Raw genomic sequence first — 57,671 nt, forward strand, 5'->3', positions numbered from 1 at the left:
AGCGCAACGGGTTGCCGACGGCGTACAGGTACTTGTTGAGCGTGATCGGATTGAGGACATCGCCCTCCCACGGATCGATTCTGTTGAACCGTCCGAGGTTGGGCCGGTAGTACCGCTGCTGCGCGTAGTACGAGCTGCCTTCGCGCTCCCGGTAGTGCCCCGTGTACGCGATCCGCGGCAGGTCGGTCGCGCTGGCGGTGGTTTCGCCCCAGGCGTCGTAGCGCAGTTGGCCGGCTTCGGCGCCGTTGCTTCTGCTCCAGCGGATCGGGCTGCGCAGGGCGTCGTGTTGGGCGTAGCGGGTGTCGGTCAGCCTGCGGCTGGCGAGGATGCGTCCGGCGGCCCAGTCGTGGGCTTCGAGGACGTTGTTGGCGGCGTTGGTTTCGCGTCGTAGCGTTGGGCCGTCCCAGCCGAAACGGGTGACGTCGGTGTTTGTGCGGCGTTCGACGCGTTTGCCTTCGGCGTCGTAGCTGTAGTGCACCGGCGGGGCGCCGGGCAGGGTCAGGGTGGCGAGGCGGTCCTGGGCGTTCGGGCGGTAGGTGGTGGTTTGGCCGTTGGTGGTTTCGGTGATGAGGTGTCCGCGGGCGTCGTAGGTGTAGTCGGTGGTGATGCCGCTGACGCTGTCCTGCGTTTGGATCAGGCGCTGATGGGCCTGGTAGGTGTAGCGGGTGTCGCTGACGGTGGTGCTGCCGCGGCGCACTTCTTCGCGCGTGCGGTTACCAACGGCGTCGAGGGTGTAGGTGGTGGTGGTGATGCTGTTGTCGGTGCCGAGGACGCTTGTTTCGGTCAACCGATCGTCGCGGTCGTAGCCGTAGTCGGTGACCTGGGTGCGGGCGCTGCTGCCGCTGCCGTCGATGCGGGTTTCGCGTTCGCGGTTGCCGCGGTCGTCGTAGCGGTATTCGAAGCGCGCGACCTGCGCGCCGCTGTGGCTGTGGGTGATGGTCTCGACCCGGCCGGCAGCGTCGTAGCCGTAGCGGCTGCTGGCGCCGTTCGGGTGGGTGATCGTGTCGAGGCGACCGGCGGGGGTGTAGTCGAGGCTGGTGCTGCCGGCGCCGGGCACGGTCACCGCGGTGGTGCGGTTCAGGGCGTCGGGCTGGTAGCTGGTGATGCCGGCCGGGTCTTCGCGGCGCGTGCGGTTGCCGACTTCGTCATGCGTCCACACGGTGCGCTGGCCGTAGCGGTCGGTTTCGGTTTCCAGCCAGCCTTGGCCGTTGTAGCGCCGCTGGGTCAGGGCGATGCCGTCGCTGCCGCCGGACTGGCTCAGTTGGGTCGGGCGGCCGTCGCCGTCGAGCTGGAAGCTCTCATTACCGATGTCGCCGGGCGCAGCGGCGCTGTAGCTGCGCGCGGTGGTGCGGCCGAGGCCGTCTACGCTGAGCGTGATGGTCTGGCCGCTGCGGTCGGTGTGCGAGGTGCGCTCGCCTTCGCCGTTGTGCCCGAAGGCCTCGTCGCCGCCGATCGGGTGGTCGATGTTGGTGAGCCGATGGCGGGCGTCAAAGCGGTAGACGGTGGCGTGGCCGGCCGCATCCTGACTGCGCTCACGGTTGCCATGGCGGTCGTAGCCGTAAACGGTGGTGTGGCCTTCGGGGCTGTCGACGGCGACCAGACGGTCGGCGCCGTCATAGTCAAAGCCCCACTCAGCGTTGCCGGGGCGCTCGGTCGAGGTGCGGTTGTTTGCGAGGTCGTAGCCGTGGGTGGTGGGGCCGACGCCGGGGTCGGTTTGCTCGGTCAGGCGCTGGCGGATGTCGTAGTCAAAACGGGTGGTCAGGCCGTCGGCGTCGGTCTGGGTCTTGACGCCGCCCCAGGGCGTGTAGGTCCAGCGCTGAACAAAACCGAGCGCGCGGGTGTCGGTCAGGCGCGAGCCGCCGGCGTCCAGGGTGTAGCGGGTGGTTTGGTTGCGGGCATCGGTGACGGCTTCGACGCGGCCGGCGTCGTCGTAGTCCAGGGTTTCGATCGGCAGGCCGTCGCGGGTACGTACCGTGGGCCGGCCCGCGGCATCGTAGGTGGTGCCGTGGACGATGCCGCGGCGGTCGGTGTGGCTCAGCACGTTGCCGGCGACATCCGGCACCCAGATCTGGGTGGTGCCGGGCGGGCTCGGGTCGCGCTGGCCGGTGCGGTGGTTCAGGGCGTTGTAGCTGTATAGGGTGGTGCGGCTGGCGGCGTCGGTGTATTCCAAGACGTTGCCCAGCGCGTCCAGCTTCCATGCACGGGTGTTGCCGCCTGCAGCGTTCGGCAGGGTGGAGCCAATGCGGCGGCCCAGGCCGTCGTAGGTGTGCGTGGTGGTGTTCGAATTGGCGTCGGTTTCACTCAGCAGGTCGCCGTGCACGCTGTAGCTGAACTCCAGCACGCGCGGGCCGCTGTCGCCGGCCGGCAGCACGCGCCGGGTCTCGTAGCCCAGCGCGTTCCACGTCGAAACCGTCGGCCGGTTCAGGCCGTCGGTGCGCTCGATAATGTTGCCCGCTTCGTCGTAGCTGTAGCCCTCGAATTTGCCGATGCCATCGCTCGCGCTTTCCCGACGATTGAGCTCGTCGTAGGCGTAGGTGATCAGGCGGCCGTCCGAGCTGGCCGCGGTGATGCGGTTGCCGACGGCGTCCAGGGTGTAGGTGGTGACTTGGCCGGGGCGCGGGCCGCTTTCGCTCTCAAGGCGGCCGGCGGCGTCGTAGCTGTAGGTGACGGTGTTGCCCAGCGGGTCGATCTTCTGGGTGACCCGGCCGGCGCCGTCGAAGCCCTGCTCCCAGCGCGCACCGGTGCCGTCGATGGCGGCGATCTGCTGGCCGCGGGCGTCGAACTCCCAGCCTTGTTCGCGCGGCGGCGTGCTGTTCAGGGTCTCGCTGATGCGCTGGTCGGCGCCGTCGTAGCCGAAGGTCTGCCGGCGGCCTTCCGGGCCGGTGCTTGAGGTCAGGCGATCGCGGTCATCGAACACCTGGACCGTTTCACCGCCGTTGGCATCGACGATGCGGGTGGCGTTGCCGTTGGGGTCGCGCGTGGTGAGGGTCTCGGCCCAGCCGGCGTCGGCGCCGATGAAGTGCGCCTCGCGCGTGCGCAGGTTGAGCGGGTGCGCATACGCGAATCGGGACCGGCGCTCACCGCCGATGCCGCTGACTGTTTCGGTAAGCACATGGCCCAGTGCGTCGTGGGTGTAGATGATCGACTTGCCCAGCGGCGCTGAGGTGCTGACTCGGAAGTTGGCCGAGTTGTAGGTGTGGGTGGTGCTGAAGCCGCGGAAGTCGGTTTCGCTGAGCAGATTGCCGTGGTCGTCGTAGCTGAAGCTGCGCGTATCGTCGGCGGCATTGGTTTCGGACAACAGGCGGCCCTGGCCGTCGTAGGTCCGCGTGGTGGCGTTGCGGTTCTCGTCGGTGTCGACCCGCTGGCGGCCACCCAAGGTGTAGACGGTGCTGCGCTCGCCCAGCGGATGGCGGGCCAGGGTCAGGCGATCCAGCGCGTCGTAGCTGTACTCGGTGGTGACGCCGGCGCCGTCGGTCTCGCTGCGCATGCGCCCGCGGGCATCAAAGCTGGCGCCGCGACGCACGCCGAGCGCATCGGTTTCGGTGGTGACATGGCCGTAGGCGTCAAACGCGTAGGTCACGAGTTCGCTGCGGCCGTCGACCCGGCTGGTGCGGTCGCCACGCGCGGAGTAGCCGTAGGTCTCGCCGACGCCGCCGCGACTGCGGCCGTTGAGGTTGCCGCGGGCGTCGTAGGCAAAGGTTTCAGGTATGCCGCGGGCGTCGACGGCGGTGCGCACGCGGTCCTTGATCGGCACCGCGAAGGCCTCCGGCGGCGCATAGGTCCAGCTGCGGGAGAGATTGCCCTGGTGCGCGATGCTCTCGCTCAGGCGGTTGCCGTGGGCGTCGTAGGTGTAGGTGGTGACTGCACCCAGCACATCGGTGACCGACCGCGGCTGCAGGTGCTCAAGATCCCACTCGGTGGTGGTCGTGCCGGCCGGGCTGGTGAGTTGCTCGGTGGCGCCGACGAGGTTCAGTCGATAGGTGCTGGCATTGCTGCGGGCGTCCACCACCACGGTCGAGGTGGGCGACAGACCGCGTAGGCCTTGGTAGGTGAAGCCGACCGTGCCGGCATCGGTCTCGCTGAGCGATTCCACCCGCTGTTCGGGGATCAGCATCACATTGCCATCGGGCAGGCCGACGCCGGTCCAGCCGAGCTGCCAGCGGTAGTCGCGGGTGGAATTGAAACTGCTGTTGCGCGCTTGGGTAAGGCGAAAGCCGAAGTGGTAGCGACGGGATTGCCCGCCGGGCTGGCGGACCCACAGCGCGCCGAAGTCCTGGTACTCGTAGGTCTCGGTGCGCGCGCCGCTGCCGCCGCCGGAACGTACGGCGGAGCGCAGGTTGCCGTCGTCGTGGTAGGTGTAGTCGATGCGCAGGCCCTCGGGGCCTTGCAGGTTGCGCAACAGGGTTCGGCTTTCGGTCATCGGCAACCCGAGCGGCCCCGGCCGCTGCAGGCGCAGCACCTGGTAGTCGAACGACAGCGCGCGATCGGCATCGTCGGCGATGCGCCGCACCACGTGTTCGCTGCCAACCATGGCGTACTCGTAGCGCACCCGGTTGCCGTTGCTGTCCTCGATGAAGCTCAGCCGGGTGCCGTCCGCACTGCGTTCGCCAAAGTGATGGCGAGTGCCGTCCTTGCTGAAGAAATCGAAGCTGCCGGGGCTGTCTGCGACCAGACGGAAGGTGCCGTGGAAGCCGTTGCCGGAGCGGAAGCGCGGCTGGCCGGCGGCGTCGAGGCCGGCGGGCACGTAGCGCTGGCCCTGCCCGGCGGCGCCGGTGACCACGTAGCTGCCGCAGGTGTCGCCGACCACGCGCGCCTCGATGTCCGACTGCCAGCCGCGCCCCAGCAGGCTGGGCTCGTCGCCAGAATGCGAGGCATAGGTGCGGGTGAAGCGCAGGCCGGGGCCGCGCCCACCGATGGCGACGTCCGCGGCGCTGATCACTGCATGGCCGTCGTACACGTCCACGCCCTTCACCAGGCTGCGCGCCAGCGGCAGGGCACCGCGACGCTGCTCACGGTGAATCAGCCGCCCGCTGTGGGTTTCGTCCTCATCGTCAGTGCGCGCGCGCAGCTCGAACTCATAGACGCCGAAGGGCAGTTCGGCGGCGCGCAGCTGGGTTTCGTGCACGCCCGCCGAGAACGCCTCGGCATCAATGGCCAGCAGGGCCGAGTCGCCGCGGCTGCCGTCTTCTTCCAGCGCGAACACCTCCAAGTCCACGGTGGCGTCCTGGCCAATCGCGAACATGAAGCGCGAGCCGCTCTGGCAGACGTAGTCGGTCTGCACGTCGATCTCGGTCTGCATCTCGATGCTGCGCGGGAAGCGCTCGCCGAACAGGGTCTCAAGCTCGGGCAAGGGGGCCGTGCCCTTGAGGCTGCCGTAGGCGGCGACGATGCGGCTGCCGATCTGCAGCGGTACGCGGGCGGATTCCAGCGGGTTCTCAGAGCCCGGGTTGACCACGTATTGAAGGAACCGGTCTTTGGTGGCGTCGAAGGCGAATCCTCGGCGCAGGACACACGTTTTGCCGGGGACATCCTGGCAGAAGGTTCTGCTCTCTCCTGCCCCGTTGTCGCTGAGGATCGAGATTCTCGGCCGCCATGTTTCTGGCTGCACCGGAGCATTCAGATCGACATCAGTCGTGGTGCGCTGGAACTCGTTGAGGTCGAGCGGGTTGGGGCTGAACGTCGGATCGTCCAGCTGGAGCGCCCAGCCCGGGCTGATATGCCGCTCGTACCGCCCGGTCTGGGCGCCGTCGGCGGTGTAGGCGAACTCAGCGAAAAGCTCGACTTTCGCAGGCTCCGCACCGGCGACAACATCAAACTCGAACCAGCCGTTGCCTTCAGAGCGCAGGGCCGAAACCTCGGCGCCGCGCGCCCGGAAGGGGTTCTGGGTCAGCTCTGTGAGCCCGAAGATCTGAGGATCGAGGCGTGGGTTCGCTGGGAGGGATCCGATCGAGTAGTAGGCGAATCGCCTGGGCGCCGCAAAGGCTTCACCGACTCGTGTGGTTCGCTTCGCTTCTGGGTGAACCACCTCAACGATCACCCCGGGCGGATCAAAGGGATAGCAGCGGGGACTATCGCCCAGCACAGCGTAGGCGCCGGCACCCACGTGGAAGCTACGGCTGACCTCGACGCCGCCCGGGCCACTCGCTCGCAGCCGGACATCGCTGTTCCACATATTGGTCGGCACGGCACTGACGCCCAAGGCGCCGTCCGGCTCCAGGTACCGCACGAGTTCTGGCTGCAGGCAGGCGTGCTGGCCAAGCAAGGGCGTGCCAGCAGGGCAGGCGGACTCCGCGGTGTAGATCGCGCTCGGGATGATAGGAATAGCGGGATCGGCGAGCGCAACGCACTGCGGAGAATGGGTATCCTCGACGACGATCTCGACCTCCTGCGCCCCGATCGGGTTGTCGTACCGGTCGTAGGCCAGCAAGTTGAAATTGACGTGTTGAACCTGGGGAGCAACGTAGCTCCAGCGATCAAAATTCATCCACCCCAACATGACCGGGGCGACGAAGGAATCGACAGGCCCCAGGGCTGGGACCCATTCCAGTCGAGCCAGTGGACCCGCCAGCATGTTCAGCTGATAGTCCTCGCCCGTGGTCAGGCGCCCCTCTTGTGCATCGGCCATCACCTCAACCTGCGCGAGAAATGCACGGGTTCGACGCCCCTGCGCATTCAGGAGATAGTTCCAGAGTAGGCCAGTCGATGATGTCGGCGCCTGGGCGTTCACGGTCGCCGCCCCTTTGCGATCGGTCAGCGTGACGACACGGCCCGCACTACCGGCGGCGGGCAATACGCCGCGGCCCTCTCGCTCGATCCAGTCGACGCTGGCGCCCTGCACCGGCCGCCCCTGTGCGTCGATGGCAATCACTCGCAGCGGTCTGGCGTAGGGCTCGCCCGCCAATGCGCTCTGGTCCTGTGCGGTCGAGTCCAGCAGCAGCAGCACCGCGGCCAGCGGATCCTCATTCGGCGGCTCCGCATAAGGGTCCGCCAGGATCTCGGCCAAATCCTGGTAGTACCAGAGCCCGGGTGGGACGGCGGTCATGCCGCCGGCATAGCCGCCGGACAGGAAGTAGCCGCTTTCGCCGGTGGCCGGGTTTTCCACGCGCCAGGCGGAGCCTGTCCAGGCGTCCAGGGTGAGCGGGGCCTGCGGGATCTGGACCTCGAAGCCGCGCGATAGCCAGTGCGCGACCGAAGTGCGCACCCGTGCGGGGTGGGCGCCGAGAGCGTCGGTGGTGCTGGCGGCGCCTAGCTGCAGCACCGGCAGACCACGGGCCGCGGCCAGCTGCAGAGCGCGGTCTGCAGAGATCGAGTCGACCGCCCACTGGGTGATGAACTGCTGCGACTCCAGCGCACTGCCGTGCAGGGACGAGACGCGCAGCCAGGCGGCCTCATCGCCTGCTGTGTCGCGCAACGAGAATGGCTCCAGTGGGCGCAGGCCGGCATCGAGCGCCACGCCCTCGAATTTCAAGCGTTCGACCAGCCCGAGTGCACCTTCCGGCTGCACCTGCGGCAGCGCCAGGGCCAAGGCCGGCAGCGGGCGGATCACGCGGACGCCGAACGCGGCCGCGCTTTCGGCGTCCGCCTGTGCCCAGTGGGCGAGATAGCGTTGCGCGAACTGGTTGAGCACCGCGCCCGCGGGCGGGCCGGCCAGCAGGTCGCCGCCGGATTCGGGCGGCTGCTCGATGCGGCCGTCGCCGTGGGCATCGATGGCGAAGCCGGCCAGGCTGCCGGCGATCAGGCGCTGGCTGTGCGAGAGCTCGCCGGCCGGCGACTGCAGGCGGATCTCCAACCGGTGCACTGCGCCCGCCTCGACGATGCCCTGCCCGGGCTGGGCTGGCAGGCCCACCGGCAGCAGGCTCGGCCGCAGGCGCATCAGGTGGGCTGGGAATCCACCCATGCCGCCGTTCAAATTGGCGAGGTGCTGGTCTTCCACCGTGGCCGGCTGGTAGGCCAGGGTGAAGCGCTGCGACTGCAGATCCGACAGCGCGACGCGGGCGTCCAACAGGGGTGCGGCGCCCTCGGTGTCGGTCGCATGCAGCAGTACCCGCAGCCATTGGCGCTCCTCATCGGGCAGCTCCGAGTATTCGCCGTTGACGGCAATCACCGGGTAGGGCGTGCTGGCGGGCAGCAGGTGCAGGGGCGCGGCATCCGGCCCGTGGCTGCCCGCCAGGCTGCCGAGCGCGCGCGGCGGCTGTTGGGCCGCGAGCGCGGCCGACAGCTGCTCGCGCAGGGCCGGCCAAGGCAGCTGCGAGCGTTCGGACTGCAGCTGGGCGCGCAGCCACTCGCGAACGTCGAGTGCGACCTCGCCCAGTACCGGCCGACCGGGCTCGAAGCTGGCGGGCTTGAGCGCCGGCATCAGTGGCACCCAGGTGGGCTCGCTCAGATCGGCCACGGTGCCCCGATAGTTGCCGTAGGGCACGCGCGCCGACACCCAGATATGGCGAAGCTGAAACGCCACCACTCGCCCGCCCGACAGCCGTGGCTGATGCGGCACGCCGGCCGCCGCAAGTGCCGCGCCGACCCGCGAAGCCGGCACACCGATCTGCTGCGCAAGCTCGGCCACCGGCACCTCGACCACGCCGACCACATAGCGTGCCGCCGCGCCGCTGGCGCGCAGCAGGGCGATCAGCAGGCTGGCCTGTTCGACATCGTTGCCGGCGCGCCGACGGAGTGTGCTGTCGACGCTCTGGGTCGAACCGGCGGACCATTCGGTGCGCACTTCGGAGCGCACCAGATCGAAGATGCGGGTGTAGCTGTGTTCGAGCTGCGCGGCCTGATTGAGTACATCCCTGCTCAGGCGCACCTCCCCGGACGCCAGCAGATCTGCGGCCTGCGGCGCGACGTCGACGCCAGCGGCGTAGCTGGGCGCCACGTTCAGCTGTGTATCGGGAACGCTCGGCGGCAGCCGCGGACGGCTGACCGGCAGGGTGCCGTTGCCGTAGATGCCATCGGCTACGCCGGCGGGATCCAGCGCGGCCAGCTTCGTCTGCAGATTGACTTGTGCGGCCTTGGCCAGCGGGCTGCGCTGCAGCGCATCGGCGGCGGCCAGGATCGCTGCGCTCGCCGAGTCCCAGCGGCGCAGGGCGTCCTGGCTACGGGCCTCAAGCAGCCCAGACAAGCCCAGCGCCTGCGCGACATTGCTGCTCGGCAGACGCTGCTGGTGCGCACGCACCAGCAGATCGGCGGCATGCAGTTGCTCGATCGCGGCGGCGCGGGCTTTGGCGGGATCGGATGTGCGGCTGCTCGATCCGATCACTGCCAGAACATCACGCGCTGACTTGACGAAGCCGGCGGCGGGCCCGGCTGGGCGGTCGACCGCGGGGTCGGCAACGACGTCTTGTTTGGCACGCTCAGCGCGCGCGGCCGCCGAAAGGTGGCTGGTGTCCTCGCCGCGCAGCAGGTGCGGAACGATGCTTGGCCGCTCGCTCGCGGGCATGGCCGTCGATGGCTGCGCCTCGGCGCCGGCGGCCGCTGCCACCGCCGGCGCTGCGGTGAGTACGGTCAGCACGAGCCCCGCCTGCAGAAGGATCGCGCAGCTGATCGACGCGGAGCGGGTCAAGAATCGGGGCATTGAAGAAAAATCCATTGAACGATGCAGAACAGACTGAACTGCCGCGGGCTGCAGGCCGCGGCCGGCGTCATGCCCGCTGCGGGCAGCCACACAGGCGCAGGCAGCGGGGCTGATGTTGCCGGCGGCAGCCGCGGGTGCCGACCGGCGAGGCCGGCAGCAGCACTCAAGCTCGTCGCCGGCAGTTGGATGGTGGTGCGCAGACATCGACATCAGCCCTGCCCTCCAGCGCGATGCAGGCGCAGCAGCGCCGGCCCAAGCATCAGCAACACCATCAGCAGGATCGCACCGGGGCCCAGCACCGGGACCAGCTGCGGCCGCGCCAGGACGGGCGGTGTCGTGCTGCCGATCAGCTCGGTCTGCGCGCTGGCCAGCAGCACCTCGACTTCATCGCTGGCCAGCAGACGCAGGCTGACCACGCCGCGGGGCCAGCCCTGGGTGCTCAGGCTGAGGTCGTACTGGCTCGCTGAGCCTGCGGCCAGATCGAGGCGGCGAGCGTCGAGCTCGCGATCGCGGGCGTCGGCCATGCGTGCAATCAATCGCATCCGCACCGCCGGCTGCGCATGGGCGGCGTCGTTCCAGATCCGGACACGCACCGGCAGCGGCTGACCGGATCGCAGCTGCGGCGGAAGCTCCAGCGCACCGCGCAGGGCGAAGCCGCCGCGCCGCTCGACCCTCAGCATCGACCACGCGCCGGTATTGCCGGCCCGATCGATCGCACGCGCGCGGATCGTGTTGGCGCCAATCAGCAGCGGCACGTCATCGAAGCGGAAATGGCCCTTCGCATCAGCTGGGATCGAACGCCGGGTCGCGCCGACCTCGAGTTCGACCGTGGCCGCCGGCTCGGTACTGCCGAGCACATGAGTCATCGGGTTGCGGATGATGCTGTTGTCCACCGGCGCGGAGATCCGCAGTCCAGGCGCCTGCAGGTCGAGCTCGAACTCGAAGGCCTTGACGGCGCGGTTGCCTGCGGCATCGGTGGACTCGATGCGCAGACGATGCCGCCCGTGGGTGTCAACGACTTGACCGGACTGCAGGGGCTGGCCGTTCAAGGTGGCCGAGGTCTGCACCGGCGTTGCGTCAACCACAGTGAACGACACCCGCACGGGTTCCGCATACAGGCCGTTCTCGGCCACACCTCGAACACTGATCAGCGGCGGGCTGCGATCGATGGTGACGGCATGCGTGCGGATATCAGACACATTGCCGGCCGCGTCGAAGGCGCGCACCTGCAGGGCGGCTGCGCCTTCGTTCTCGATCGCCAGCGCGCCGGCCCAGAGGTTCGGCTTGGGCATCGATGCGAGATCCAGCCAGGCGCCCCCAGGCGACCGCGCCTGCACACGCTGGATGGCGCTCAAGGCATCGTCCGCCTGCACCTGCAGCGCCACCGGACCCGGCAGGAAGCTGCCGGCCACGGGCGCCAGCACCGTGACCAGCGGCGGATCGCGGTCAAGCAGCGGGAAGCTGGTCTCATCCAGCATCTGCCAGTTCGCTCCGATTCGCACCTGCAGGCGGACCCAGTGACTGCCCAGCACGCTCGGCAAGGGCGCGAATGCCTGCCGCGAAGTCTGCTGTTCGAGCGCACCCAGTGCGGCCAGCCAGTTCCTCTCGACGAGTACGTCCGCGCCTCGTCCGATCTGGATGCGGGCTTCGATCTGCGGGCGCGGCGCACCCAGCGTTTCCCTGACCTGCGCGATCACTTCAAAGGGCCTGCCGGCGGCGATCTCGACCGGCATCAGGCTGAGCTGACCGCCGATTCCTGCGGCTTGATCATCGCTGCGGAACACGCTGCGCACGACCGGCGGGCTGGTACGGCCCAGACGATCGGTGGCGATCAACTGCAACGGGTTGGCGCCGGGTACGAGCGCGACGCCATCGATGCTGAACTCGCCCGTGCCGGCGGCCGTCACCGCGTGACTCGAAGCCAGCCCGGTCAGGCTGACACGTGCCCCGGGCTTGGTCCGACCGCGCACCGACACCTGCGCGGCCGCCAGTACTGCGGCTTCCGTCGGCGTGTCCACAGTGAGCTGCACCGGCTCCAGATCCAGCGTGAAGTCGAGGGTTCGTTCGCTCACCTGGCCCAGCCGATCGGTGGCGCGTGCATGCAGGCGGTAGCTGCCGCTCACGCTGATCGGCGTGTCCGAGCTGAAGGGCTTATCGTTCAGTCGCAGCGCGAGTTGGTCGGGATGTGCGTCGAGCACGGTCACCCGCGGTGTCACCGCAGCGCCATAGAGGCCGCCGTCGACCACGCCTTCGACCTGGATCTGCGGCGGCGTGCTGTCGAGGGTGAAGAGGATCGGTGCCAGAACGGTCTGATTGCCGGCTAGATCAAGCGCGCGATACTCGACGGCGTGGGCACCGTCGGCCAGTTCGATGCGGGTCTCATAGTTCGCTGCCGCCGCCGCGGCCAGCGACAGCCATGGGCCAACGCCGAGGCGGTACTCGACCCCGGCCAGCGCATCGTCGTCCGTCGCACGCACACGCAGCAGTGCCGGGTTTGCCAGCAGCGCATTGGCCTGCGGCAGCAGTGCCGCCAATGCGGGCGGCCGTGCATCCAGCAGATCGAGACCGGCGCTGGCCAACAGCAGGCTTTCAGCCGGTCCGTCGAAATGGAGCTCCAGCAGCAGACGGCCCAGTGGCCAGGCGTCGGTCGCGAAGGCGAAGCCGGGCGCGGCGGTTTGGCCCGGCGCCAGATTCAGCGGCACAGACTGCTGGGCCAGCATCTCGCCGGCGGCCGCCAATATCCGCACGCGCAGTCGGCCCGCTGCCGGTTGCGACACGCTCCTATTGAGTACTTGCGCGGCCAGCTCGAGACCGAGGCCGCGTGGATGATTGGGGCCGGGTGTTACCAGGCTGCCCACCAGTCCGCCGGTGTCGGCCAGACGAACGACCTCGACTGCGGCGGTCGGCGAGACATTGCCGGCGCGATCGGTGGCCGTGGCTTCGATGCGGTTGACGCCCAGCAGCAGCGGAACCGCGTCGAGTGTCAGTGCACCTGCCGCGTCGGCCGATGCGGTCCGCGACCACGCACCGACGCGAACGGTGACCTCCAGCGCGGGCTCGGTCTGCAGCGTCACCGCGACCGTGGCCGCTCTGATCTCTGTGCCATCCACGGGAGCGAGAATGTTGAGCGCAGGCGGCGTGCGATCAACCGTGAAGTTGACGCTACGCGCGCTGCGGTTGCCGGCGCGATCACGCGCGACCACTTCGAGGGTGTAGCTGCCATCTGCGGTGACTGCCGAGCCCGAGGCAAAGGACCGGTTGTTCAACCAGCTCGAGACGGTGCCCAGGTGCAGATCATTCACCCCGATGACCGGGCTCACCGGTGCGCGATAGCTGACACCGCTCTCGACGCCTTCCACCGTGATCACGGGCGCGGTGTTGTCGACGATGAAGCGGTGCGGGCCAGATTCCGCCTGATTGGCCCAGGTATCGACCGCGCGCAGGTGCAGCGTGTGCTCACCGTCGGGCAGAGCATTCAGCGATGCGCTGAAACGGTTGCCAGCGGCGCTCAGGGCGCGCCAGCTGCTGCTGTTCAGCCGATACTCGGAGCGGTCCACCCGCGAGTGCAGATCCCAGATCTCGGCCTCAACGGCGCCCGGGGTGCGGATGGGTTGCTCACCGGGGCTCAGCAGCAGAAGCTCGGGCGCCTGCACGTCGATGGACCCGAAGCCACGCTGCGCCAACAGCCGCCACTGGCCCTCGCGCTGGACCTCGAGCACAGCCACATACGTAGCCGGCTGATTCGCCAGTCCCACCAGCTCCAGCGGGATGTCGAGGCTCTGGCCCGCCGCGAGCTCGATGCCCTGCTCATGGCTGAGCAACGGCTCCGAAGCGGGCACCGAGAACACCCGCACCCGCAACGGCAAGGCACCGCTGCCGGCGAGGCCTGCATTCTCTACCCGCGCCAACAGCTGGGCGGCCTGCCCAAGGGGCAAGGCCAGGCCGGGCTGCAGCTGCAGTTGACCGCGCAAACCGGTGGTCGTCGAAGCCGGCACCAGCTCCACCGAACGCTCAAGCGTACGTTCGATCCCGTTGGCGTTGAATTCGGCACGCAGCCTCCAGGTTCCCACCTCGGCGGGCGCGGCCAGCCAATGCAGGGTGCGCCGCAGGCTGTAGCCCGGCAGCATCATTCCGCTGGAGCCACTCCACACCAGTTGCTGGGCGCCACTCGGCGCAATCGCGCGCAGGCGCAGCTGTCCGCCGGCGATCAGCTGGTTTCCGGCGGGGTAGTCCAGCCCGAGCTCAATCGGCACCCCGGTACCGATCGCTGCCTGGGCCTGCAGTGGCTGCAGGCTGAGCTGCAGCGACAGCTGTGACTCGATCCTGAGCGCGAGCTGCTCGCTGCGCACCTGGTTGCCCGCAGGGTCGAACAGTTTTGCCGCGAGGAAGTACTCGCCCGCGAATGTGCTTGCCGGCGGCTCCCAGGACCACGCAGTCGACCAGGCCGACAGGCCACCGATCGCGCCAGTCGCTTGATCGCTGAGCTGGGTAATGGTTTCGCCCGCAGCATCCACCACGGCCAGCCGCAGCCGACCCTGGAAGGCGGACACCGTCTCGACCCTTGCTTCGCCCTCGAAGCGCGCACCCGCAGGTCGGGTGCTGGCATTCGCGCCCAAACGAAGCAAGGGCAAAGAATCCGTGCCCACCGACAGCGCTTGTTGTGCGGTGTTATTGGACTCGTCGAGCTCATCGATCTCGGCATCGGGATCCAGCACGACCCGGAGCTGGTAGTCGCCCGCTGCTTCCAGTACGCCCAACGGAACGTGCAGAACCGCGACACCCGACGGCGCGACTGTGGTCTCGCGGACGAAGCGCCGGGCGTCACCGGCGGGTGAGATCAGCCGCACCTCGACCTCCAGCATGCCGACATCCGCGCGCCCGCGGTTGTGAACCGACAACACCGCCGACTGCGCCTGCCCCAGGATGCCGCGCGCGGGCAGGAAGCGGATGTCCTGCGCGGAAATGGCGGCATCGGGTTGGTCTTGCTGGCTGCCTTCGAAACTCAGATCAATCGGTCGCGAACGCAGACTGCGGCTGCCGGTTTTGCGCTCGGCTACTGTCTCGATCTGATTGAGGCCCACGACCGGACGCAGGCCACGCACACAGAACTGGCCCGCAGGAGCGATCAGCGTCAGCGCCCTGCTGTTCGTCTCTGCGACCAGCAGCGCGCCGGACGGTGTCCACTGCAGACTCAGCGCGCGCACATCAGTCGAGGCGCGCACCACGCTGTCCACCCGGCTGCCGTCGTCGATCCGGCGGCGTTCGATCCGGTCGCCGTACAGCAGGGCGAATTCACGCCCGTCCGGCGACAACCGCGCATCTGCGATGAGCTCGTTGGCCCGATGCAGCAGTCGAACCGGCTGGCCGTTGCGTGCCAGCAGCACGCGGCTGCCCGAAGCGTCGCGCAAGCGGACCAGTACCGAGTCGTCCGTTCGGGCCAGATCAAGGTCTGCGAGTTCGCCCCCCACATCGACCGCAGTGACATTGCCGGTGACAACGTCCACGCGCAGCAGCCTGCCGGCGCGGGTCCGCGCATAGGCGATGGTTGAATTGGGCCACCCGCCAAACCGCAGCGTGTCAACGGGCTCCGTGATGGCCAATACCTGCGCTTGGCCGCTGTCGAGATCGACCCGCCAGACGCCGTTCGTGCCCTCGCGCGAACCCTGCACCAGCCAGCGCCTGCCAGCGACGTCAGAGGCGAACGCATCGATCGACTCCATGCCGAGATCGACGACATTGGACGCTCCGGAGCCGAGCTCCGCACGCACGACCCGTCGGGCCAGATCGATGCCGATCAGGGCCTCGCCATCAGCAGAAAACGCGGCCTGCTGCAATGGATCCAGCGCGAGGTCGCGCTGGGTGCCGGTCAACAGATCGCGCAGATAGCTGCGCCCGGAATCCTCGGACCAGACCAGTCGTCTGCCGTCCGGGCTCAACGCGGCCCACGCCAGTGCACCGGAATCCAGGCTGACTTGAGTGAGCGAGGCCTGGGCTGAGGCCAGCGCACTGCCACCGATGCGGTCGTTGACAAGCACTTCGACGGTAACGCCGGGCTCCGCCAGACCGCACACGTCGAACTGCGATTGGCGCCAGTCCAGCGCTTGTCCGGGCTGCCCGGGCCATGACGGATGCGGTATCGGCGGTGTCGACACATCGCGCACGACCGCCTCGAACGGAGCGCTCAACGCGCTCAGGTTGCCGAACGCGTCCTCGGCCTGGATCCGATAGAACAGACGCTGGCCGTAGCTCAAGCCGGCATGCAGCCAAGGCGACGTGCTCGGCCGAGCCAGTTCGCGATAGGGATCAGTGACACCCTCGCGCTCGCTGCTGAAGTGCAGCCGATAGCGCGCGGGCGTGACGCCGGCACCGGCTTGCCAGTGCAGGTACAGCGCCGGCTGCTGGGCATGCGCCACAGCGTTTACGAAACTGGGCACGCCCGGCAACGATCCAGTGACCTCAAGAACAATCTCGTTTGACGGCGCGCTGGCGTTGCCGACCGCATCATCGGCCGTCACTCGGTAGGCATAACGGCCGTTGGCGAGGTTGGCATCGTCGTACTGCGTGGTGCCGGCGGCAACATCGGCCACACGGCGTCCATTGCGGTAAACCGTATAGCGCGCAAGATCCGCAGCGGTCGATGCGGTCCACGTGAGCCGGGCGTTACGACCGTCCAGTTGACCCGCAAGCACGACGGGCTGCGGCGCCTGACTGTCACCGACTTCAGCCACCCATACCGGCGAACGCGGCCCTTCGAATCCGAGTGCTGAGACCGCAGCCACCCGGTATTCGTGGCGGCCATTGGCAACGAGATCGGTATAGGTCGTTGCCGACTGGATGGCGCGCAGCAACACCTCGACTTCGGCCAGCGCGTGTTGCCCGCCGACGCGTTGAGCGCGCCGCGGAACCAGCCTGAGCTGTTCCGTCGGGTAAGCCGTGGGCAGCACCAGGCGATACGTATCACCCTGCTGGTTGCGCACCTCAGCCAGCAGATTCCAGCGCTCGTCGAACCAGCCGAACAGGTCGAAGTCGCGGGCCGAGCGGTCCGCACTCTGCCAGCGGATTTCGAGCCCGCCGACCAAGCGGGTCGTGACCCAACTGAGCTGCAGTTCGCCGCTCAACGCATCCGACAGCGTTGCGGCCTGTTCGACCCAGACCGTCTGCGGGTCACCATCATTGACCTGCGGCAGCGGCGAACCGGCGCTTTGCGCCTGCACCTCATCCGTGCTGGGTGCGTCCAGTTGAAGCGCTGTACCGTTCCGGTAGATCCGGTAGCCGGCCGGCGGCGGACCCGACGGCGCCTGCCACTCGAGCTGCACGCCCAGACCATCCACAGCGCCGGACAGCGCGGCAGGGGCAGGCGGGAGTGCGCCACGCGTAACCCGCGTCGCGGCCGGGATGCTGCGGTTTCCAAGTGCGTCCTCGACCCGCAGCGTCCAGCTGTTGACGCCCAACCGCAGTGCCACGTCGGTGATGTTGAAGGTCTGCCCGGATTGCACCGCGCCCGCGGCGAGCGCGTCCTCGCCATCGCTCCAGCGTCGAACGAGCTGTGCGCTACCGTTGCGTGGGCTGCGAGCACTGAGCTGTGAAGACGTCTGCGCGGTCGGCGTGAGCGGCGGGTAGAGGGCGGAAAGCCCGAACACGAAGGCTTCGACCTCGGTCGACGCAATGGAGACATTGCCTACGGTGTCGAGCGCCCGCACGCGATAGCGGCTGGCGCCTTCGGGGCGCGCAGGATCGACGGTCGCCGGGCCCGCCAGCAGGCCGTTGTGGATGGGCTGCCACTGCCCATCGGCAGCCTGGCGCTCGACCCGATAGCCGGCAAGGTCGGGCTCGGCGCGGTGGGTCCAACCGATGTGGGCTTCGTAGGCGTTGGCATAGGCACGCACACCTTGCGGAGCGGGCGGTGGCGTCAGATCGGCATAGCGAACGCGGACCACGGTCGGTGCTGGGTCGACCAGGCCGCCGGTGTCAGTCGCAACAGCCGTCAGTTCAAACTCGCCGAACGCCAGTGCGCCCGGATCCAACACTCGCCGCCAGGGCGCCTGGGTTACCGGGTCGCCGATCGCGGTCCAAGGCGTGGCCCCTGCGGCCCGGTAGAGGAAAGCAACACTGGCGATATCGCGGTCTTCGGAGTGCGCGACAACTTCGATCGCGCGGTCGAACACCAGACCCGCCGACGGCTGCACGATCTCGGCATGCGGCGGCCCGGTTTCGCGGATGAACTCCCACGGCGCCGAGGGCGGGCTGACATTGCCCGCAGTGTCCACCGCATAGGCGCGATAGGCCAAGGGCCCATCGGGTGCCGCCTGGTCAAGATAGGCGTTCTGAGCAAAGGTCAATGGCCTTAAATCACCCGGCAAGGCGCCGGCGTGGGTGAGAAGGCGTCCGTTGCGGTACAGCAGATAGCCCAGGAGATCGGGCTCGCTGTTGGGGTTCCAGCGCAGATCGAGGTCATCACCGACCTCGGATCCAGCCAGACCGGTCGGTGCCGCCGGCGGCTGGTTATCGATGACCACCTCGACCGTGTCGCCACTGCGGTTGCCGCTGGTATCGCGGGCATCCAGCGCGAGTTGAATCCGCGTGTCTTCGGGGTACTGCAGGGTGTCCAAGTACGCGAGTCGCGCCGAACGCACAGGTTGGGTGGACTCGCGCAGAACCACACGATCGCCACCCACGAGGCGCGTCGCCACGAGCTCGAACCCGGCGAAATCGTCGGCGCTGTAGGCGGTACCACTGACTTCCACCCGGCCACGCAGGCGCTCGCCATTGCGCGGGCTGAGCAGGCGTGCCTCAGGAGGCGTGCGATCCACCCGGGCCGATGCGAGGTTGCTGGGCTGGCTACGGTTGCCGACCCGGTCCTGCGCCACCACGTAGTAGGACCACTCGCCATCGTCAAGGTCGCGATCCAGGTAGCTCCGCTGCGGCAGGGCTTGCACGTTGAGCTGCATGAACTCGGTGGCGGACTGTCTGAACACGAAGAAGCCGCTGAGGTCCGGCGCGTCTCCACCCTGCCAGACCAGCCGGACATTGCCGCCGGCTTCCGCCGTTGCGCTGAGCTGGATCGGAACCGGTGGGGGAAGGGTGTCGATCTCGACGCGCACCTGGTCGAAAGCGATCAGTCCCGCCTGGTCCTCGACTTCGAGCTTGAGCACGAGCGCGCCCTGCAGATCGAGGCTGAAGGGCGGCAGGAAATCGCCACTGACAGCTTGTTCGGATCGATACAGCAGCGACCATTCGCCCCGCTCGGCGGCCGCCGGTACGGCCGCGAACACGCGCAGTTCGGCGAAGTTGTCGTCGGTGGCGTTGACCTTGAGCTGGAGTGTCGAGGCGATCTGCTGCCCGTCCAGCGGGTCGAGTATCGCCGCGATGGGCGGTGTTCCATCAATGCGCACCGGCACCCGTTGCTCGGCGAGGTTGCCGGCGGCGTCCCAGGCCTCCAGATGCAGCAGGTAGTCACCATCCGGCTGCTCGGGTCGCCACTCGAAATCGATGTTCCGATCGCCCTCGCCTGCGACATCCTGCAGTACCGACCGATTGCCAGGCGTGCCGATCGGCGCGACGCTGAGCCGATACCGACGCAGATGCGGATCGCGCGCGGCACCAACCACTCGGCTGCTGCGATCCGCTGCGCGTGCGAGGACGGTTCCAGCCCTGGGCGCGTCCAGCGTCACGCTTGGCGGGCCGCAGTCCAGGGTGAACGCGCGCCGCTGTTCACTGCGATTACCCGCGCTGTCCTGTGCGCGCGCAAGCAGCTCGTAGTCGCCTTCAGCAAGCCCGGCGAAACCTCCCAGTTCGAACACGGCGTCGGCGCTGCCCCCGCCAGAGCGCAGCACGGCTCCTGCGCTGGAGCGAAGCTCGGCGGTGAAATCAAGCAGCCATGTATCCGAGACTTCCAGTGCCGCAAAGCCCTCGCAGCTGACGTAGTCGGTGTCCGGCGCAAGCCAAGCGAGCGCCGGCGCCTGCGTGTCCAGTCCCGCATCGAGTTCGGCCGTGTCAGGTTCACCACCGAGTTCCTGATCAACAGCGGCCACATGCACGCGGTACGTGTTGTCGGCCAGTACACCGGCATCGCCCATTCCGTTCCAGACGATTCGCACTGGGCCACTGGCGAAAGCCACCGCCTGGGCCGGGCGCGCGAGCACGGTGCCTGCGCTCGAACGGATCTCGACGTCGACGCGCGCATCACGCTGCAGCACCAGCATGAGCTCCAGCTCATCGCGAACACCGTCAGCATTCGGCGAGAACACTGGGTTCGCAAGCCGCGCACTCGCCAACACCTCGGGCCGGGGCAAGATCTCGAACTCGGATGAGACCTCCGAGCGGTTGCCGAGCGCGTCACGTGCACGCAGCCTTATCCAGGCCCGGCCAGTCGCACCCGCGGTCTGCCAGACGCCAAGCGCGCGCGCCTGCGGCACATTGCCGCGGCCGGAGGCGATCTCGGTCCATGGACCGTTCGCTGCGGATCGCGAGACTTCGATCTGGTAGGTGTCGGGATGCACGTCCACCAGCGACCCCACCACCTGCACCGCCGCGGCGCGAAGACCCGTTCCACTGGGTGGGGCGAGCAGCTGCAACTCGGGCGGCGTGGCGTCAACGCGGACGAAACGGTCCATCGTGGCCGTATGGCCACAGTCGTCCTGAGCCTGGATTCGCAGCGCGTAGACGCCATCATCGGCGGCTTGGCCAGAGATCTCGCCATTCCAGACAATGCTCAGTTCACCGGCAGGGCGAGCTCCAGCAAGCACGGTTTGCAGCGGGCCCTCGACCACCTCGAACGCCCTCGGTCCTTGCAGGCCGGTGGCGCGAGCGCGATGCAGCACAACGTTCAGCTGCAGTGGTTCGCGCGCGCGCAGGAACCAGCGTGCAACGCGATGCGCCGCATCGCCTTGCGGAGCGATGGCCGGGATCGCGCCACCCGATTGAGCGTGCAGGATCGACTCGGGATCACGGACTTCGCTCAGGCTGACCGCACTGTCCATCTCGACACGAACGGTCGTACAGGCCATGGCGCCGGACCAATCCAACGCGCGAAGGCGCAGCTCGACCGGGCCTTCGCTGACGAGGGCTGCGCCGGTTGCCGGGTTGACCAGGTTGGCAAGCGGCCCTGAGCGGGAGCGCGCAGACAATCGGGCTTCACTGGCGAACGGCTGCTCGTCGAGGACCCGACACAGACTGGGATCGCCAGCGCTGCAGGCGAAAGCATCGAAGCGCGACTCGGGTCCGATGGCGCTCGCTTGCTCCATGGCGAACAGTGCACGGGTGTCGGTGAGGACATGCCCATTCACGACTCCATCGAGGGAACCCTGGGTCGCGCATACGCGGGATCCCGCCACGGGTGACTGGATCGCCAGCTCGGCGGGGCTACGATCCACCGGAAAGGTCTGCAGGATTGTTGTGACTTCGCCAGCGCTTGAGGTCAGCTGAAGCCGCACGCGGGCCTCGCCCTCCAAGAGGTTGGAGGTATCCACCTCGAAGCCGGCCGTCGGAATGGCGGAGCGCGGACCTTCTGCGATCAGGCGCGGCTGAGTGGTCGTCGGATCGAGCAGTTCGAGCTTGAACTGGGTCGCCACCGACGCGGGGACGTCCACACGGATCCTTACAGAGCGGGTGGGTGCCGATCCACACTGCGGGTTGACCGTGGGGTTGATCTGCAGACTGGCATTGGGGCCTCCACCTCCGCCTGGAGTCACGCACGCGTTCAAGCGGGTCGGCGGCGAGAGTTCGCGCGCTCCGTTGGCAAGGGTTGCCAGTACCTGCGCGCTGATGCCATTCAAATTCAATCCACGCGGCAGCTGGAACTCAACCCGGAAACTCCCCGTGGGCCAGGGCCCGTTCGGGACCGGGCGCAGCACCTGCTGTGTTTGTGTGACTCCCAGAGGCTGCAGACGCAACTCGATGTCTGCTACCGCATCGCCCAACAGCGCCGAAACCACCAGGCTTCCTCGCGGATCCACACAGGAGTACGAGATATCGCCCGTGGCGAACATGAAGGCGTTGGACTCGAGGCCTGAGGCCTGGTCGCCGCGCAACCGCAGGGCCAATCGCTCCCCCATCGCAAAGTCGCTGAGGTCGGCTTCGATCGAGAACACATGATCGGCCACGCGCGTGGGCACGCGGTCCGCTACAGTGCGCCAGTCCAGTCCGGGGTTGCCCGCGAAGTCGTCAAGCGAGCGGGCCAGGTCGAGCTTGACGGCACCGGGGTCGGGCTTGTCGGACAGGAAATGAATGGAACTCGCCGGTCGACGAGGAATGACGGTCGGGAGGCCCGATGTACCTGGTCGAGTGTGCTGAGGAACATTCTCAGCTCGGCTTGAGTCTGGCGGCAATGACTGCCAGACAGCGGAGCGCGGAACCTCGGGCGTGCCCAGCAGCACAAGCAGGGGCGGCGCTGGGGTGAGGTCACGCGACACGGCGTTGCCGGCAGCATCGCTGACCCGCACGCGATAGCGGAAGCCGAAGACATCCGAGTACTGCATGCGCACTGCCCCCTCCGACTCACCCGGTGGCAGGACGTTCTCGGCCCACACGGCCCAGGCGGGGTCTTCCGCCTGCCGACGCAGCAGATCAACCTCGAGCCCTGCTGCCGAAGGCGCGGTGCCCATAGGGTCCAGAACGCCGCCCAGCAGGACACCGGGGCCCGGCTCAGCGGGCGGATACAGCGGCCGGAATTCCGCCACACCGAGGCTCGGAAACACCGTGTCGACAGCAACCGGGAATGCGAATCCAGCCGTCAGCTCCAGGCGGTAACGGCCATCGACGACCGGCTGGCCGGACTGGTTGCGGCCGTCCCAGACCCAGTTTTGATCACCCAGATCCTGGCTGCCGAAGACGCGATCCGCACTGTACACAAGGGCACCGGAGAGGTCTCTGACACGCAGCCCAAGCTCGGTGGCGCGTGCGACCACGAAGGACAGTTCCACAGAGTCCTGCACGCTGTCGCCGTTCGGAGAGATCGCCCGATGGTCCCGGCGCACCGAGGAGATCGGCGAAGCGAAGGCCAGCTCGGCCGAGGCATGACTGCGACGCACATTGCCGGCGCGGTCGACGACACTGAGGCGGAACAGGTAGGCGCCGGCACTGGGGGGCGCCCAGGTGAGGAACTCGGTCTGGCGCACCTGCTCACGGACCGGCGCCTGCAGCATGAGCCAACGTTCGGGTTGATGCGCATGCGCGTACTCGATCAAGTAGTGGTCGAGGTTGCGGTCGGTCGCGAACCCGCTGAGTTCGACCGACCGGCCATTGCTGGAAGCTCGCAGTTCGGCGCGCAAGCGATCCAGGCTGGACAGGACCGCGCCCAATCGGGATGGATCCGAGCCGCTGCCCAGTTCGAGCCGCGTCTCCTCATGGCTGGCGTCGAGCAAGGTGCCGGCAAGCGCCCAAGGTCTGCTCAGGCTGCCATCGCTTCGCTCCACCCGGCCATCGCTGCGCAGGTGGACGCCAGCGGACTGGAAGAACACCGGCCAGGCGGCGGGCAACACCGCGCGCTGGGCCTCGTAGCGCAGCATGGGGTAACGCTGAGTGTCCGCCTCACCGCGCAACGGCCAAGCGGTCAGCCCACCCAAAGACCGGATCTGCGGCGAACCGAGGGACACTGCGATGAGGTCAGTCGCGCCCTCGCAGACCGCCGGTGGGGCGTCGACGTACAGGCCCGGCTCGCGGTCGGCAACGATCTCGCCCCAGCTCAGGAAGAGCTCATCTGCACGCGGGTCCAGCAGGCGACGCTCGAATTGTCCTGACCTTGCCAAACCGGACCACGAGGGCGCCACGCGCGCCGGGCAGCGCTCGGACGCACCATGGGGGTCGCCGAGGTCGGTCCACACAGAAGAGTTGTCGACGGTGTCGACGTAACCCTCGACCCGGAGAGGGGCGGTAAGCGGACGCGAATCCAGCGGGTTGCCGCGCGCACTGAAGCGCTGAAGCCGCTGATTCGAATAGTCGACAAGCACCGCTTCGGCACGCTCCTCAAGCCAGAAAGCGCGAGCCTCCGCGTAGCCCGCCCGACCCGATACTGCATCCTTCGCAGGCCGAGACTGAGACCCCGCGTAACAGCCGGAGGGACCTTGACTCTCGAACAGCGTGCGGCTTTCACCTGACTCGAGATCGACCAGAACGACCACTTCTTCGAATGCGGTTTGGCGATGCCAGATCAGCCGCGGCTGCGAAGGCAGAGCGTGCGCCCGCAGCAGGCAATCGGCACCGGTCAGCTGGGGCAGGACCACATCGACCGGCGGCGCAGCGGGATCAGCCGGGACGAACAGCGCGGGTATGGTCGTATCCGCATAGTTGGACGGAACGCCAAACAGCACGCCACTCGGATAGACCTGCATGAGCCGGGCGGCGGAGTTGCCGGTATCGACCTCACGCGCGATCCCCGACTGCAGACTCAGCATCCAGAAGCGCCCGAAACCCGCCGCGGGGCCGAGCAGTACGTGCGTGTCACCGAGCAGACCGAGGATGCGGAGCTCAACGCCCACGGCTGGGACGGTGCCGATTTGCCTGGGCTGATCGAATGCAGCCGGGTCCTGCACCCACACGGAACCCTGAGGGCTGGCGAGAGTAAAGACCAGTTGACCGTCCGCGCGCTCGTTCAGCATCAGATCAACGACATCGGATGCGCCATTGCGGTCCAACCAGCGCGCGCTCAGCACCGGCTCGACGCCGCCAAACAACGCGTGCGTGCGGGCAATGCCTCGCTTGAGCGCGTTGGCTGCGTTGGCCTGGTTTCCGCGGGTGTAGAGATAGTCTTCTGTCCGACTTCCGGCCGCCGCGCGCTGCCAGGCGTGAACGCTCGCGGGCAGACGCCTCACCAGTGCAGCCTCGGTGCCGACGGCATCCAGCGCCATCGGTCGGTCGGTATCCAATACGACGCGCACCGGGCCGATGCTGCGCGCATCCGTGGTCAGCGCGGCGATGTAGTAAACACCGTCAGGCATTGCTCGACCCGCAGCATCGGTGCCATCCCAGTCGGCCGCTATTCGCGCCAAGGCGCCGGCATCCGTGGTGGCAAGCTCGGCCACAGCTTGACCTCGCTCATCCCGCACCTCGATCTTCTGCAGCGGCTCCTGGCCAAGATCGAACAGCAGGGTAGTGCGGTCCTTGATCCCGTCGCCGTTCGGCGAGAAGTAGGGAACACTCGCGTAGGCACGCCCAGGCTGGACGGCAAGGATCAGACTGGCCTCGTTGTTGCCTCTTGTCGCATCTTCGAAGGCCTGCTCGGGATCGATCTGGACGTACAGACTGTCGACGTTTTCGAGCTGCCCGAACTGCCATTCCCAGCTCGGGGAAGCGCTGTCGCCCGGTCCGATGGCAGGCAGTTGCAGCGGCTGGCCGACAGCGCGCAGAACCCCCTGCGCACGCTCGTACAGATGGATCAACGCCGGCGCAGACGCCTGTTCACCGAGGTTCGATACCCGTACGCGCGCACTGACCGGGAGCCCCTGCACGGGCGACTCCGGTACGATTTGGAACGAGGCGCTGCTGGCGTGAAGATCGGGCAAGCCGAGCGCAGTCGCTTCGGCGATTCCCAGATTGTTGAGTTCGCTGCGCTCATCGACTTCGAGATCACTGTCGACTAGAACGAACAGCGAAACGTCGCCGCGGGCCGGGAAGCGCTCGACAGAGAACTGCAGGGTGGTTTCCGCGCCGGCTGCCAGGCCATCCTCCAACCGCACGACCGCCAGCCGCTGCCCGCCACCCTGTGGGTCGCCGAAGAACAGCGCAGCGCTGTTTGCGGGTGCGCGTCCTGCACCGATGTTGCGGACCGACGCAGCGACATCCAATGCGCGCCCCTGCAGCGGCACTCCCGGGGTGACTCGAACGGAGCCTGGTACCACCAGCAGGTCGGGCTCGATGCTACGGCCGATCTCGACATCGAATGGCGCGAGGTTGTTGACCTCATCAAGCTCCGCAAGCGCATTGTCCGGATCGGCGGACACGCGCAGGCGATGCAGCCCTTCGCGTTCCGGGCGCCAAACGAAATCGACGTCGACCTGCGCACCTGCAAGCGCTGTTACCGTCCGACGCTGGAGCTGGTCCCATCCCTGCGGTGTCTCCAGTTCAAGCGCGAGCTCACTGGCTGGAGCATCGACTGTTCCCGCATTGCGAACACGGGCTCGAATCCGCACGTCTTCGCCAAGTTCGGGCGCCTCGGGCAGCACTTGCAGTTGGCTTGTTGCCACGGCCAGATCGAAGCCCTCGCTTGGGCTCAGGCGCAGCGGAATTCTGTTGTTCGACAGCCGGGAATCTGTCTGCGTACCGCCTGCAACGATGCTGAGTTCCAACTCGTGCACGCCCAATGCTTGCACTTCGAACTCGAGCAGGAAGACTTGGGAAGCGCCCGGACCGACGTCAAGCGCAATCTCAGCAAGCCGCTGACGCCCCCCGGACAGCAAGCGTTCGAGCTGGAGCTCCGCGCCCATGGCCGCTTGAGTGCCAAGATTGCGGGCCACGCCCTCAACGCGGATGCGCTCACCGATGCGCGTGTAGCGGATCGGTTCAATGCGCACATCCTGCGGATACAGGCCCAGATCCAGCGGCGCCGAAGCCGCGATAGTCAACAGACGCAGTTCGGCGCTGTTGTCTGCTTCGCTGACTTCGAGGATAGCGTCCTGAGGATCAACCGTTGCGCGCAGCAATGCGTCGGCCGAAAACTCCGAACTTTCGATCTGCAGGCTCAGGACAGCACGATCGCCAGACAGCAGCGGCGCAAGCTCGATGGGAGATCCGACTGCAGTCGGTGTCGGGCCGCCGCCAGAGAGCAGATGCCACTGCAGGGTGCTAGCTGGCGCGCGTTGCCCACCCGTGTTGGCCACCGTCACCGACAGCCGGATGGGCTCGCCCCGCACTGCCGGACTTGGAGTTTGCTGGAGATCGCGCACCACCAGGTTGGGCTGGGCTTGCAGTGTCAGCGCCAATGTCGCCACAGCCGTCGTGTGGATGCTGCCTTCCCAGTCGCCGGCTGCGCCCTGGCGTGCTGCCAGTGCCTGGCGCAAGCGCAGCCTCAAGGACTCCGGCAGCTGAAGTGCGCCGGCAAACTGCAGCGCCTCTGCGATCTCGCTGACCGGAACCGCCTGCTGGCCCTGCAACTGTGAGCTCAGCAGACGGTCGATCACCCAGTCGCGAGCGCGCGCCGCCGGCGCGGATCCGCTGCTGCCCGGAAACGCGCGCAGCAGCGCACGCGCCGCATACAGCGATACCCGCAGCCGACCTGCGCCGTTCGCCACGGTCGAGAAGCCACCATCGGCGGCTTGCGTACTCGCAAGATAGGCATGGACCTGGCCGCGGGCGGCTGCAGAAAGCAGGCTGGTCTCCGCATCGATCCAGGCTGCAAGCGCGGAATCAAATGGGCTGGAGACCCAGCCGGAGCGAATCGCAGTTCCGCCGTCTCGGGCGGGCGTGGGCATTGTCTGGCTGTGCCCTGCATGTACCTGCTGCAACGCATCGTCGCTGTTGTGGCTGTTTTGCGAGCGCAGGAAATCGTTGGCCCGCGACAGTCCTTCGTAGGTCGGGTCCAGCTGGCGAATCGCGGCGATTGCTGCGGTGGTGTCGCGAATCCTGGACGACGGCCGATCCGACCATGCGCCGGTGACGCTCTGCCGCGACTTGAGCCAGACCAGTCCTGCCGCTACCGGGTCGGCATGCGAGAGCAGGGGGCCACCCGAGATCGGTACGGGCGAGCCCGATCCACTGGAAGCTCCGGCCGCATCGATGAATTTGAGGCTGGCGCGGCCATCCGTGATCGACTGGAAGTAGGACTCGAAACTGAGCGCGAAGCGCTGCAACTGCATCAGGTCCGCGGGATCCGGGGTCTCGCCCGGCCGCCCAAGAAACACCAAGGCCGCGCGAAAATTTCGTTGGGCCGTCGACGCATCAGGCAGGCGAGCGCCTTCTGCCTGCACCAGCTGCGAAATTCGCACCTCCTGCGCACTCGCCGTCGTCGAGAGGCCCACGCTGGGCAGATCAGTGGGGTCCAACGCGCTGCCGCGCAGCAGCCGCAGAGGCGCGACTTCCGACGCATGCGCGAGACCAGCGAGATAGAGATCCCAGTCGGAGAACCGCTCACGCGCCTCGACAATCCGGAATTCACCCGGCGCGACCTCATGCCAGCGGGCGCCGAACATCACCGAGGCTGAGGTGTCTGCCAGCAGGCTCCAGTGGGCGCCGTCCCGTCCGATCAGGGCAGAACTTCGGCTGCCATCTGTATCGATGAACCGCACCCCGACACCCCAGCGATGCATCAGCTCATGCCCCATCGTGTTCAGGGCGGGCTTGAAGCCAGGGCTCCGGGGATTGAGCTCGTATCGGCTCAGGGCGGCCATGTCGACATAGCCCTGCAATCTGCCCGAGCTGCCGAAACGTGCGCTGTTGTCGAAGATCGGCTGGCCGATCCCTTCGACATCGTTCTTGACCGGGTTGTAGAAGGCCTGCGCGTCCCCGGTTGCAAACTCGAAGCCGGTAAAGACCACAAGGAAATCGACTTCATCGGGCCGCTGACTGAAGTAGGTTCGCGCCACATCAAGGCGCGGAGCCGTCAACCCGCGGGAATAGTCGCCGTCGAGCTCGAACACATGCACCAGGCCGGTGTTCCCGACAAGGCGGGCAGCCGAGGCACCTGTCTTTGCCACAGCCAGATCATGGTCAGGCTGTTCTACACACGAACTGAGATCCGGATATGCACTGAAGTTGGCAGGAGCGGCCGACGCAGCGTAGGCCTGTGGCGAGACCTGCAACAAGCAGGCGGCCAGCAGCCCGAGCACCCGGGACGTCCACGTCACCCGCACGGTCGAGAATCTGTGGCAATGGCGACAAGGCCCACAGCCGACGGGAAACGACAAGTCGCAGCAAACTCGCGCGAGGAAGCGCCTCGGACTCTCGATCACCGCCCGCGCCAGAGAATGCAGTAGGCCTCCGACGACACTCACTGGCTTTCGCCCGGAGCTGCGGGGAGCGGATAGACGTTGTTGCGCAGGATGGGCGGAGTGGGCTGCACACTTTGCCCGAGCTGGACCTCCGTCAGCTCAAGAGTTCCTGGAACCGCACTCAAGCGCTCGATCAGGACAGCGTTGTTTGCGACCCGAACGAGCCTGAAATCGCCGTTCGGGAAATCGTCTTCCACGACGACCACATGCAGGCGGCTGCGATAGCGGAAGACAGCTGCACCGGTCGACTCAGACAGACCGACGAGAACCGGAGCATCCTCGACCAGGACCTCATCCGGCGGCGCGTTTTCAGCGAGCACCGCTGAACTCGATGCGAGCAAGCACGCGAGGAAGGCGCGACGCAGGCGAGGATGGCTCACCGCCAGCGAGCAGACTGCAAGCTTTGCGCGAGCTGCGAGCCCAGTCGATCCGCAACTATGAAGGAAGACGCCGTGGAAGAAGGTCATGGAAGGCCAATGGAGTGGAAAGCTTGTGCACGGCCGGGAGGCAGAATATGAAAGCTAGAAAACTAGTCCCATAAGTCACGGCTGGCACATTAGTTGAGCCTTAGGGAGGATTCAAGTGCGGCAGTATCCAGCCCTACTCACTCTGAAAGCTCCCGGCCATAGCCGTGTACGTCCGCCTTGACGGGCCGATACCCGGAACGGGAACAGGAACGCAGCGACCAGACGCACACGGCTCGCTGCACGGCGCACACCGGCCGCGGAGAGCGACAGCTCTCCATTTGAATTCTTGATGCTTGCGAAGACTCGCCAGCGCACCACCGTTGTTTGAGCCGCAGCCCGGAGTTGAACCGCAGCGCCAACCCGCGGAACAACCCGCCGCTGCGGACGCGCACAGCGCCCGCCGAAAACGCCGCAGAACTCGCGCAAACGGTCGCGCGCCGTGAGCCCAAAATGCCCCTCAGCGGCCGCAAACGTGCGTCCATAACCAGCCGAAGTGGCCGGCCTGACGGCCTGGACGAAGTGGCCTGCTGCTGGTCCGCTCCGGTATTCCTCTTGGTAGTTTGACGCGTCGCACAAGGGTGTGATTGTGTGGGGGTCCGGCGGCCCACGGTGGGCGCTGGAAACCGCGCCAGCAACATCCCCCGGGGGCATCGCAAGCGTATGAGCGGAATTGACCAGCAGGCGCCGCAGGTTCTGTTCGACCCGCGGCTTGAACACGACGGCTGCGGCTTCGGCCTGATCGCCCATCTCGATGACGCGCCCAGCCGCGAGATCATCGACCTCGGCCTGACTGCTCTCTCGCGCATGACCCATCGCGGCGCGGTCGCGGCCGACGGTGAATCCGGCGACGGCTGCGGCCTGCTGATCCGCCGCCCCGAGGCGTTCATCCGCGCGCTCGCCGAAGACCACGGCTTCTCGCTGGCACCGCTGGCCACCGCGGGTCTCGTGTTCCTGCCGATGGACGAAGCAGCAGCTGCACGCTGTCGCGATGAACTGCGCGCGCAGCTGGAGAAAACCGGCTCGCGTATCGCTGGCTGGCGCCAGGTGCCTGTCAACCCGCAGGCGGCCGGGCCGCTGGCACGTGAGCGACTGCCGCGCATCGAGCAGGTGTTCGTGAATGCCGACCGCGGTGAGGATGCCGCCAGCTTCCAGCGCGGTCTCTACACCGCGCGCCGGCGCGCCGAGATGGCGCTGGCCGATGTCAGCGATTTCCACGTGGTGACCCTGGCCGAGCACAGCCTCGGCTACAAGGGCATGGTGATGCCCGAACGTCTGCGCGAGTTCTATCCGGATCTGTCGCACCCGCGCCTGGCCAGTTCATCGGTGGTGTTCCACCAGCGCTTTTCGACCAACACCCTGCCGCGCTGGGCGCTGGCGCAGCCGTTCCGCTATCTGGCCCACAACGGCGAGATCAACACTATCCGCGGCAACCGCTTCTGGGCGCGTGCGCGCGGCGCGCGAATGCGCTCGCCGCTGGTGGACTTCCGCGAGTTCGAGCCGCTGGTCAGCCAGGACGGCTCCGACTCCGCCAGCCTCGACAACATGCTCGAGGTGCTGCTGACCGGCGGCATGGACCTGCTGCAGGCGATGCGCATCCTGATTCCGCCGGCCTGGCAGAACGTCGACGGCATGGACCCGGACCTACGCGCGTTCTACGAATACTTCGCCCTGCACATGGAGCCCTGGGACGGCCCGGCCGGCATCGTGCTGACCGACAGCCGCTATGCCGCCTGCGCGCTCGACCGCAACGGCCTGCGCCCGGCGCGCTGGGCGCTCAACACCAGCCGCATGCTGGTGGTGGCCTCCGAGGCCGGCGTGGTCGACTGGCCGGCGCGCGAGATCGTCGCCAAGGGCCGGCTGGGGCCGGGCGAAATGCTGGCGGTGGATCTGCACCGCGGCGAGTTTCTCGACACCGCGCGAATCGACCAGATCAACCGCGAGCGCGCGCCGTTCAAGCGCTGGCTGAAGCAGGGCGTTCGCTATCTGGAAACCGACCTGATCGACGCGCGGCTGGCCGCTGAGCCACTGCTGCCGGCCGATCTGCTGCGCTACCAGAAGATGTTCAACCTCTCGGCCGAAGAGCGCGACACCGTGCTCAAGGTGCTGGCCGAAACCGAAGGCGAGGCGATCGGCTCGATGGGGGACGACACCCCGCTGCCACTGCTGTCGACCCGGGTGCGCTCGCTGTACGACGCCTTCCGCCAGGCCTTTGCACAGGTCACCAACCCGCCCATCGACAGCTATCGCGAGAAGCTGGTGATGAGCCTGCACACCCAGATCGCGCGCGAGAGCAATCTGTTCGAGCTCAACCCGGCCTATGCACGCCAGGTGATGATCAATTCGCCGGTGTTGAGCCAGCGCAAGTTCCGGCAGATTCTCGGTCTGCGCGAGGAAGGCGTCGGCTCGGTGGTGATCGATCTGAACTATCCGCAGGCCGATGGCCTGGACGCGGCGCTGGCGCGCTGCTGCCGCCTGGCCGAGGAAGCCGTGCGCTCGGGCACGCTGCTGGTGGTGATGTCGGACCGCGCGATCCGCGCCGAGCACCTGCCGATTCACGCCCTGCTGGCGGTCGGCGCGGTGCATCAGCATCTGGTCAACTGCGGCCTGCGCTCGGACTGCAACCTGCTGGTGGAAACCGGCACCGCGCGCGATCCGCATCACTTCGCCTGCCTGATCGGCTACGGCGCCACTGCGGTGTATCCGTATCTGGCCTACCAGACCATCTTCGATCTGGCGCGCTCGGCCGAGCCCGAGACGCGCACCGCCGAGCATCGTGAGCTCGGCCGCAGCTACCGTCGCGGCATCCGCAACGGCCTGCTGAAGATCCTCTCCAAGATGGGCATCAGCACGGTCGCCAGCTACCGCGGCGCGGCCCTGTTTGAGATCGTGGGTCTGTCGAACGATGTGGTGGCGCGCTGCTTCTCCGGCACGCCCAGCCGCGTCGGCGGACCCGGCTTCGGCGAACTCGAAGCCGACCAGCAGCTGCTGGCCGCCCGCGCCTGGAATACCGGCTTCGGCGTCGAAGCCGGCGGCCTGTTCAAGTACATCCACGGCGGCGAGTACCACGCCTTCAATCCGGACGTGGTCGGCGCTCTGCAGTCGGCCACGCTCACCGGCGAACATGCCGACTGGCTGGCTTACGCCAAGCTGGTGAATGAGCGCGAGCCCTCGATGCTGCGTGACCTGCTTGAACCGGATTGGGCGTCGGCAACACCGATCCCGATCGACGAGGTCGAACCCGCCGCGAAGATGTTCAAGGCCTTCGACTCGGCCGGCATGAGCTTGGGCGCGCTCTCGCCCGAGGCGCACGAGGCGCTGGCGATCGCGATGAACCGCCTCGGCGGCCGCAGCAACTCCGGCGAAGGCGGCGAAGATCCGCTGCGCTACGGCACCGAAAAGATGTCGCGGATCAAGCAGGTCGCTTCCGGCCGCTTTGGCGTCACGCCCGAGTATCTGGTCAATGCCGAGGTGCTGCAGATCAAGGTCGCGCAGGGCGCCAAGCCCGGCGAAGGCGGCCAGCTGCCCGGACACAAAGTCAACGAGCTGATCGCCCGACTGCGCTATGCCAAGCCCGGCATCGGCCTGATCAGCCCGCCGCCGCACCACGACATCTACTCGATCGAAGACCTGGCCCAGCTCATCTACGACCTGAAGCAGATCAACCCGACCGCGCTGGTGTCGGTCAAGCTGGTCAGCCATGCGGGTGTGGGCACGATCGCCTCGGGCGTGGCCAAGGCGGGTGCGGATCTGATCACCGTGTCCGGCTACGACGGCGGCACCGGTGCCAGCCCGCTGACCTCGATCAAGTACGCCGGTGGGCCGTGGGAGCTCGGGCTGACCGAGGCGCACCACGCGCTGAGCGCGAACGGCTTGCGCGACCGCATCATCCTGCAGACCGACGGCGGCCTGAAGACCGGCCTCGACGTGCTGAAGGCAGCCCTGCTCGGCGCCGACAGCTTCGGCTTCGGCACCGCGCCGATGATCGCGCTGGGCTGCAAATACCTGCGCATCTGCCACTTGAACAACTGCGCCACCGGCGTGGCCACCCAGCACCATGTGCTGCGCGCCAAGCACTTCAAGGGCATGCCCGAGCAGGTGATGGCCTACTTCATCGGGGTGGTCGAGGAACTGCGCGGCTACATGGCCCGGCTCGGCGTGCGCAGCCTGGCCGAACTCACCGGCCGCAGTGATCTGCTGCAGCCGCGGCTGAGCCTTGACGCACGACGTCAGCGGATCGATCTGCGCCCCTTGCTGGCAGCGCCTCCGAATCCACCCGCGGCGGCCTGCGCACCGGGCCGGCCAACCAAGGACCCGGACGATTTCCACGTGCGCGTGCTGGCCGAGGTCGGACCGGCGATCGAAGCCGGCAGCGGCGGCCGTTTCAGCTATCCGGTGCGCAATATCCACCGTGCAGTCGGCGCCGCGCTGTCGGGCATGATCGCGCGCAAACACGGCAACACCGCGATGGCGGCCCACCCGGTGCGGCTGGATCTGTCCGGCAGCGTGGGCCAGAGTTTCGGCGCCTTCAACGCCGGCGGGCTTGAACTTCATCTGTGCGGCGAGGCGAATGACTACGTCGGCAAGGGCATGGCCGGCGGCCTGATCACCGTGCGGCCGCCGGACGACGCGCGCTACATCGCGCGCAAGTCGGCCATCCTCGGCAACACCTGTCTGTACGGCGCCACCGGCGGAGATCTGTTCGCCGCCGGAACAGCGGGCCAACGCTTTGCGGTGCGCAACTCCGGCGCCACCGCGATGGTGGAGGGCGCCGGCGACCACTGCTGCGAGTACATGACCGGCGGCGTGATCGCGGTGCTCGGCTCCACCGGCCTGAACTTCGGCGCCGGCATGACCGGCGGCTTCGCCTACGTGCTCGATCTCGATCGCAACTTCGTCGACCGCTACAACCACGAGCTTATCGACTTGAACCGGATCACCCTGGAAGGCCTTGAGGCCCACCTGCAGCACCTGCGCAGTCTGATCGAACGCCACCGCGTGCTGACCGGCAGCACCCTGGCGGCCGAGATCCTCGACGACTTCCGCGGCTTCCTGCCGCGCTTCTGGCTGGTCAAGCCGAAGGCGGCCGGCCTCGATTCACTCATCAATGCACTGCGGAGGGCTGCCTGATGAAACGCGACCCGATGCATTTCCTGAGCTCCAACCGGCGCATGCCGACCGAGGTGCCGGTCAAGCTGCGCATCCTCGACGGCCGCGAGATCTATGGCCAGTACGAGGCGCCCGATGCAGCCGACCAGGCCGCGCGCTGCCTGGACTGCGGCAACCCCTACTGCGAGTGGAAGTGTCCAGTCCACAACTACATTCCGAACTGGCTGGAGCTGATCCGCGAGGGTCGGCTGTTCGAGGCCGCGGAGCTGTCGCATTCGACCAATCCGCTGCCCGAGATCTGCGGCCGGGTCTGCCCGCAGGATCGCCTCTGCGAAGGCGCCTGCACGCTCAATGACGACTTCGGTGCGGTCACCATCGGCAGCATCGAGAAGTACATCACTGACACCGCGCTGGCCCAGGGCTGGCGGCCGGACCTGTCGGGCGTGGTGCCCTCGGGCAAGCGTGTCGCCGTGGTCGGCGCCGGGCCGGCGGGCCTTGCCTGCGCGGATGTGCTGGCGCGTCAGGGCATCGATGCGGTGGTGTTCGATCGCCATCCCGAAATCGGCGGCCTGCTGAGTTTCGGCATCCCGCCGTTCAAGCTCGACAAGGAAGTGGTGCGCACGCGCCGGCAGGTGCTGGAGGGCATGGGCATCGAGTTCAGGCTCGGCGTCGAGATCGGCCGCGACCTCAGCTTCGATCAGCTGCTGAACGACTTCGACGCCGTGTTCCTCGGCCTCGGCACCTACACCGCCGTCGATGGCGCGCTGCCCGGGCTCGACCTTGAAGGCGTGGTGCCTGCCCTGCCCTATCTGATCGGCAATGGCCGCTACGCGCTGGGCTTCGACCCGGAACCGCCGAAGCTGTGGGGCAAGCACGTGATCGTGCTCGGCGGCGGTGATACCGCGATGGACTGCAACCGCACGGCGATCCGCCAGGGTGCAGCCAGCGTCAGCTGCGTGTACCGCCGCGACGAAGACGATATGCCCGGTTCCAAGCGCGAGGTCGGCAAAGCGAAGGAAGAGGGCGTCAACTTTCTGTTTCGGCTGCAGCCCAAGGCCATCCTCAGTGGCGAACAGGGCCAGGTGCGCGCGGTGCAGGTGGTCGAGACCCGGCTCGGCCCGGCCGATGCCAAGGGCCGCCGCCAGTTCGAGGAAATTCCCGGCAGCGAGCGCGAAATCGGCGCCGACCAGGTGATGGTCGCGTTCGGCTTCACTCCCAGCCCGCCGGACTGGCTCGCTAGCCACGGCGTGCAGCTACAGATCAATGGCCGCGTGCGCGTCGGCGAAGGCGGCGCCCTGCCCTTCCAGACCGCACACGCCAAGATCTTTGCCGGTGGCGATATGGTGCGCGGCGCTGACCTTGTAGTTACGGCAGTGTACGAAGGCCGCGAAGCCGCCAAGGCGATCGCTACCTCGCTGGGTGTTGCAGCGCTGGCGACAGCCTGAATTGACGCGCGTTCGGTGCGGGCCGAGCAAGCTTGGCTCTACATGCCTTCAGGTTGGCCGCAGCGCTGGGTCTGCAGCTCGCGCTGCTGAACCAGAAACGCATGCAGCATCTCCGTCGACAGGCCATGCAGGGTCAGCCGGAAGCCCGCGCGCAGGGTCGACATCGGCACCAGCGGGTGGCGGTTGTTGACCAGGATCAGATGCTCGCGCGCGTTCAGCAGGGTGGCCACGTAGATGCCGATGGTCTCGTCGAGCTGCAGCGAGTTGGTCGCACGCCAGAAGTCGCTGTCGCTCAGAAACAGCTGATAGACCGGGGTGAACAGCTCGATGCCGCTTTGCAGGTCGATGAGGTTGGTCCAGCGCCGCGGCATGTCTTCCAAGCGCACGCTGGGCTCTTCAATCATCGAGAAGTCCGGCTCGGCGACCGGGGCGAGGCTGGCACCGACCTCGTTCATCGCCTTGTTCAGACGGATCACGAAGTTGAACAGATTGAGGTCATGCTTGAGAAACACCTCGTCGGCTAGGTCATCGATCGTCTGCGGAAACAGGCCGGCGGTGGGCACCGCCACCGGCGCATTGGCGGCGATGAAGGCGAGACTCTGCGAGCCCAGGTGAAAGTGTCGCAGGATCAGCCAGTTGGCCTCCGGGCGCAGGAAATTGCGCAGGCCCCAAGCAAGCAAGCGGTGTAGGGCTTTCGAGAAGGCCAGCTTGCGCGGGGTGAACACCTTCACCACCTGCACCAGCACGATGCACAGCCGCGCCAGCGGGCGCAGGAAGGGCAGCAGGTACTGGCGCGCACGCGAGCTCGAATCCGCCAGCCAAGCGCGCTTGATCGGCTCCGGCAGCGGCGTGCTGCGGTCCAGATACAGGGCGAGCCAGGGGTTGGGGTCCTGCGGATCGTGCGCTTCGGTGACGAAGTCAGGGGCGGTCTTCATGCTTTGACGTGCTCGAATTGCATCAGATAGAGCTCCGCAGTGCGGGCGGCGGTGGCGATGATCTGCTCGGCGGCGCTGCCAGTTTCAATGCTGTCGATGGCGATCACGATCTCCACCGCCTGCAGCCAACGCTGCAGATGATGGACATCGTTGGCGCCGTGGTATTCGAGAAAGCGGAACGCGCCAGCAGGCAGATCGGGCCGCGCTTTCATCAGGGGCAACAGGGCCGGAATGATCCGCTGTCCGGTGCCTTCGATGATGTAGATCGCGCCGAGCAGGCCGATCGGGTTCGCAGTTGCCGCCAGCGCGTGCAGGTAGGCATTCAGCGCCTCGCCGCCGGGGTTGCGGCGCAGCGCGTCGATATCGCTGATGCTGCCGCCGGCCTTACGGTAGTCGTCGAACAGGATCTTGAAATCGTTCTGCTCGTCACCGGCATGGGTTTCGATCAGCCCGCCGAGTTCGCTGTAGGGCGCGCGCAGATTGGCCGCGGCCTCGCGCATCCAGCGCGTGCCCTCGCGCACCTGCGGCACCCAGTCCTGCATCCACTGACGGTAGTCATCAAGGCCGAAGCGACCCTCGCGCAGGCTGCGGATGATCGGCGTGCGCCACACCCTCGATCGATAGCCGTGCCAGATCGCCGCCAGCTCACCGAGCAGCTGGCGCAGCGCCGGCGGCGCGAGTGCCGGGTCGTGCGGCGGCGCGACTTCGGCCTCGTTGCTTGCCGGCGCGTCGCTCGCATGCACGGCCCGCTCGGCGATCGCTGCGGGCGCTGATGCCATCGCACGCACCGGCGCCATCGGCGCATCCGCGGCCTCGACTTCGAGCATCACGAAGGCGACCGTGAAGCGGCCGGATTCCGGGATGAAGCACAGAATTCGCTGGCCGGCCTGCAGCTCATGGGAGCGCCGGAACTCATCCAGCATCACGAAGATCGAGGCCGCGCCGGTGTTGCCGCGCTCGATCAGGTTGCTGTACCAGCGCTCGCGCGGGATCGCCAGCCCGGCTTTGTGCATCAGCTCATCGACCAGGGGCGCGAAACGTTCCGAGGAGTAATGGCATAGGAAGTGGCTGACCGTGGCCGGATCGATCCAACCGGCATGGGCGAGCCCGGCATACTCGTGGATGCCGACATCGAACAGATGCGGCAGCAGGCGGATGTCCTGACGCAGGAACAGCGCGCCCTCGGCCTCGGCCGCCTGCCAGGACGGGTAGTCCAGATGCGAGCGCTCGCGGTCGGCGCTCAGGCCCAGCTGCATGCACACCGGGTAGTCGCCACCGAACGAGCGCTGGTGGATCCAGCGCAGGCGCAGGCGCAGGCCAGCTCCTGCGTTGGGCGCATCGCCGAGCAGCAGCGCGCCGGCGCCGTCGGACAGCATCCAGCGCAGAAAATGCGCGTCGAAGTCGGCGTCGTAGCCCTTGCCCGCATAGCGCGAACGCTTGAACAGACGCGAAGGCATCTCGCTGGCAGCGACCAGCGCGCGACGCTGCGCGCCCAGCTCGATCGACTGCGCGGCATAGGCCCAGGCACCGATGCCCGAGGCACAGATCCCGTGGCTGGACAGCGTCTCCATCGGCGCTGCGCCGAGCTCACCCTGCAGCATGCTGGCAAAGCCTGGCATCAAAGCGTCGCCGCCGGAGGTGCCTGCCGCCAGCAGCCCGACCTCGGCGAGGCTGCAGCCAGCATCGCGCAGACACTCCGTAACCGCCTGCGCGGCCATCGCCGCGTTCGAATACAACGTATTGCCCTCGGCATCGATGGCGTAGTGGCGGCTGCGGATGCCGTTCTCGCTCAGGATGCGCTGCTTGATACGGCCCGAGATCCGACTCAGCGGGGCGATATAGGCGTCCATCGCAGCGTTGTCGATCGCCGCGCCGGGCAGAAAGCGCCCGGTGCCCTGCAGGTAGATGCGTTCAAACTGTGTGGGCATCAGAATCCGTTCCATGGCTGATCAAAGGGGCGAAGACGCGCTGACGCGGCTCATCGTGCGCTGTCGGCCGGCGGGCTCGACGCGTCAAGCGGCTGGTCGCTGTTCACCTGCGCGGGGGCACTCGCCATCAGCGAGCGCGATCGATAGCGCGGCAGCACGCTGCCGAGCACGAACACCCGCAGCAGATAGCGCAGCAGGCCAGGCTCCTGCAGGCGCGGATCCAGCCGCGGCGCGATGTCCTGCTGCAGCGCTGGCAGCAGCGACCAGTGCAATCGCGGCTGCAGGTGGTGCGCCGTGTGCCGGCCGATGTTGAAGAACAGCAGGTTCACACCGCCGCCGAAATTGCGCGCGAAATCCAGCGGCGAATGTCCATCGGCGTGCGCATGCTGCAGATAGTTGGCGCCCAGCAGCCAGTGCAGACCGAACAGCTGCGGAACAATCACCAGCAGCAGCGCGTTCCACGGGTCCAGGACCAGCAGCAGGCTCCAGCTGCCCAACCACAGCGCGTACTGCAGGGCATACCAGCGATAGGCCGCCGACTGCCGTCGGTGCAGCTGCTTCAGCGCGCGCAGAATCAAGGGCTACACCGCGAGCACCGCGTGCAGCGGGTGCATCAGCCAGCCGAGCAGATCATTGCGATCACCGCCAAACCGGTAGGTGCGCGCGACATCCTGCGGGCCATGCCGATGGCGGTGGTGGTTGCCCATATGCGCCGGCGCGAACACCCAGGTCGGGTGGCCCTGCAGCAAGGTGATCCACAGGTCCGTCGCGCGATTGAGCCAGCGCCCACGCCACATCGGCAGATGCGCGTGGTTGTGGTGGATCACGCCGATGCCGATGCTGAGCAGCAGCTGCAGCGTGTACAGCAGGGGCGAGAGGCCATATCGCCATTGCCACGCGGCCAGCACTGGCCATGCCAGCAGGTAGGCAAGGCTTTGCAGGTCGCGACGAAAGCGCAGCCGGCCGAGTGCCGTCGGTTCGGGTCTGGCGCTGCAGCCCGGATTCGCGGTGATGGCGTGTTGCGGCATGCGCTCAGATGGGCCCTTCTGCAGCGACAGTGGGTGGTCGTGAATCGTCGGCAGGCGGCAGCGCGGTGCCGAACCAACGATCGAACACGCTCAGCAGGAACCCATAGTTGCCGTGATAGCTGACGTGGTGGCGGTGGTGACGATAGCTGGGGCTGTGCGTGACCGCGGGCGATTCGGCCGCGATGAAGCTGTAGTTCGAGTGGCCAATGCTGTTGAGCGCGATGCTGAGCACCGGCAATGCCGCCAGCGCGGCGAAGCTGAAGTCGTGCACCAGCATCGGCAGCAGGGGCACACTGCCCAGCAGCAGCGCCTCGACCGGGTGGAAGCTGTAGGTGGACCACGGCGTGGTCACAATCGAGCGATGGTGGTGCGCGTGGAAGCGCCGCAGCGGCCGCGTATGCAGCAGGCGATGACTGGCGTAGAAATGCAGTTCGTTCCAGACCAGCAGCAGCGCGAACTCGAGGACGATGCGGAACGCGGCCGGCTGTGGCGCCAGCCGCGCCCAGCCCAGCTGCAGCAGCCCCCAGGGCACGATCAGCCCGAGCCCGAAGATCAGCACCGAGCTGGTCGACAAGGCGAGTTCGCGGCGCAGCTGGCCGGGGCCCAAGGCATGCATATCCAGGCGACGGCCGAGGCCCAGCGACGGCAGCAGGCCGCGAGTCAGCAGCAGGGTGACGATGGCCGCTGCGATATACAGGGTGGCGAAGTACAGCAGGCCGACGGCCATCACCTCGATGGCGCTCAAGCGGATGAAATCAATCGTCATTGCCTGCAAACCGATCGGGCTATGGTGGCCGAGTGTGGGCCGCAGCATAGCCCGGGCGTGCAGCCGACCGCCGTTGCGGCAGCGTTTTCCGGCCTGCCGAGTGCTGCAAACGGGAGTGGATCCGGCCGACCGCGGCTTTCTGCGCGAGCACCACTCGGTCCGTAGGTCTGCTACGCCACGTGAGGCGTGATGCGATGCACACATCCGTGCACATCAGTAATTCTCCTACCCCCGATCGCGCAGAAATCTGACTGACAGGCGAGTGATCAGCCGACTGCGCGGGATCAGCGCAGGGCGGAGTCTGTTACAGCCGCAGCACTGCACCCGAACGGCCCCCGCGAACCGCCCCGAAACGGCACCGCCGCACTGGCCCACTCGCGTTTCCGCTGCCGCAGAACCGGCGCACTCCACGCGCCCTGGAACCGCCGGCAGCCCACATGCCCCCGGCCTCTGTAGCGAGAACACCGTCATGAACCCACTGCTTATCCGCGATTTCAGCGTGCTCGAGATCGAGCGCGATCTGATCCTCAACAACCTGCGGCTGTGCCGCCCGCGCATCCTGATTGTCACCGAGCCCGATCTGACCTACGGCGCCGCCGACTTCGGCCTACTGCGTGTGCTGGAAGCGCTGACCACCGACAGCAGCGTCAGCATCAAACCGGTGCTGACCCTAGCCTATCGCGGCAACTACCCCAACCCTAACCCGATCAATGTCGGCACCGACAGCTATACGGTGTTGAACAATTTCAACTTCGCGACGGCCGCGACGGCGGTCACCGTTTCCAACTATGACCAGATCTGGATGTTCGGACGCTCCAGCAGCAGCGCGATGGACCTGCCCAACAACCAGATCGAAGTGGTCGCGCGCTTCATGAATGCCGGCGGCGGCGTATTCGCCACAGGCGATCACGCCAACATCGGCCAACCTCTGTGCGGCAGCCTGCCGCGCATCCGCCGCATGCGCGAGTGGAGCAGCATCCCGATGGGCGGCGAGACCAATATCGACCAGGCGGTGCAGCGCATCGACACCGTGGTCGACCCGGGCGCCAATGGCCTCTACGATTTCAGCGACCAGGGCGACAACATCCCGCAGCGGATCTTCCCGCACTACACCGTGACCGCCCATGCCACCACCCGCTGGCAGGCGCGGGTGCATCCGCTGCTGATGCTGCCCGGCGCGCCGGTGGTGCGTGACGGCAACACCGGCAATCTGAACTTCAACCGCGATATCGACGTGCTGCCCGACCACCCGCACGAGAGCGTCTGCTACGCCGTCACCAATGCGGCCACGCTCGGCGCGACGTACACCGTCGGTGCGCTCAGTTTCGCCGAGTTCCCCGCGCAGTCCGCCAACCCGGCGCAGCGCGTGCCGGCAACGCTGGTGGCCTCGGGCGTATCCGGTGGCCGCTCGGTCCAGAACGGTGTGTGGAAGCCGCCGGTGCAACCGCGCATGTTCGGCCTGATCAGCGCCTGGGACGGACGCTTGGCGAATGCCTACGCCGGCCAGAGCCAGCGTCCCGGCCGCATCGTCTGCGACTCGACCTGGCACCACTACGTCAATGTCAATTTGAACGGCATGCGCCCGGGCGGCGTGCCGGATGCCAACCTGCAGAAGATCTACAGCTACTACCGGAATATCCAGAGCTGGCTGCAGCCGGCCAACCGCGTCTTTTGCCGCGCGTGGTGGGATCTGATTGCGGTTCGCCTGCACCCGCGCGTAAGCGAAGAGTTGAGCGTGCTGGAGGATCTCAAGCCTTGGTCGGCGCGGGTGGGCCTGGGCCGCGAGGCGCTGGCGATCCTGCGCGAGGAAGGCGGCGCCGAGGCGGCTGACGAGTTCCTCGACGCGGTGCTGCAGTGCGACCGCGAGAGCACCGCGATCGCTGACCTGCTGGCCAACGAGCGCATCGGCGAGACCCATCTGGATCCCGACAGCCTGCGCGCCGGCGCCATCGGCGCGATGCTGGTTCGGATCGCCGAGGAACTGCCCAACGAGGCCCCGGAAGCGCTGCTGAAGCGGATCGAGGCCGGCCCCGAACGCGATATCGCCCTGCTCACCGAGGCCGCCCGCAGTGCCCTGCGTGAAGGCCTGAGCGAGACCGCGCAGCGCGCCAAGGCCACCCTGGGCCTGCTGGAATTGTTGCGGCCGAAGGCGGACAGCGCGGACGCTTGAGCGCGGACGTGCTGAGCACGCTGCGCCAGCTCGAACCCAAGCGGGGCCGTCCAACGGCCCCGCTTTTGCGTGCGCACCTGGCCGCCACACCAAGGCTCGATCCGCTGCCTCAAGCCCCGCTCAACAGCCCCAGCAGCTCATCCACACCGACTGCCGTCGCGCTGGCCTGATCACCAATCACCTGGTCGATCAACTCGCGCTTGGCGCCGTGCATGTCGAGAATCTGCTGCTCGATACTGCCGGCCAGCACCAGCTTGTAGACCGTCACCGGACGGGTCTGGCCGATGCGATGGGCGCGGTCGGTGGCCTGCTGCTCCACGGCCGGGTTCCACCACGGATCGAGATGGATCACATAGTCGGCGGCGGTCAGGTTCAAGCCGACGCCGCCGGCCTTCAGGCTCAGCAGGAACACATCGCCTTCGCCGCGCTGGAACGCGGCGACCTCGGCCTCGCGCTTGTTCGAGGGCGTACTGCCATCAAGGTAGCGATAGGCGATGCCCTCGGCCTCGAAGCGCGCGCGCACGATCGCCAGGTAGTCGGTGAACTGGCTGAACACCAGGGCCCGATGGCGGTTGTCGATCAGCTCGGTGACCAGCTCGACCAGCTGTTCGAGCTTGGCGCTGGTGAGCTTCAACTCGGGCGCGACCAGGTTCGGATGGCAGGCGGCGCGGCGCAGCCGGGTCAGCTCGGCCAGAATCTGGAAGCGCTTGGATTCGCCCGGCATCGCCTCGGCGCTGAGCCGCTCCAGCGCCTGTTTGCGCAGCGCGGCCAGCAGCTGGGCCTCGCCGGGCGAGGGCTCGATGCTCTGCACGATCTCGGTGCGCGCCGGCAGCTCACTCAGCACTTCGGACTTGGTCCGGCGCAGCAGGAAGGGGGCGATCAGACGCCGCAGGATCTCGCGCTGCGGGCCGCGTGGGTCGCGTTCCAGCGGCAGCAGAAAGCGCGTGCGGAAGGATTCCTCGCTGCCCAGCAAGCCGGGGTTCAACACCCGGAACAGGCTCCACAGCTCGCCAAGGTGATTCTCCAGCGGCGTGCCGGTGCAGGCCATGCGGAATCCCGCCTTGAGCCGACGCACCGCCTGCGCGCGCTGGGTGGCCGCGTTCTTGAACGCTTGGGCTTCATCCAGCACCAGGCTGGCGAATTCGAGCTCGGCGAAGGCATCGATGTTCGATACCAGCAGACCGTAACTGACCACCACCACATCGCCGGCAGCGAGCTCGGACAATGCGGCCTCGCGGTCGCCGTCGCCGTAGACGCGAATGTTCAGGCTCGGCGCAAATCGCGTCGCTTCGCCGCGCCAGTTGCCGACCAGGCTGGTCGGGGCCACCACCAGGGCCGGGCCTTCGCCCGCGCGCGCCAGCAACACCGCCAGCGCCTGAACCGTCTTGCCCAGGCCCATGTCGTCAGCCAGACAGGCGCCCGCGCCCCAGGCGGCCAAGCGCAGCAGAAACTTGTAGCCGTCGATCTGGTAGTCGCGCAGCTCGGCTTGCAGCAGGCGCGGCAGTTCCGGCTGCAGATCGCGCGCCGCGTCCATGCGCTTCAGCTGCTTGCGGAACGCGGCATCCAGCTGGCTGCTTTCATCCAGCGCGCCCTCCAGCGCGTAGGCCGCCGCCATCGGCACCTGCACCTGGCCGCGCTCATCGGCAAAGGCGCGCAGCACCTGCAGGCGTCGCCGCAGTTCGGCATCCAGCGCGAGCACGCGATCACCGTCGAGACGCAGATAGCGGCCCTGCCCCGAAGGCAGGCCGCGCAGCACTTCGGCCAGCGCGACCACGCTGCCGTCATCCAGGGTGAGGCCACCGCTGGCGGCGAACCAATCGCGCTTGGCGGCGACCTTGATCTGCAGCGGGTCCTTTCCGCCGATACGCGCAACCCGCATCGATTTGCCGGCCTTCCACTCCAGGCCCAGTTCGGCGTGTTCCTGCAGTTGGGCAAGCACATCCAGGGCTTCGTCCGGCGCTTCCACGCGCAGGCTCTCGCCTGCCGGCAGGCCGGCCAGCAGGGGCACCGCTTCTTCCAGCGCCGCCAGCGCGCGGCGCTCGGCGGTGAAATCACGCCGCGCGCGGCAGGCCGCACCGTTGGACTGGCCCAGCACCACGTCGGCGCCCACCGCAGGCAGCACGAACGGGCCGTCGGCGCCAAGCGGACGCAGCCCGATCCGCACAGCGAGCCCCTCGCCGGCCGGCTCCAACTGCGCGACCAGCGCGGCCTGCGCCTGCACGTCCTGCAAGCCCAAGGCTTCAAGGCTGCCGTCCAGATTCAGCGTGCGCCCAAGCCCGGGCAGCATCTGCATGAACTGGCTCAGGGCTTCGGGCGGCAGGGCCAGGCCGCTGCCGATGATGCCGGCGATCTTGGCCTGGGTCGGGCTCGGCTTGAAGCGCAGCAGCTCACCACCCTGCCGGATCAGCAGCGGCTCGGCGCCGCTGGTCAGGGCCGGGTCGAGCTTCAGCTCGATGCGCCCATCCGGCAGGCGTCGCGTTTGCAGCCGCGGCTCCAGCTCGCGCACCTGCAGCGGCTGATCCTTCATGTCGAACACGCGCGGGTGGCCGATCAAGGCATTGACGGTGCGCGACTGCGCCGCAAACTCGCCGTAGAAGTCTCGGCGCGCGGCATCGGCCATCATCGCCGACACCAGGCGGCGATCAGGGTCATCGCCGGGCGGCAGGCGCTCCTGCAGATTGGCCACGCCCTGGATGCTGCGCACCTCGCGCCCCGACGACCAGCCACCTTTCGCGTTTGGACGATGCTCCACCAGATTCAGCTGCAGGGCGGACTGCTCGCCTTGGTGCACCGCCACCTGCACCGTGAGCTGGGAGTAGTTCGACGGCTCGGCGTCATCGCTGTTCTTCAGCGGCTGTGTCGCCAGCGCCTGGCCCAGCGCATTGAGCGCGGACTGCCAGGGCGGCGCCGCTTCGATCCAGCCCAACAGATCGGGCTGCACCTGAACGTCCGGCGCATCCAGCTGGCAGTCGATCTGCGCCTGCAGCCAGCGCCAGCCAAACGCCGTGGCCTGCGCGCGCGCGGTGTGCAGGGCCGCTTGCAGGGTCTTGTTCGGCGCCAGGCCCGACCAGCGATGCAGCACCCCCACCCACCAGACCTCCAGCGGACGCGGATCGGTCGGCAGGCGAAAACCGTTCAGCACGCGACCTTCCTGGTGCGCCTGAGTGAACTGCTGCCAGGCCAGCTGTGCATTGCCGCCATCCACCGGATGCAGCTCGATGACGCCGCGCGCCAGCTGCTCGCGGCGCTTCAGGTCGCGGGGGGCTGTGGCCACGCTGAGACAAGCCAGATGCATCAGACCAAGCAGGCCGGTCGGCCGATAGCGAGGGCCATTGGCCTTGCGCATCGTCGCCAGCGAAGCCTCGAAACCGGGCAGTGCATCGGTCGGTGCGGCCCCCTGCAGCAGCTGCTCGCAGGCGCGCAGCGCGGGGGCAACGATGGTGAAATCCACGCCCAACTCAAGCAGGCGCGGCAGCTCGCCGCGCAGCAGGGCGTGCTCAACCATCACCGGCAGCAGCTGCATGCGCAGCTCCGGGCGGTCGGCGTACTGTTGCATCGCCGACGCATAGCTGCCTTGCTTGGCGGAGGCGGGGTGCGCCAGCTCCGCGAGCATCACCGATGACAACACCGGCCCGGCAAAGGTCGCCGACATGCCGCTGCAGATTTCCGCGCCCAGCTCGATCGCCAACAGCGCCAGCGGGCGCAGCACCGTCTGCAGGGCGCTGTCGTCACTGGTGTAGAACGCGCCCAGACCGAAGCCCTCGCCACTCGCGCCACCCAGCGCCGCGGCGATGCGAAGACGCTCGCGCAGATCCGAGTGGTACTGCGATTCAACCTCGGCCAGCGCCCTGCGCTGCGGCCCCATCAGCGCCTGCGCCACCTTCTTGGCACGCCCACTCTCCAGCAGGCTGCGCGCCGCCATCACCCGCAGCTTGATCGGGTGCAGGGGCGCCAGATGATCGGCACTGCGGAAGTTGACGAAGGCGGTCAGCTGGCCGACCCGGCGCGTGACTTCGCCCGGGTTCGGCGACACCCAGAACGGGTCCAGCCCGCAGATGCCCAAAGCCTTCTGCAGCGGCACCCGCGACACCGGCGAATCGGTCAGCGCCAGCAGTTCGACCAAGGCCTTCTCCGCCGGCGCCAGCGCGGCGAAGCGCGCCTCCATATTGGCCGCAATCTGTGCGCCCGCTTGTGCCGTCGGCTTTGCCATCAGCGATCTCTGACCTCGAACCCGAGCGCGGCCAGCGAAGCACCACCGCGCGAATGAAGACCCCCGCACACCCGAAGCACCGCGAATGCTTGCAGGCGGCGCCTTGTCGAGGGCAACAGATGAGTAAGCGGCGGAGTATTGCAGATCAAGGACGGGTTGGGGCACTGCGCGGGCACGCGGGTGCAGAACTGTGCGCCAGGCTGAGTTTCGGCTAGCGTGGCCCTGGCCGTCCCTCGGCGCCGCCCAGCAAGCCTGTTGCGCCATCGCACGCACCCCAGGCGCCGCCGTTGTAGGGTGCGATAAGCGCAGCGCATCCGCCGCCTACTCGCTCCAGGCGCCGCCGAGATCGAGAGCTGCCTCCGCCCCCTGCTCCGCCGGCATGCGCGTCGGCCGGATGCGCGCATCGGCATGCAGGCATCGGCGCGCATTCGACGACAGCGCCGAGCGTTGCTGTTCAAGGTGCCCCGCATGCGGAAGAGCCTCGCACCGCAGACACACTCGATTCCATTGAGAGAACGCCGTGACGCGTCCAGGTCCTGACGTCCAAGAACGGTTTCGGGGTATGAGCCCGACGGTTCGATGCCCGCGCCACGGCGAGCCCGGAAGATAACCCAGGGTTTTGGTCGACTGGAATGACAGCGTGGTTCGCGGAGAGCTTGATCGCCCGCAGGTGCCGGTGGCCGATCAAGGATTGCGCGAGTGCGGGGAACGGAACCAGGTGCCCGCCGGCGTCACTCCAGCGATAGGTGCTTCCCCGCGCATGCGGGGAGCGGATGTCGGCCAGCAGCGCCTCGATCTTGGTGATCGGTGCATCCCCGCGCATGCGGGGAACGGCAGCAGTGGGAGTACACGCTGGCGAAGGCGTACGGTACATCCCCGCGCATTCGGGGAACGGGCGAACAACTTCGCGCCCACGGACACGCAATACCGTGCATCCCCGCGCATGCGGGGAACGGGCTGTGATTCCTGACAATCACTGCGTGGCGATCGGTGCATCCCCGCGCATGCGGGGAACGGAAGGGAACCGACAACGCCAGCTGCTACGAAGGCGGTGCATCCCCGCGCATGCGGGGAACGGTCCGACCTGGCGCCTCAGCTCGCGGTCGTGTGCGGTGCATCCCCGCGCATGCGGGGAACGGGCGAACCGGCGCGCGACGTTGATTTCGGAATACGGTGCATCCCCGCGCATGCGGGGAACGGGGGGTCGACGATCCCGTCGCCACGCAGTCGGACGGTGCATCCCCGCGCATGCGGGGAACGGCACTCCCAAGACAGCACCCCATCCATACAACCCGGTGCATCCCCGCGCATGCGGGGAACGGGGTGCGTGGAAGCGATTTGGCACACCAAGCGTCGGTGCATCCCCGCGCATGCGGGGAACGGCGCGGAACCACACAGGAGACGAACATGGACGACGGTGCATCCCCGCGCATGCGGGGAACGGGTAGTCCCAGCGCTTGCCCATGAAGGACAAGCCGGTGCATCCCCGCGCATGCGGGGAACGGGCAGTAACTTCAGTTTGTTTCGAGTTTGTAGACGGTGCATCCCCGCGCATGCGGGGAACGGTCACCCTTGATGAAGCTGGAGCGGAAGGCGTACGGTGCATCCCCGCGCATGCGGGGAACGGCAGCAGCTTGCCGCGCTCCGTGTGCCGGTTGCCGGTGCATCCCCGCGCATGCGGGGAACGGTCTACCTGCGCACGTGGCGGCCTGGCGCGTATCGGTGCATCCCCGCGCATGCGGGGAACGGGTCGCCTCGGGATGCCTGTACGCGCAGCCAGTCGGTGCATCCCCGCGCATGCGGGGAACGGGTTCACGAGCGCATCGGGCTGCACAGGATCAACGGTGCATCCCCGCGCATGCGGGGAACGGGACGCACAGCGTCACTTGCACGGCTTCGTCAACGGTGCATCCCCGCGCATGCGGGGAACGGCACGACTCCGTAGTGGCCGTTGGTCAGGTAGGCGGTGCATCCCCGCGCATGCGGGGAACGGACCCTGATGCCGGCGCTTCTGGTAGCTGCCGGCGGTGCATCCCCGCGCATGCGGGGAACGGCCACGACCGAAGCAATCCGCCAAGCCGCAGAACGGTGCATCCCCGCGCATGCGGGGAACGGCCGCCCAAGGTCACCCGACCCTGATCGGCTACCGGTGCATCCCCGCGCATGCGGGGAACGGCGGTCGACGGCGGTCATTGCAGCGGCGGTGAGCGGTGCATCCCCGCGCATGCGGGGAACGGATCACGATGTAGCTCTCCACAATCGCGACCGCCGGTGCATCCCCGCGCATGCGGGGAACGGGATCGAACAGTCCGCTACCCCTGTCCCTAGCGCGGTGCATCCCCGCGCATGCGGGGAACGGCGATGCCTGATTGATCGGCCGGATCGGGATGACGGTGCATCCCCGCGCATGCGGGGAACGGTTCCTGCTGCTGCTCGGCCTCGACGAACTCGCCGGTGCATCCCCGCGCATGCGGGGAACGGGAAATGACGGCGATCGTCGCGAGCTTCTTGTACGGTGCATCCCCGCGCATGCGGGGAACGGAAGGAGACGGGTCGGTCCGCGTTCATCAGGTCCGGTGCATCCCCGCGCATGCGGGGAACGGGAACAGTCGGCCCTCCTCTGCGGCCATGTTCGCCGGTGCATCCCCGCGCATGCGGGGAACGGTGTTTGCCAAGTCTTGCCAACGGCTCCAGTCCCGGTGCATCCCCGCGCATGCGGGGAACGGCCCTCGCCCCTGATCAACGCATTGACCGCATCCGGTGCATCCCCGCGCATGCGGGGAACGGGTCAGCGCCAGCGCGGCAATGAATGTCGCCCCCGGTGCATCCCCGCGCATGCGGGGAACGGTTTGACTCAGTCAGTTGTCTGATCTGCTGGAGCGGTGCATCCCCGCGCATGCGGGGAACGGGAATTTCGTCCGTATGGCTCTTGCACCGTCCTCGGTGCATCCCCGCGCATGCGGGGAACGGTGGTGTCTCCGTTGTGTTGTTCATAGTCGCGACGGTGCATCCCCGCGCATGCGGGGAACGGTGCATCCATGTGATTAGCTGCCTTTACACAATCGGTGCATCCCCGCGCATGCGGGGAACGGGACGCTTGCGCCATCGCCGACGGATCGCAAAGCGGTGCATCCCCGCGCATGCGGGGAACGGGGTGATCCCCACATCAACAACGCCCTTGCTTTCGGTGCATCCCCGCGCATGCGGGGAACGGCCCGCTAGAGTGACCCAACTAGGAACCGCTAACGGTGCATCCCCGCGCATGCGGGGAACGGACTGGCAGCGGCGGGCGGCAGCTGCCTTGCGCCGGTGCATCCCCGCGCATGCGGGGAACGGCCCCTCTTGGTCTTGGCGATGGCGTCTCGGGCCGGTGCATCCCCGCGCATGCGGGGAACGGATGGCAATCGAAGCCTACCGCACCAACGCAACCGGTGCATCCCCGCGCATGCGGGGAACGGGTCGATGATAGAAACTACCTCACACTGGAAGACGGTGCATCCCCGCGCATGCGGGGAACGGACCAGCGCGCCGGCAACCAGGAACACAAACGACGGTGCATCCCCGCGCATGCGGGGAACGGGCCCTCGCAGAACGCCTCAATCTGGAATTCATGCGGTGCATCCCCGCGCATGCGGGGAACGGGGAGCGGCCACAACTCCTGTGCCCGCCGCATCCGGTGCATCCCCGCGCATGCGGGGAACGGGAAGCGCTGACAAATCATCGAAGCAGGGGGAGACGGTGCATCCCCGCGCATGCGGGGAACGGCAGTTGGTCGACAAGCTCGGCGACCCCGATTCCGGTGCATCCCCGCGCATGCGGGGAACGGTCTGTGACCAGCGGGCGCGTCTTCATCGGAGCCGGTGCATCCCCGCGCATGCGGGGAACGGATCACCAACGAACAGCGCCGTAAGAACGCTGCCGGTGCATCCCCGCGCATGCGGGGAACGGAACCGCGACCTCGGCACCGGGTACTGGACCGGCGGTGCATCCCCGCGCATGCGGGGAACGGGACACCGGAAACACTGGGCCGCGGTGCACTGGCGGTGCATCCCCGCGCATGCGGGGAACGGGCAAGAAGGGCGCGGGCGAGATGCTGGGGCTACGGTGCATCCCCGCGCATGCGGGGAACGGTCGGACTCGGCTGCGTTGACGGCCGCAATCAGCGGTGCATCCCCGCGCATGCGGGGAACGGTAGGCCAGCACGGATTCGTCGCTGTCAGTGGTCGGTGCATCCCCGCGCATGCGGGGAACGGGCAGATGTCGCAGACGATCATGCGGGCAAAGGCGGTGCATCCCCGCGCATGCGGGGAACGGTCTTCTTGCAACCAGTTGATCTACCAACGCTTTCGACAGCTGGAGAATTCTACCAAGCTGAACGAGCTGTCACTCAGCGCGATCGCGCTCAATGTCAGGCTGTCAAAGAGCACGCGTTCACGGTCCCGCGGGTGCGGCCTGTTCGGGGAGGAAGTCGACCAGACGTACGCCATCCATTTCAGACGGAATGCGCCGGTTCTCGCCGATCGTTTCGAACTGGAAGCCGGCCTCCTGCCCGAGGTCGCGCCACATCAGCACGGCGTTGCCCTGCTCGATGCCTTCCACCACCTGCTGCCAGAGGTATTCGCGCACTTTGCGGTTGTAGTCACCCACATACACGCCAGCCCGAACTTCGAGCAGCCAGATGGCCAGCCTGCCGCGCAGACGAGGGGGTGCGTTCTCCAGCACGATCACAACCATGCTCAGGCCCTGTGCCCGGGGTCGCCGATCGACTCCGGATTGGGGATGGCGGGTTCGATCTGGTCCTCGTGCGGCTGCGGTGGTGTCAACTCGCCCGCCGCGAGAATCTCTTCAATGTCCGGGATGATCCGCTCCAGCAGGCGCGTTTTGCGGAACGCATCGCGACACTGCAGACGCACCATTTGTTCGGGGTTTTCCGGCTGGCGCGCGGCGACAGCAAAGGCAACCGGCACCACGGTTTCAAACTTGTAGATGTCGGCCACGTCGTAGACGAAGGACAAGGGCTTGCCGGTGTGGATGAACCCCACCGCGGGCGCGTAGCCGGCGGCCAGCACTGCGGCCTCGGTGATGCCGTAGAGGCAGGATGTGGCGGCCGACAGGCAGCGATTGGGCAGGTCGCCCGCGTTCCAGGTTTCGACATCGTAGTCGCGTCGCTTCCATTCAACGCCAAACTTGCGCGCAAGCAGTTTGTAGGTTTCGCGTACACGAGCACCCTCGATGCCACGCAGCTGGTCGACGCTGCGGCGTTGCGGCGGCTCGTCGCCAAAGCGGCGTTTGTACATCGCCCTTACAACTTTCAGGCGAGCGGTTTCGTCCAAGGCCAAGGCTGCTTGGTACAGCAAACGATCGGACCGTGCGCCGCCGGGTTGGCCCGCCGAGTAGAAGCGCACGCCCGCTTCGCCGACCCATACCAGCAAGGTGCCGACCTGGGCGGCAAGGCGCACGGCGGCGTGTGAAATCCGGGTGCCTACTTCCAGCATCAGGCACGCCACCCCACCGATCGGAATGTGTTTGCGCACACCGGTTTTGTCGACCAATACGAAAGCGCCATCGAGCACATCGAGCTGACCCTTGCTGACGAACAGAATCGACAGCCGCTCTTTGATCGGGATGGGTTTCAGGGGTGGCAACACGTGGCTCATGGGTCCTGCTCTCCGGCCAGACGAAGCGCTTCGCGTTGGAGTGCACCGGAAAGAAAGTACCCCGATGCGGCCAGCTGATCGAGCTTGGGGCGAATGTTCATCAGCAGACCACGGCGCTTCGCCGCGATCAACACGCCCAGGCATCCGACCAACTGCAGGCCGAGCTCTGTGGCGACCCGACGCGCCAGGCGGTCATCGACCAATACGATGCATCGTCGTTGCGCCGCCAATGCCAAGGTGCTGGCTTCACCGGAACCCAGCCCCTGATGTTGCATGGCGTAGTCAGGCGCCCCGCATTGCGCAATCCAACCGGCAGCGAGCGCGGCGCGAATCGATTTCGCCTCACTGCGCTCTGGCGGGGCCAGACATTCCTGCACGACCTGCTCAGTGACCTGCGCTTGCGAGAACAAGCGCGGCAGAAGCTCCAGACCTTCGATGCGTGCCAGCGCAATCATCGGTCCCGCATCCACCGCCAGCAGCTCAGTCACCAAGGGCCTGCAGCTCCTGCTCCAGCTCGCCCGGCTCCGGCCTGGCGACTGCAATGCCCGCCCGGGCCAACGTGTCCATGAACTCCAAGATGCTCATGCCCGCCAAGCGTGCCGCTCGGCTGAGCGATAGCTCTGCCGCCTTGAACAGGTGCGTGGCAAGGCTGACCAACACACCCTCCCGCAGCAGGGCCTCGTCGAAGGGCACGGCAACAAACACGGGCTGGCCGTGTTTGGTCACGACTGAAAGATGTCCAGCCTCTGCCTCTCGCACGATCTCGGCGGTACGGTCGCGCAGATCGCGAATGGTGAAGGTGTGCATGGCTCGCTCGCAAAGTGCCCACAGGTGTGTGCACTTTAATCCGCTCGCCGAGCCAGCAGCAAGCCACATCCGAAGGCTTTGGCATGGCCGATCCCGCGCAGCAAGGCATTGGAGAACGCCAAGGGATCGCGCACTTCGAGCACGCCGCTGATGTCCACCGTGCTGAGGCTGATGGGCGCCTTGTTGCCCCGGGGGAATCGATGCTGGAGGTAGGAGTCCACCTGCAAACTGGGCGCATCGAGGATGAAGCCATGCCGCGCTGCCACGCCCGGCCGATCGGCATTGCCCAGCAGCCAGTCGGCCACGGCCTCATGCACCAGCGGGTACAAGGCCGGGCGCTCGGCATCGCCCAGCTTTGACCATGTGCCCGCAGAGTGCGCTGCGATCAGATGCTTCTTGGCGTGCATCACCACGTCGTGCCGCTTGGAGCGCCGCTTTGGGTCGGCCCCTTCAGGACGAATACTGCGCACCGGGTTGGCCCTCAACTCAAAACGCAGGCGCTCGCCCTGTGCAAGTGCCGGTTGGTATTCGCGTGAATCGACCCGCCACGCGGGGTGCGGCGCCAGTGGCGCGCGCGCAGACACGGTGTAGACCACGCCAGGCTGATCATCACGCGGCTCGATGCGGCGAAACAGAAAGTCCCGCGGTGCTTGGTGCTCGGTGGCGAAGAATTGCCAAAGCCATTGGTGCTCGCGGTAGGCATGCCCTACGCCAGCCTGAAGCAAGGCCTGTCGCGCCTGCGGGTGCGCGGTATCGAGCTGGATGCGGCTGAAGTAGCTCATGGCTGTACTCCCGATTCAACCGGTACGGGCATACCCAGCAAAGCGACGCGCTCAGTTCGGTCGCTGAACTGCCAGCGTTGGCGCGAGCCGGGCTGGTCGCGTCGAGTGACCGAGAACACCGTGGCGTCAGCCTGACCCAGTGGCACCGGCAGGTCTTCGTCGAAGGCGACCCGCTGCAGTTGGTCGGCGCCTCGAAGGCCGTAGATTGGCGGAAAGTCTGCCTGCGAAAGCGCCTCCAGAAGGGTGTCAGCGGCGACGACCTGAGGCCGCAGCGGCACGGCCGGCGGGCAGCTCTTGCGGCCGAGATACAGCACGAACCGCGGCGTCAGCAGCGCCTGTCGGACTTCAGCCAGCGATACGTCTGCTGCATTACCACGCGACCACAGCATCACCACCGACAGCGCGTCCTGACGGTAGTCGCGCTTGGAGAGAATCGTGTTCAGCTCAGCACGCGGCAGGGCCAGCTCATCGGCGCGGGTCCGATGTGGGCGCTTTTTCATCTGGCTGGCCGAGGGCACCTGGGCAGTATGGTAGTCGCGCAGCAGGTGGCCGCTGGAGTACACCGCCACTGCAAGGCCCAGGCTTGCCGACAGCGCATCCAGCCGCGCCTGCTCATCGCGTCGAATGCCGAGCGCCGCTGCCACCAGGCCCAGCACCGCCGAACGGCCTGGATACTCATGGCTGGGCCGATCCTCGCCCACCGCCACCTCGCCCCAACTGGCCAGCGGCGCATAGGGTCGAAACAGAAGAAAGTCCATGGCGGCTCAATCCGCCTGCAGGAAGGCGACCAGCTCGGCCAAGGATCCTGCGTGTTCGCCCAGCAACTCGCGATACTCGCCCTCAACCGCAGCACGCCAGTCATTGCAGGACGGGCCATACATCTGCTCCAAGCTGTCGCGCTTGTCGCGCAATGCGCGAATGGCAGCGGCCGCCATGTCGTCGTCGCCCACGCGCTTCGGATCAGGGCGCAGGTAGGCAAGGTGCAATGATCGCGGCTGCTGGCCGCCACGCTCGCCGAGCACGCAGGATGCATGCGCACGCGAGGCGAAGCTGTTCTGTTTGCCGGTGGGCGCAACCTGGGCAATCGCCTGCACCAGCGCGGCCAGCGCACGGTTACGCAGCGCAACATCCCCACCCAGGTTGCTGTCGAGCAACTCAAGATCGATGCAGACGTACAGGTAGTAGATGCCGGAGCCGAAGCCGGTCTCGCCGATGTGCCCTGCACCACGGTCCTCATCGCCGCGGTTCAGATCATCGACCGCGGTGAAATAGTCGTCCTCAACGGTCGCCTTGTGGACGGTGATTGCATGCGCCACCTGGGCCGCGGCGTCTACATTGAAGGCCGGGCTGGAAGCCAGCATGCGGCCAAACAAAGCGATATCGACGGCAGCCTTGGGCTCGCGCAGGAGTTTGAGTTCATCGTCTTGCGGCGCGCGCTGCTCAGCGCTCAACGTGGCCACAAGCGCATGGATGGCGTGGATCTCTTCCGGCCCGAAATGCGCGAGTTGCGCGATGTACAGGTCGTCGAAGTTCTCGGCTTTGTTCTCACCTTCGCTTTTCTTGTCCGACTCGGGCTTTTTCTCAGCCTCGGACTTTCCGAAGCAGCCGGCGATTGCGCGGGCCCAAACACGCGCCTGCTTTTCAGCCACACCCGCTGCAACCAGTTGCTTGAAGACTTCGACGCCCATCTCTTTGGTGCGCGTGCCGAGGTTGCCATCGAGCGCGGCTCGAAAGCTCTCGGACGTTCGCCAAGCACGTTTCAAGGCTTGGGAAGACACGCGCAGCCGCTGGCTGCCGCCCACGATGGCGCTCTTGGGGCGACCGAGATCATCGCGGTTGAGGTTCGACGGCGGGTAACTGGTCAGGGCATGCAACTGGATGAAACGGCTCATGGTTGATCTCCTCGACAGGGATTTGGGCATGACTCAGGCTTGCGACTTGGACGGCCAGCGATAGGCGTAGACCCACTGCTTGCGGGTCTCGTCATTCCAGTGGAAAGCATCGAACGCGAGCTGCATGGCATCGATGCCGCTTGCGAGCGGCAGCACACGGCGCAGGCGCAACAACAACTCATCCGCCTCGCGCGCCTCCAGCAGCTGGCGAAAGCGCAGCGGCGAAACCGCCACGCTCTCACCCTCGGAGAAGGCGAGCGGCGGTGACTTGTCGCCGCTCTCCTTGATGCTACTGAGCACGCCCGCCACCACGACGAGCCCGTTCGTATTCGCCTGCGTGGTTGACAGCCCCGCCTGCAGCAGTTGGGCGCGCAGCTGATGGAAGCCCGGCACCTGGGTCACCTGCAGAGTAGTGCCGCAGCGACGCAGCTCCGCGCGAGTGCCACGGTCATCCGCAAGCCCCAGCCACCATTTGCGCAACGCCTCACGCGTTTCGCTGCCACGCTCGAATGCTCGGTTCATGGATTACCCCTTCGTTGCAGTGGAAGACTTCTTGCCGCGCCCTTTGGCGGGGGCCCTCTCGACCGGAAGCCCGGCGGCCGCACGCAATTTGTCGCCACGCAGCTGCGAGCACAGCACGCGGTGGGCTGCCGCCAACCGGTCCGGCCGCGATACCTCAACACCTCCGGCCACCGCATGCAGGTCGAACAGGGCCAGCACCTGGCGTTGTACGGCGGCCAGCCAGCCTGCTCGCAAGTCCAGGCTTTGTTCGAACGCCTCACGACCGTGTTGTTTGACCAGCGCACTGGCCTGACCCACACGAACGAAAAATCCAGGCTCACTCGCGCTCCAGAATCCGGCCTCAACAAAACTCAAATCGCCACGTGCATCGGCATCGCCCAGCCAGGCATCGCGCACCGCCCATCGAAGAAGCGCCGCGCCGAGTTCGGCCGTTTCCAGCAGGCGATCCACCAGGCCGCGCAGCGACTCGGCGGCTTCATCCCCCGGCGGGAAATCAAACAGCGGAAAGCGTGATTCGTACCAGCAGCGCGCTTTCATTTTGTCCATGTCGTAGCCGAACGCCCACAGCCGGAACTGCGCGGAGGGCTGCTCGGTCAACAGATCGCGCACTACCGCTGCGGGCTCCACGGATTTGCCCTTCTGCTCCAAACCCAACACCCAGCCCAGCCAGTGCCGATAACCCAGACCACCCTGCTGCGGGTGCATCGGCAGGGCCGGTTCGGTTGGCTTGGTGCGGTAGTAGGGTGACAAGGGATGCCGCCAGGGGCCCTCGTAGTTCATGCCGTAGTTCTTGGTGTGGTAGCGCTCGACGATCATCCGGTCTGTCGCGCCGCAGAGTCCACATGGGCGGGGCGCGGCATCGTTGAAGACCAGCCGGATGCGACGCGGCATGGCCCAGTACATCTGGGCAGGATGGGCATCCAGTGGCTGAGTTTTTTTGCCAGGTTGTAGATGCTGGATGCCGTCGAGCCATGGAAAGACATGCTTGAACTCCGCCCGTTCGGGGTTGGCGTCGACCAGAAAGCGCGATGTCTCACGCACATTGGCCGCAATATCTCGCCAGAGCGCTGGTGCTGCGGCGCCCTCGGCCTCAGGATCGTGAATCAGCAAGGTAGTCAGCGGCCCGCCCCCGCGCAACGAGGTGCGATGCCCCGACCCGCCGGCAGGGGCGTTTGTCATCAGGGTGAACAAGGCCATGGCGGCGCAATGCGTGCACATGGCCGAACCTTGGCCGCGCTTGACGAAATGATCCCGGTTGCGCTCGATGGCCTGCTCGCCCGGCGATTCGATCAACAGCGCAGCGATTCCGTTTTCGGCGGGTTTGTCGGCGGCGCAGAGCGTCAAATCCTGCATAAAGCGCGGGCCTTCACCGTCCAGCTCGAAGGCGTGGATGAAGGGCGCGAAGGCTTGCTCAAGTTCGTCGGGGCTGGGCGGCTTCAGCAGCATCAGCTCGCGGTTCCAACGCTTG

The 57,671-nt window shown here is 67.2% G+C and carries 21 protein-coding genes and 1 CRISPR repeat array (1 of these 22 running past the window's edge); of the genes, 3 read left to right on the forward strand and 18 right to left on the reverse strand.

Annotation, left to right across the window (positions count from 1 at the left end; translation table 11 throughout):
- The 3 genes from ACIQ7H_RS02930 to ACIQ7H_RS02940 form a co-directional block, all read right to left on the reverse strand.
- Positions 1 to 9,571 (reverse strand): RHS repeat-associated core domain-containing protein (locus ACIQ7H_RS02930; RefSeq protein WP_395788215.1); only part of this gene is annotated, 9,571 nt, incomplete at its 3' end.
- 209 nt (positions 9,572 to 9,780) lie between these two features.
- Positions 9,781 to 28,194: a CARDB domain-containing protein gene (locus ACIQ7H_RS02935; RefSeq protein ID WP_395788217.1), complete on the reverse strand. Its 18,414-nt coding sequence runs from the start codon at positions 28,192 to 28,194 to the stop codon at positions 9,781 to 9,783.
- A 293-nt stretch (positions 28,195 to 28,487) separates the two neighbouring features.
- The gene (locus tag ACIQ7H_RS02940) at positions 28,488 to 28,955 is read right to left on the reverse strand and encodes a hypothetical protein (RefSeq protein ID WP_395788219.1); all 468 of its coding nucleotides are present in this window, start codon (positions 28,953 to 28,955) and stop codon (positions 28,488 to 28,490) included.
- Between the two features lie 660 nt (positions 28,956 to 29,615).
- On the opposite strand from ACIQ7H_RS02940, the gene gltB reads away from it, so the two are divergent.
- Together gltB and ACIQ7H_RS02950 are read left to right on the forward strand one after the other, a co-directional pair.
- On the forward strand, positions 29,616 to 34,082 hold the full coding sequence (gene gltB / locus ACIQ7H_RS02945; RefSeq protein WP_395788221.1) for a glutamate synthase large subunit: 4,467 nt from the start codon (positions 29,616 to 29,618) through the stop codon (positions 34,080 to 34,082).
- On the forward strand, positions 34,079 to 35,506 hold the full coding sequence (locus ACIQ7H_RS02950) for an FAD-dependent oxidoreductase (protein ID WP_395788356.1): 1,428 nt from the start codon (positions 34,079 to 34,081) through the stop codon (positions 35,504 to 35,506). The genes gltB and ACIQ7H_RS02950 overlap by 4 nt, the downstream gene beginning before the upstream one ends.
- Before the next feature lie 38 nt (positions 35,507 to 35,544).
- Here the strand turns inward: ACIQ7H_RS02950 and ACIQ7H_RS02955 are convergent, their stop codons facing one another.
- Genes ACIQ7H_RS02955 through ACIQ7H_RS02975 form a run of 5 tightly spaced genes read right to left on the reverse strand, consistent with a single transcriptional unit; the run spans position 35,545 to position 40,163 of the window.
- The gene (locus ACIQ7H_RS02955; protein ID WP_395788223.1) at positions 35,545 to 36,441 is read right to left on the reverse strand and encodes a DUF6999 family protein; all 897 of its coding nucleotides are present in this window, start codon (positions 36,439 to 36,441) and stop codon (positions 35,545 to 35,547) included.
- On the reverse strand, positions 36,438 to 38,369 hold the full coding sequence (locus ACIQ7H_RS02960) for a 3-oxoacyl-[acyl-carrier-protein] synthase III C-terminal domain-containing protein (protein ID WP_395788225.1): 1,932 nt from the start codon (positions 38,367 to 38,369) through the stop codon (positions 36,438 to 36,440). The genes ACIQ7H_RS02955 and ACIQ7H_RS02960 overlap by 4 nt, the downstream gene beginning before the upstream one ends.
- A gap of 50 nt (positions 38,370 to 38,419) precedes the next feature.
- Positions 38,420 to 38,947 carry a fatty acid desaturase gene (locus ACIQ7H_RS02965; RefSeq protein ID WP_395788227.1) on the reverse strand — a complete coding sequence of 176 codons (528 nt, stop codon included), beginning with the start codon at positions 38,945 to 38,947 and terminating at the stop codon, positions 38,420 to 38,422.
- Positions 38,948 to 38,950: 3 nt separating this feature from the next.
- Positions 38,951 to 39,397 carry a hypothetical protein gene (locus ACIQ7H_RS02970; RefSeq protein ID WP_395788229.1) on the reverse strand — a complete coding sequence of 149 codons (447 nt, stop codon included), beginning with the start codon at positions 39,395 to 39,397 and terminating at the stop codon, positions 38,951 to 38,953.
- 4 nt (positions 39,398 to 39,401) lie between these two features.
- A complete protein-coding gene (locus ACIQ7H_RS02975; protein WP_395788231.1) occupies positions 39,402 to 40,163 on the reverse strand; it encodes a sterol desaturase family protein in 762 nt (253 codons plus the stop codon).
- A gap of 469 nt (positions 40,164 to 40,632) precedes the next feature.
- Between ACIQ7H_RS02975 and ACIQ7H_RS02980 the strand changes: the two genes are divergently transcribed.
- Positions 40,633 to 42,333, forward strand: coding sequence for a hypothetical protein (locus tag ACIQ7H_RS02980; protein WP_395788233.1), 1,701 nt, complete (start codon positions 40,633 to 40,635; stop codon positions 42,331 to 42,333).
- A 109-nt stretch (positions 42,334 to 42,442) separates the two neighbouring features.
- On the opposite strand, the gene ACIQ7H_RS02985 is transcribed toward ACIQ7H_RS02980, so the two are convergent.
- The 10 genes from ACIQ7H_RS02985 to casA form a co-directional block, all read right to left on the reverse strand.
- Positions 42,443 to 46,543, reverse strand: a complete 4,101-nt coding sequence (locus tag ACIQ7H_RS02985) for a DEAD/DEAH box helicase (RefSeq protein WP_395788235.1) — start codon at positions 46,541 to 46,543, stop codon at positions 42,443 to 42,445.
- A gap of 744 nt (positions 46,544 to 47,287) precedes the next feature.
- A CRISPR array of direct repeats spans positions 47,288 to 50,857; the repeat unit is 29 nt; unit sequence CGGTGCATCCCCGCGCATGCGGGGAACGG.
- A gap of 117 nt (positions 50,858 to 50,974) precedes the next feature.
- Positions 50,975 to 51,277 (reverse strand): type I-E CRISPR-associated endoribonuclease Cas2e, encoded by a 303-nt coding sequence (gene cas2e / locus ACIQ7H_RS02990; protein WP_395788237.1) that lies wholly within the window; start codon positions 51,275 to 51,277, stop codon positions 50,975 to 50,977.
- A 2-nt stretch (positions 51,278 to 51,279) separates the two neighbouring features.
- On the reverse strand, positions 51,280 to 52,200 hold the full coding sequence (cas1e, locus tag ACIQ7H_RS02995) for a type I-E CRISPR-associated endonuclease Cas1e (protein WP_395788239.1): 921 nt from the start codon (positions 52,198 to 52,200) through the stop codon (positions 51,280 to 51,282).
- Positions 52,197 to 52,688 carry a DUF3368 domain-containing protein gene (locus tag ACIQ7H_RS03000; protein ID WP_395788358.1) on the reverse strand — a complete coding sequence of 164 codons (492 nt, stop codon included), beginning with the start codon at positions 52,686 to 52,688 and terminating at the stop codon, positions 52,197 to 52,199. The genes cas1e and ACIQ7H_RS03000 overlap by 4 nt, the downstream gene beginning before the upstream one ends.
- A complete protein-coding gene (locus tag ACIQ7H_RS03005) occupies positions 52,681 to 53,007 on the reverse strand; it encodes a type II toxin-antitoxin system prevent-host-death family antitoxin (RefSeq protein WP_395788241.1) in 327 nt (108 codons plus the stop codon). The genes ACIQ7H_RS03000 and ACIQ7H_RS03005 overlap by 8 nt, the downstream gene beginning before the upstream one ends.
- A gap of 35 nt (positions 53,008 to 53,042) precedes the next feature.
- Positions 53,043 to 53,789 carry a type I-E CRISPR-associated protein Cas6/Cse3/CasE gene (gene cas6e, locus ACIQ7H_RS03010; protein ID WP_395788243.1) on the reverse strand — a complete coding sequence of 249 codons (747 nt, stop codon included), beginning with the start codon at positions 53,787 to 53,789 and terminating at the stop codon, positions 53,043 to 53,045.
- The gene (gene cas5e / locus ACIQ7H_RS03015) at positions 53,786 to 54,547 is read right to left on the reverse strand and encodes a type I-E CRISPR-associated protein Cas5/CasD (RefSeq protein ID WP_395788245.1); all 762 of its coding nucleotides are present in this window, start codon (positions 54,545 to 54,547) and stop codon (positions 53,786 to 53,788) included. The genes cas6e and cas5e overlap by 4 nt, the downstream gene beginning before the upstream one ends.
- Positions 54,548 to 54,553: 6 nt before the next feature.
- Positions 54,554 to 55,681, reverse strand: coding sequence for a type I-E CRISPR-associated protein Cas7/Cse4/CasC (gene cas7e / locus ACIQ7H_RS03020; RefSeq protein WP_395788247.1), 1,128 nt, complete (start codon positions 55,679 to 55,681; stop codon positions 54,554 to 54,556).
- Positions 55,682 to 55,714: 33 nt separating this feature from the next.
- Positions 55,715 to 56,203 (reverse strand): type I-E CRISPR-associated protein Cse2/CasB, encoded by a 489-nt coding sequence (casB, locus tag ACIQ7H_RS03025; protein WP_395788249.1) that lies wholly within the window; start codon positions 56,201 to 56,203, stop codon positions 55,715 to 55,717.
- 3 nt (positions 56,204 to 56,206) lie between these two features.
- Positions 56,207 to 57,671: the 3' portion of a type I-E CRISPR-associated protein Cse1/CasA gene (casA, locus tag ACIQ7H_RS03030; RefSeq protein ID WP_395788251.1), read on the reverse strand. 194 nt of this gene lie beyond the right edge of the window; the window shows 1,465 of its 1,659 coding nt (coding positions 195–1,659); its start codon lies off the right edge, out of view; the stop codon is at positions 56,207 to 56,209.

The organism is Aquimonas sp. (assembly GCF_044377145.1).
Taxonomy (GTDB): Bacteria; Pseudomonadota; Gammaproteobacteria; order Xanthomonadales; family Xanthomonadaceae; genus Aquimonas.

Excerpts from the sequence above, each read along its gene's own strand:
- ACIQ7H_RS02970 (WP_395788229.1), bottom strand. The coding sequence starts at position 39,397 with ATGCCGCAACACGCCATCACCGCGAATCCGGGCTGCAGCGCCAGACCC.
- cas5e (WP_395788245.1), bottom strand. The coding sequence starts at position 54,547 with ATGGACTTTCTTCTGTTTCGACCCTATGCGCCGCTGGCCAGTTGGGGC.
- cas6e (WP_395788243.1), bottom strand. The coding sequence starts at position 53,789 with ATGAGCTACTTCAGCCGCATCCAGCTCGATACCGCGCACCCGCAGGCG.
- ACIQ7H_RS02980 (WP_395788233.1), top strand. The coding sequence starts at position 40,633 with ATGAACCCACTGCTTATCCGCGATTTCAGCGTGCTCGAGATCGAGCGC.
- cas1e (WP_395788239.1), bottom strand. The coding sequence starts at position 52,200 with ATGAGCCACGTGTTGCCACCCCTGAAACCCATCCCGATCAAAGAGCGG.
- gltB (WP_395788221.1), top strand. The coding sequence starts at position 29,616 with ATGAGCGGAATTGACCAGCAGGCGCCGCAGGTTCTGTTCGACCCGCGG.
- ACIQ7H_RS02955 (WP_395788223.1), bottom strand. The coding sequence starts at position 36,441 with ATGAAGACCGCCCCTGACTTCGTCACCGAAGCGCACGATCCGCAGGAC.
- casB (WP_395788249.1), bottom strand. The coding sequence starts at position 56,203 with ATGAACCGAGCATTCGAGCGTGGCAGCGAAACGCGTGAGGCGTTGCGC.
- ACIQ7H_RS02985 (WP_395788235.1), bottom strand. The coding sequence starts at position 46,543 with ATGGCAAAGCCGACGGCACAAGCGGGCGCACAGATTGCGGCCAATATG.
- ACIQ7H_RS02975 (WP_395788231.1), bottom strand. The coding sequence starts at position 40,163 with ATGACGATTGATTTCATCCGCTTGAGCGCCATCGAGGTGATGGCCGTC.
- cas2e (WP_395788237.1), bottom strand. The coding sequence starts at position 51,277 with ATGGTTGTGATCGTGCTGGAGAACGCACCCCCTCGTCTGCGCGGCAGG.
- ACIQ7H_RS03005 (WP_395788241.1), bottom strand. The coding sequence starts at position 53,007 with ATGCACACCTTCACCATTCGCGATCTGCGCGACCGTACCGCCGAGATC.
- cas7e (WP_395788247.1), bottom strand. The coding sequence starts at position 55,681 with ATGAGCCGTTTCATCCAGTTGCATGCCCTGACCAGTTACCCGCCGTCG.
- ACIQ7H_RS02940 (WP_395788219.1), bottom strand. The coding sequence starts at position 28,955 with ATGACCTTCTTCCACGGCGTCTTCCTTCATAGTTGCGGATCGACTGGG.
- ACIQ7H_RS02960 (WP_395788225.1), bottom strand. The coding sequence starts at position 38,369 with ATGCCCACACAGTTTGAACGCATCTACCTGCAGGGCACCGGGCGCTTT.